Here is a 57,671-nt window from a genome sequence, read left to right as displayed (position 1 = left end):
CCATCGTGGTTGTTACCAGGAAAAAGATCAGCAACATGAATGCGATATCTGCCAGCGAGGCAGACGGTATTTCCGGCATTTTTCTAGACATAACTTTTCCTGTTTTTAATTACCACGAAACTGATTACTTAATTAAACGCATTACTGAAGATGATGCAACTGAAACAATCGCCAATCCGATTAGAATATAAGTTGCATACAATCCAGTATCTACCAATTTAGACACACTCTCATTCAAGGTTCCGTCGGTAATAAATTTATCTACGCCCGGGAACTGAGGAATCTCAGGTGAGGCCAGTAAATATGCTACCAAGAAAACGGCGCCAAGAAATACGAGAGAGATTATACCATTTTTAGCTGCTTTTTTATCGGTGAACATGTGTAGCAGAGATGAAATAACTGCTACTCCAGCCCCGAAAGCTAAAAGTATGTAAGCCCATACCAAGTTGGAATTTACCCAACTATTCATTGCAGGATCAGTGTCAACTTCCTCGTTAATGTTTACCATCAACGAAACGACAAGTATTGCTGAAACAATGAGTAGAGCCCACAGTACTATCGTAACTATTTTTCCTGTTTTACCCATTTTTCAATACTCCTTATTATTTTTTCATGTTATGTTTTACCAAAAGGTCAAGCAACGAAATGGAAGCATCTTCCATGTTATTGATGATGCTATCGATTTTAGCTACACAGTAGTTGTAGAAAATCTGAAGAATGATAGCAACAATAAGACCTGTTACAGTGGTGATCAACGCGATTTTGATACCGTTAGCAACCAATGAGGGAGAAATGTCCCCGGCAACTTCGATAGCGTCGAATGCACTAATCATACCGATTACTGTACCCATGAAACCTAACATAGGAGCAAGAGCAATAAACAATGCGATCCAGCTCAAACCTTTTTCCAAAAGACCGGCCTGAACACTTCCGTAAGAAATTACGGTTTTTTCTACTACATCGATACCGTGATCGAAGCGGTCAAGACCTTGGTAGAAAATACTTGCAACAGGTCCGCGAGTGTTACGGCAAACATCTTTTGCAGCTTCAACACCACCATTTTCCAAAGCTTCTTCAACTTTAGCCAATAATTTTTTAGTGTTGCTGGTAGCCAGGTTCAAGTAAAGAACTCTTTCAATTGCGAAAGCCAATCCAAGGATCAATGTGATCAAAACGAAAGACATGAAAGTTGGACCACCTTCGATAAATTTTTGTTTCAATTGACTGTGTAATGATTTTCCTTCTTCAGCCGCAGCTGCCGCTTGTTCTTCCTGATCGACAGTCTGATCTACCTGTTGGGCAGTTGCTTCTGGTGTAGCAGCTGGTTCATCCTGAGCAAGCGCTACGTTTGATGCCATAAAAAACAGCATCCCAAATACGGCTATTAACGCGAATAGTCTTTTCATAATTGATTTGAATTTTTAATTAATAATCTCTTTTGATTTTTATTTGCTTTGATTTTGAATTTAATAACTGTCCCTCACTACAAAAAATGTGCCCGGTGTTTTGCCAACCTCCTGCACATTTCAAGAACTTTTTCTCCCTTCAGCGGAGAGAGGGGGATTCGAACCCCCGGTACCGTTTCGCGGTACACACGCTTTCCAGGCGTGCCAGTTCAGCCACTCCTGCACCTCTCCAGTATTTATCACTGGTCTCCCCAAAAATGAGGGCTGCAAATTAATAAAAAATTGTGAAAAAAAAAGTTCGCTATTCACTAATTTCCCCTCTCATACTCTTATTGAGATACATTTTAATTTCATCGTGTTTCAAGTCTTGTCCCAACAGAAACATGAGCTTGGTAATTGCCGCTTCTGTTGTCATATCTTTTCCTGAAATGACCCCCCCGTTTAAAAGCTCCAAACTGGTCTGATATTGTCCCATTACAACTCTTCCTCCTTCACACTGCGTGATGTTTAAAACAATGATTCCCCGCTTGATAGCCCGTTTAATGCTGTTGATCAGCCAACGGGAGGTGGGCACATTGCCCGAGCCAAATGTTTCCAGAACAACACCTTTTAACCCGGGAGTCTCCAATACCGAATTCAAAACGTTCTGGTTGATCCCCGGAAATATTTTTAAGATAACCACATTATCGTCAAAGTTGGTACTTACCTTTAATATCCCTCTGTTTTCAGGATGATAAATAAATTCGTTGCTGTACTTGATGTCAATTCCGGCTACGGCCAGTTCCGGGTAATTAACCGAGCGGAAAGCACTAAAAAGCTCAGCATCGCGTTTTACAGTGCGGTTCCCCCTGTATAGTTTGAAATCAAAATAGATGCAAACTTCGGGCACCGTGCTGACTCCGTCGTGTTTGGCGGCTGCAATTTCCACCGCAGTTATCAGGTTTTCCTTTCCATCGGTACGTATCATTCCGATCGGCAATTGCGAGCCGGTAAGAATGATGGGCTTGTCCAGGTTTTCGAACATGAAACTCAGGGCCGAAGCAGTGTACGCCATTGTATCGGTTCCGTGGAGTACCACAAAACCATCGTATTGGCTGTAGTAACGTTCGATTGTTTTGGCAATTTTAATCCAGACCACCGGATTCATATTGGATGAATCCAATGCCGGATTGAAGGTTACCGTTTTAATAATGAAATCGAATTTTTTCAGCTCCGGAACTACTTCCTGGATTTTTTCAAAACGCACGGGTACCAGTGTTCCGTTTTGCGGATGTTGAACCATCCCGATGGTTCCACCGGTATAAATAATCAGAATGGATGTTTTTTTCTCTGTTCCGTTGTTCATTACAGTCCTAAAAATCGGCCTGCAAGTTATTAAATTTCAAATAATCCACGCGCATTTGTTGTGGTTATTTCAGCCACCCTTGTAACAGAGATGTTGTATATCTCGGCCAGCTTTTGTGCGATATAAACAAGGTAGGAACTTTCGTTACGTTTTCCGCGCTTGGGAACAGGTGCCAGGTAGGGCGCATCGGTTTCGAGTAAGAGATTGTCAACTTTTACCGAACTGACCACTTCTTCCAGGTTGCTGTTCTTAAAAGTAAGAACGCCGCCAATTCCCAAAAAGAATCCCAGGTCGACTACTTTTTGTGCTTCAGCCGCCGAGCCAGAGAAGCAATGAAAGGTGCCTCTCAAACTACCATCCTGTTCTTCTTTTACAATTTGGTAGGTTTCTTCAAAAGAATTCCTGACATGAATAACAATGGGAAGATTGTGACTTTTGGCCAGCCTTATCTGGTGGCGGAAAGCATCTTTTTGCTCGTCGATAAATTTTCTTTCCCAGTAAAGATCGATGCCGATTTCGCCAATGCCATAAAACTTGCGTTTGTTCAGCCAGTATTCAACCGCTTCAAGTTCTTCTTTGTAATCTTCATCAACCGAAGTGGGGTGAAGGCCGATTAACGGATAGCAAAGGTGGGGGTATGCATCCGATAGGTCCAGCATGTGTTTTATTGAGCCGGAATCAATATTCGGCAGAATGATCTTTTTGATCCCATTGTCGTAGGCTCTTTGGAGTGCCTCGTCACGATCGTGTATGAATTCCTCCGAATAAATATGAGAATGTGTGTCAATCAGCATTTTGAGCAAATTTCGACAAATGTAAAAAAGTGTTTTGTGACGTCGGCTATTTCAACATTATCTATAATTTAAATTTAACGATGAGTACATTTTGGCTTAATAACCCATAAAAAAGAAAATCCGCAGATTTCTGCGGATTTTCCAGGTATATAATAATGGTATGCTTACACAACTCCGTGTGCCATCATAGCCTCGGCAACTTTTACGAAACCGCCCACGTTGGCTCCCTTAATGTAATCTACTTTGTGGCCGTTGAGCCCGTAGTTTACACAGGTGTCGTGAATGTTTTTCATAATGTCCTTTAAGCGAAGGTCCACTTCTTCGGCGGGCCAGTTAATACGCATGCTGTTTTGCGACATTTCCAAACCGGAAACTGCAACTCCACCGGCGTTTACTGCTTTCCCCGGTGCGTAATGGCAGTGTTCCGACAAGTATTCTGCCGCTTCAGCTGTTGAACCCATGTTGGAAACTTCGGCCAACATAGTACAGCCGTTTTTAACCAGCGATTTGGCATCGTTCAGGTCCACTTCGTTTTCTGTGGCACAAGGCATAGCAATATTAACCGGAACTTCCCACGGACGTTTACCCGCAAAAAACTCTGCACCAAATTCTTTGGCATAGGGTTCTACTATGTCGTTGTTGCTGGCACGCAGTTCAAGCAGGTAATCTACTTTGTCGCCGCTGATGCCTTCTTTGTCGTAGATGTATCCATCAGGACCTGAAATGGTTACGACCTTTCCTCCTAGTTGGTTGATTTTTGAGATGGCTCCCCAGGCTACGTTTCCAAACCCGGAAACGGCAACTGTTTGTCCTTCAATATCCTGTCCCAGGCGGTGCAACATATGCTGTGCAAAGTAAACCGCTCCAAAACCGGTAGCTTCCGGACGGATTAAACTACCGCCCCAGGCAAGTCCTTTCCCCGTTAGAACGCCAGTGAATTCGTTTTTCAGCCTTTTGTACTGGCCAAACAGATAACCGATCTCGCGACCACCAACGCCAATGTCACCTGCGGGAACATCGGTATTCGGGCCAATGTGACGGTAAAGTTCGTTCATGAATGACTGGCAAAAGCGCATGATTTCGCCATCGGTTTTTCCTTTGGGACTGAAATCAGATCCGCCTTTTCCTCCTCCCATCGGGAGTGTGGTCAAGCTGTTTTTGAAGGTTTGTTCAAAACCTAAAAATTTCAGGATGCTCAGTGTTACACTGGCATGGAAGCGAAGACCTCCTTTGTACGGGCCCAGTGCGGAGTTAAATTCTACACGGTAACCACGGTTAATCTGAACTTCGCCACGGTCATCAACCCACGGAACACGGAACATAATTACACGTTCCGGCTCACACATGCGTTCAAGGATTTTTGCTTTTTGATAACGCGGATTTTTCTCGTAAAAATCCCAAACTGAACCGATTACTTCTTCAACTGCCTGGTGAAACTCGTTTTCGCCGGGAGTTCTTCTTGTCAAATTCTCAATGAATTCATTTATGTCTGCTCTCATAACGACCTTAATTATCGGAAGTCACTTTTCTTTTTTGATTCGAAACCTTGAATTCCGAAGTTAAAACTAAGTTGTATTGTAAGCACTTTTATGTGCTTAGCAATCGATTTTGTTTAATTTATTAACGGACTAAAGGTAGAGAACTTCTGAAGTAAAAAGCAATCTTTTGAATAAGATCGGCAGGTTTTTAATTTACTGAAAGTCAATTAATTGCATTTGTCGAAAAGATGTTAAATAACACTGTCTGACGATTGTCAGTATTTTGGGAGCTGTTAAAAGTGAAATCCGTTGCATTTTAAAACAGGCTAAAACTGTTTTTCACGGAATTTTTCCTGAAGCGAATAAAAAAAAGCCCTTCCTGAAAAAGGAAGAGCTTTTAATATGTAGTATGAATATCGTTTTTTACATCATGCCACCCATGCCGCCCATTCCGGGAGCGCCCATCGGAGCTGGTGCGTCTTCTTTGATATCAACGATAACTGTTTCTGTAGTCAGGAACATACCGGCGATAGAAGCAGCATTTTCAAGTGCAACACGCGTTACTTTGGCCGGGTCGATAACGCCAGTTTCCAAAAGATTCTGGTATTGGTCGATGCGTGCGTTGTATCCATAGTCAGCTGTACCTTCTTTTACTTTTTGTACTACTACGGCGCCTTCTTTACCTGCATTGGCTACAATCTGACGAAGTGGCTCTTCGATAGCACGTTTGATGATTTCGATACCAGTAGTTTCGTCATCATTGTCGCCGGTTAAATTAGCCAGTGCTTCAATGGCACGGATGTAAGCAACACCACCGCCAGGAACAATTCCTTCTTCAACTGCTGCACGTGTAGCGTGAAGTGCGTCATCTACGCGGTCTTTCTTTTCTTTCATTTCCACTTCAGAAGCGGCACCAACATAGATTACTGCAACACCACCAGCCAGTTTTGCCAAACGTTCCTGTAGTTTTTCCTTGTCGTAATCAGAAGTGGTGTTTTCCATCTGAGTTTTGATTTGTGCAACGCGGGCAGAAATAGCTTCCTGAGAGCCTGCACCATTAACTACAGTTGTATTTTCTTTGTCAACGATAATTTTTTCTGCCTGGCCCAGCATATCAATAGTGGCTTGTTCCAGTTTCATACCTTTTTCTTCGGTAATTACTGTACCACCGGTAAGGATTGCGATGTCTTCGAGCATTTCTTTTCTGCGGTCGCCAAAGCCCGGAGCTTTAACGGCACATACTTTTAATGAACCACGCAAGCGGTTTACAACCAAAGTAGCAAGCGCTTCGCCGTCCACATCTTCAGCAATGATCATCAACGGGCGACCCGTTTGAGCAGTGGCTTCCAATACAGGAAGAAGATCTTTCATGGTGCTGACCTTTTTATCGTGGATCAGGATGAAAGCATTGTCCAGTTCTGCTGCCATTTTCTCGGCATCCGTTACAAAATAGGGAGAGATGTAACCACGGTCGAATTGCATACCTTCCACTACGTCAACGTAAGTGTCGGTTCCTTTTGCTTCTTCAATGGTAATAACACCTTCTTTGTTTACTTTTTGCATGGCTTCTGCAATCAGTGCGCCGATTACTCCGTCGTTGTTGGCAGAAATTTTAGCAACTGATTCGATTTTCTTGTAGTCGTCGCCAATGGTCTGTGCCTGATCTGCAATGCTCTGAACAACCGCTTCAACTGCTTTGTCGATACCGCGTTTCAGATCCATTGGGTTGGCACCTGCAGTTACGTTTTTCAGACCTACGTTTACGATCGACTGAGCCAATACGGTTGCAGTAGTAGTTCCGTCACCTGCATCGTCGCCGGTTTTAGAGGCTACTTCTTTTACCATTTGTGCACCCAGGTTTTCGTAGGCGTCTTTCAGCTCAATTTCTTTGGCAACCGTTACGCCGTCTTTTGTAATCTGCGGAGCACCAAATTTTTTCTCAATTACAACATTGCGACCTTTAGGACCAAGTGTTACTTTCACTGCATTTGCCAACTGGTCAACACCGCTTTTCAGCAGGTCGCGGGCCTCAATATTAAATTTAATTTCTTTAGCCATCTTTTATCTGTTTTTTGTTTTGATTAATTAATGTATAAAACGTCGTTTTGAGACATCAATAAATAATCAGTACCGTCAATGTTTAGTTCGGTTCCCGAATATTTACCGTAGAAAACAACATCGCCGGCTTTCAGTTCCATTGGTTCGTCTTTTTTGTCAGCACCTACCAATACAACTGAACCCACTTGTGGTTTTTCTTTTGCTGAATCAGGAATGATAATTCCGCTGGACGTTTTTGTTTCAGCTTCCTGTGGCTTTACAAGAATTTTGCCAGCCAGGATTCTACCTTTTAGTTCTGCCATTGTAATAAGAATTTATTTATTAAACATTTTTTTAATTCGACACGGTTTCCGTAGCACATTCTGTGCCAAGGGTCCTTTCCGGAGGCTTAGCGGATATTTCTGGACAAAATTGCACCAGCCTGGTTCTTGTTGAAAGACGGATTTTGTTTAAGTAGTTGTAATATAGTGCTTTATTGGTTTGTCAGATTATCTGACAGCCTGACAGAAACCAAGCCAAAAACAAACGATTGTTTGGCGCTCGGCGAGGATAGTACTTCAATAAAGGAAATGTTTAAATGAATGAACAAATTAAGAGAACCGGTGTTTCAGTACGAAAGTTTTGGTTGGCGGAATCTAGCCGTTGTTTTCACCAAAAATTTCCACTAACGAGTGTTCATTTAAAATTCACGATATGTCAAATTTAGCTGACCGTCGTGATAAACCAGAGATAGAACAATTCAGGGATATTCATTTGTCGGAATTGTGTTCATTGTTGAAGTTGTATGAGTCGCAGGAATTGGTCTGTTTGTTCAATCGGGCAGATGGAAAAATTATCTGCATGGTTGACGCTGCTGCATCTGAAGGTATTCTGGATGGTAAAGGAGGTAGCTTCAATAACTTAATCGAAGTTGACAAACCCGCACTACAGAATGTATGGACCGATTTGCAGCGTTTGCGAAAAGAGTCGAAAGTTAAACCCAATGGACGGAGATCAACAGGGAGACAGGTGATGTTGGTTTTTGATACCATGCTTGAGTCAATGAAAAAGGAAGAAGTCAGTGATTTCAGAATGACGCTGAAAGATTTCTACTCCCGCATCCTGTCGCTTGTTGGTACGTTCAACGGAAAAGTATTAAACAGTGGCTCTGAACGTTTTTATGTTGTTTTTGAATTTGCAGATGAAGCGCTACAGTGTTCAGTTCTATTGAAAGAAAGATTTTACGCGCTGTTAAATAAAAAACTGCATTCGAAGGTCTTTTTAAGAATGGGGCTAAGTACGGTGGCAAAAGTTTCTTCTGGCAATGGGGAAAGCAAATCAGCAACCAGGCGCAGTGAGCGGCTTTGCCATGTTGCCCGGGAAAAAGTGTTGCTGAGTTCGGACTTCAGGGAGTTAACTCAGTCAGAAGGTTCATGGATAGAAATAGATGCAGCTGTTTTTGACGTGTTAAGTGCCGAGGATGAGCAATTTGTAAACATGTTGCTCGACTGCGTGGAGAAAAAGTGGCAGGACGAATCTTTCCTGGTCGATGATTTTTCGAAACAATTGAGCTGGAGTAAGTCTCAAATTTACCGGAAAATGATTGCGTTATTGGGACTGTCACCCAATAACTTTATCCGGGAATACCGTTTAGGAAAATCCATCGATCTTTTGAATCAGCAGGAATCGAATATTGCCGAAATTGCCTTTGAATCAGGATTTAGCAGTCCTTCGTACTTTACCAAATGTTTTCAGGTCAGGTTTGGAATAACGCCTTCTGATTATCTGCAAATTGTAAATTCTGAATTCTCAAAATGAAATAAAAGACATTTTGGTCTAAAATTGCTTTTTCCTGAATCAAATTTGACATTTGCGTGTAGGTTGTGTGCCTTAAATTTGCTAAAACTCGATGTTTTGAAACTTTTCGGTTTCGTCTTTTTGCGGTCCCGGAATAGTAGAAACAAAGAGAAAGCTGACCGTAAATAAGAACTACTCAGATTGATCGGCCGCGATTAGAGCGACTAAGGCAGACAAGGTTTGAAGCTCCTGACGAGCCAGGGTAAATGTGTGTAATTTATGTTATTTGAACCTCAAAGGATATTCCATGAAAACAAAAAGAGCTTTTTCGATGCTTCTTATGTTGCAAAAATTGGGTCGATCACTTATTTGAGACTTTTATTCAACAACCCGGAGCCTGGCTTTTGGCTGTTTTTACGCTCTCGGTTTAGCCGGTTTCCCGAAACATACCAACTTAAAATATCGTAAACAAAATGCCTGACAATACGACGAAACTGCATAGACTGGAAACAATTATTATAAAAGCTAAAGCCATGAAAATCTTAAATTTACTTTGGGTGGGGGTATTACTTTTGTTCACCATCTCTTGCGACGAAGCTGAAACAAATATCGAAACCGATGCAGAACTTCTGGTTGAAGTTCCGTTAGATGCCTGGCAGATGGAGGAGGCGCTGGTTGCCAAAAGTACTGCTGCTGAAACCTACATGTTCAGGGGAAATGCTTCTTTTTGCCTGGCGAACAAAGACAATCTGGTTAATTGTCCGGGGGCGGTGTTGGGAGTTGCTCCGGGGAGCGGGGCACAGCTGATATTTAACGGACTGGAAGGTGCGAACGAGATTCAGTCGCTCACCATTGTTTGGGGATATGCCGCAGTGGGGAGTCTGGATGTTCACATGCAGGAGCCGGTGGTGTTGCTTGCTGAGGGACGGTCGTTAACAGCAACTGAATTTAGTCTTGATTTGGATGACTTTCTACAGCCGGTGATTCAAAAGATGGACAGTAATCCCAGAACTCTCATCTTTATTAGTGTTTACGGGTACTCCAATTTCGAAGTAACCGTTCATGCCGATTTGAAGGTTCCCGTAGTGGTGGAATCCGATCTTTCTTCGCCAAGGTTCACTTTGTAATAGCTGTTTGTACAAAGACAAAACAAAAAAGCCACCTGAAAATCAAGTGGCTAAATATTTTTTGTTGTTATTCTTCGAATGTAAACAGTAATAAAACTGTTAGATTGAATCCGGAGGAGTAGTTGGGAAAGTTGGAACCTGTGTGGGGTCCGCAATATTCTCGATTTGTTGTTGAACACGCGACTGTTCAGCTTCTACTTGCTCACGCGGAATAAAACCGGCACCAACAACCGACAAAAACAACAAGGCTGCTGCCAGTACCCAGGTACCTTTTTCAAGAAAATCCGTTGTTTTACGAACACCCATCACCTGGCCTGTAGACTGGAAGTTACTGGCCAAGCCACCTCCTTTTGAGTTTTGCACCAAAACAATCATCACCAAAAGGATACAAACGATAAACAGTAAAACTGTGATAAAAGTATACATCTTCTTACGTATTATTCTTTATTACTTCAATTTCTTTAATTCGGCTTGCAAAGTAAACACTTTTTTCCGGAAATTTCAAACTTAATTTTTCAAAGGATTCAATCGCTTTTGTATAATTTTTTTGTTGAAAATAGATATTGGCCAATGTCTCGGTAATTAATTCATCGTTTTCGCTTACTGATTTATCCATAATGTCCTTGGCTACAGCTAATTCAGGAGGTTGAGGGCGGTGGTTTGGACGGGAGAAACTGCTCGGGCCTGAATTCAGAAAACGATCAATAAGAGAATTGCCCTGAACTTCGACAGAAGCTGTGTTCTCCAACTTGTACAGAAAAGCCGAATCGGTTGAAACTTCAAGGGGCTGAAAGCAAATCTCGTTATTCAGGAATTTATACAACTGTTTGCGATCGGGAACCATTACCGCCACTTTTTTCAAAACTTCTTCAAATTGAGGTGAGTCAATTTTTTTCAGGTTTTTGAGATAGAGCATCCAACCAGCTTGGAACCACGGAAATTCATCGGTAAGAATCCGCAGCTGCTCCAGTGATTCGCGGTTGAGCAAGGCGCTGTTGTGTAAGTATTTGGTGAATTGTTCCCGTTTCATACTTACCAGTTTGCAATGGTGGCGTTAAAAATGTCTTCGGTTAACTTATCGATGATCTGTTCCGTTAGGTCGTCTTCTACGGAGCTGATGGGCTGGTTGCTGTCAAAATCTTCGTAGGCTGTAAAGTTCTGCTCAAAATTATCAGCCGGAACTTTGCTGTTGGTGTACTTTAGTTTAATGGAGATGGTAAGCCTGGTTTGAGACGAAAAGTCATCTTTTTGCACCGCCATCGGGCGAAATTCGTAACCCGTTATCTGGCCTTCAAACTCAATATCTCCCCCTTCCGATAGTTCGTGGAGTGAAGTCTGACGTTGCATTTTTTCTCTCAGCTTCTCGGTAAAGTTCTGTGCCAGTGTTGGGTTTACCAGTCTCGCGCGGTTGGGGAAATAGTAAACCGTAAATGTTTTTACTTCCGGAGAAAGGTTGGCTCCGGTAAACGAGTAACTTACTTTACACGAGGGAGCGAGTCCTCCAACGATGAAAGCCAAAATGATGACGGCAAATATTTTTTTCAGCATAGATTATCCCTTAATATCGTATTCCTTAATTTTCCGGTAAAGCGTACGTTCTGAAATTCCCAATTCCTGCGCGGCGTATTTGCGTTTGCCGCGGTGTTTTTCCAACGCTTTCTGAATAAGCTCAATTTCTTTGTCAGCCAAAGAAAGCGATTCTTCCACAAATTCTTCCGTATCCTGGATATGTTCTTTCTCTACATGCGAAATATGAATGGGGCTGGTTACCGGTTCTTTTGCCGAAAAGCCAATATCTTCAGAGTCGTACAGGTTGCGGATTATCTGTGCCTGATCGCCGGAAAGCGTTCCCTCGCGGTTTTGCATCAGGTCGAGTACCAGCTTTTTCAGGTCGGTCATGTCTTTTTTCATATCAAAAAGGACCTTGTACAAAATTTCCCTTTCGTTGGCAAACGATCTGCTATCTTCAGCACGCGAAAAAATAGCCGGCAAGTTTTTGCTGCCTGTAAAAGGAAGGTATTCCTGCAGAACTTCAGCGTTTATTTCGCGTTCCTGCTCAATAATTGAGATTTGCTCGGTTACGTTTTTTAGTTGACGGATGTTGCCGGGCCACCGAAAGTTCATCAGCGCCGAGCGGGCGTCTTCTGTTAACCTTACCGGGGGCATTCTGTATTTTTCTGCAAAGTCGCGGGCAAATTTCCGAAACAGCAGGTTTACATCATCGGGTCTTTCGCGTAACGGAAGAATGGCGATGGGCACTGTGTTCAGACGATAGTACAGGTCTTCGCGAAATTTTCCTTCTTCAATGGCTTGGGGAATATTAACATTGGTAGCCGCAATTACGCGAACATTGGTTTTTATTACCTGCGACGAACCTACTTTGATAAATTCCCCGGTTTCCAGAACCCGAAGAAGGCGAACCTGTGTCGACAAAGGAAGCTCCCCGATTTCATCCAGAAAAATGGTGCCGCCGTCAGCTTCCTGAAAATACCCTTTGCGGTCGGCCAATGCACCTGTAAAAGCGCCTTTCTCGTGCCCAAAAAGTTCGGAGTCGATGGTTCCCTCGGGAATGGCACCACAGTTTACTGCTATGTATTTCCCGTGTTTACGGCTCGAATACTGATGAATGATTTGCGGAAAAATTTCTTTACCTACACCACTCTCTCCGGTAATAAGTACCGACAAATCGGTGGGCGCAACCTGCACCGCTACTTCTATCGCACGGTTCAGGCCCGGTGAGTTGCCTATAATTTCGAATCGCTGTTTAATTGTCTGTATATCCATGTCTATACACTTTCTTCTTTAAGCCTGAAAACAAAAGAAGTTTAATATTCTGTTTCAGGTTGCCTTTTTGCCCGGTATTTATACCTGCGCAAAGTTCAACGCGCAAAATTACAATTTTTTACCGGCAATGACTGTTGGTTACTGACAATTAAGAATTTTTAGCCTTTATTGATTTTAAGCTTCGGTTCAAAAGCTCCAATTCCTGTATTGAATATTATCTTTGCGCTATCAAATTGATAGAGATTTATTAAAATGAACTTCGTTGGAATAATACCTGCCCGCTACCAGTCAACCCGTTTCCCCGGCAAACCTTTGGTGATGATCAAGGATAAACCCATGATTCAGTGGGTGTACGAAAATGCCGCTAAAGCATTGGACCTGGTGTGTGTGGCAACGGATGACGACCGTATTTTTGAGGCTGTTGAAAACTTTGGAGGCAAAGCTGTGAAAACTCTTTCTACGCATCAGAGCGGAACCGACAGGTGTGCCGAGGCGGCTCGTATTTTGGCAGCTGACCATTCGTTTGATGTGGTGATCAATATTCAGGGCGATGAGCCTTTTATTCAATCGGAACAAATTGCCTTGCTGAAAGAGTGCTTTGTCGATGATGTACAGATAGCGACACTCGTGAAAAAAATCGATTCCACGGAAGAGTTGTTTAATCCGAACAGGCCAAAGGCCGTTTTGGATGCGCAGAGCAATGCCTTGTATTTTAGTAGGTCAGCTATTCCGCACATGCGGGGAGCGGAAACTGGGGAGTGGATAAAAAAACACGATTTCTGGGCGCACATTGGCATGTATGCTTTCCGGGCTGAAGTGTTGCAGCAAATCACTCAGCTGGAGCAGGGAAAGCTGGAACTTACCGAGTCGCTGGAGCAATTGAGATGGCTTGAAAACGGCTACCGGATTAAAACTGCAGAGACCCATTCGCAGTCGATAGGTATTGATACTCCGGAAGATTTGCAGGCAGCTCTTAGTTTATTTTAACAGGAGGTGATCCAAAAGGGCATGAAAATTGTTACCTTTGAAAAGAAGCAAAAACAATTGGAACAATGAAGTATTTTCTACTTATCATATTTACACTGTTTGTTTACATCAATGCTTCTGCGCAAAATTTTGCGAATTCTTCGGTAAAAGGAAAAGAGCAGGTGGAATCGGAGTTAAAAGTATATCCGAATCCCTGTAAAAATAACAAAGTAACGCTCGAGTTGCAGTCAAAAGAAATATCAGAAGTTCATTTTATAAACATTACCGGAAAGGAAGTAATGAAAGAGGTTTACGATTTTCCTGTACAAAAAAGTACGATTCTGCTGCATCAACTTCCTAACGGGATTTACATTTTGCGGATTATGACTTCTGACAATCAGGTTCTCACCAAAAAGTTGATGGTTTCTAAAAACTAAACAACCGAAAGTTAATCAACATCGGTTTTTCATCCTTACATTTTTTGTAATCTCCCGGAAAACATTGCGTTGTTTGTCCTTACGGAGTTTGTGTAGAATTTTATTGTGCAAACAGTAATAAATCGCCACATTCGTAGTCTTATTCTTCAGATTATTATAGAATAGAGACAGATCGTGTTTCCGGCAACTTTTATAGGGAATGCCAGCAGAGAACACAGTTTAGTGCATTAACTCGAACGTCATAAGAACTATACCTTACATATTTCGAAGATTCAAAATTTCATAATATGAGAAAAAAAACTGCATTGATTGTTTTGACGGTGCTCATGTCAGTCCTGATTTCGTGTGCACCAAAAGAAAAGTACCAGGAAGGTAATAGCTACCATGGATTTACCCTGGTTGAAAAGAAATTTGTAAACGAGGTGAATGCCGAATGTTTGCTTTTTAAACACGACAAAAGCGGCGCCCGTTTACTGAAAGTTGCAGCCAACGACCCGAACAAGCTGTTTAATATTGCTTTTAAAACAGTGCCGGAGAACGACTGCGGAACTCCACACATCATGGAGCATTCGGTGCTGAACGGATCCAAAAATTTCCCGGTGAAAAGTCCGTTTGATGTATTGGTGAAAGGTTCGCTCAATACTTTCCTGAACGCAATGACTGGCTCTGACATTACCACTTACCCGGTAGCCAGCATGAACAACAAGGATTACTTCAACCTGATGCACGTGTATCTGGATGCGGTTCTGAATCCATTGATTTATGAAGATCCAAGGATTTTGGAACAGGAAGGCTGGCACCATGAACTGGAAAGTAAGGACGGTGATGTGGTTTACAAAGGCGTTGTTTACAACGAAATGAAAGGTGCCTATTCCAGCCCGAACCGTGAATTGGATTACCAGATCAATAAAATTCTTTTCCCTGATAACACTTACGGAGTATCTTCGGGCGGCTACCCAACCGAAATTCCTAAGTTGACTTACGAGGCGTTTATTGATTTTCACAAGAAATTCTATCATCCGGGGAACAGCTACATTTTGTTGTACGGCGATGCCGACCTGGATCAGGAACTGGCATTTATCGATTCGGAATACTTATCGAAATACGAGCTGTCGGATCAGACTGTAGAGATTCCGCTTCAAAAGCCTTTTGAGGCGATGAAAGAAGCAGAGAAAACCTACGCAGTTCCGGAAGGTGCGCCCACACAGGATCAAACATTTCTGAACCTGAGTTTTGTGGCCGGACAAAGTACCGACCGTGTCCTGTCAATGTCCTTTGATGTTTTAACCGATGCATTGGTGAATCACGAATCGGCTCCGGTAAGGCTGGCCCTTCAGGAAGCTGGGATTGGGCGCGATGTAAGAGCTTCGTTTAACGAGGCAAAACAAAATGTTTTTGAAATTACGGTGCAGAATGCCAACCCGGAAGATAAAGACAAGTTCCGGGAAATTGTATTCAGCGCGATGGAGAAAGCGGCAAACGAAGGATTTGATAAAACAATGGTGGAAGGAATCCTGAACCGGATGGAATTTAACATGAAAGAAGGGAACACTCCGCAAAAAGGTTTGATGTATTTGATGCAGAGTTACCAAACCTGGTTTTTTGCCGACGATCCTTTTGTTGGGCTTGAATTTAACGCACCGCTGGAGGAAACTAAAAAAGCCTTAACAACTGATTTGCTTGAAAATACTGTCAAACAATATTTGTTGGACAATCCGCATAGCTTGTTGATGGTACTGAAACCGGAACCGGGGCTTCAGGCCAAAATTAGCGCTGCTACCGAGGAAGAACTGAAAGCTTACAAGGCGAGTTTAACTGAAGAACAGATCGACGAATTGATCGGCGATACGCAAGCGCTGATTGAGTACCAGAAGAAAGAAGACACGCCGGAAGCACTGGCAAGTATCCCGATGCTGGAGCGCTCGGATATCAGCTCCGAAGTGGAATGGTTTGATGTGAAAAAACAGGAGGTGGCCGGTATTGATGTGGTACAATACGACGAATTCACCAACGACATTCTGTACAGTAATTTGTATTTTGACGTTCGGGTGTTGCCGGCAGAATTGATTTCTTATGCCAAGCTTTTGTCATCGGTTATGGGAAAACTGAATACCGAAAATTACAGTTTTGGCGACCTGGACAATGCACTGAATATAAACACCGGTGGTTTTAGCACCTATCTGACGACTTACCTGGAAGACCAGTCGAATGAAAATATTCTTCCCAAATTTGCTGTTTACTCAAAAGCGACCAGCGAAAAGGCCGGTAAAATGTTTGAGTTGGTAAACGAGGTGATCAATCATTCAAAGATTAATGATCCGGAGCGACTAAAAGAGCTTATTACAAGGCATCATGCCCGGGTGGATTCTGACATTAAAAACAATGGTTTGAATTATGCAATGACCCGCCTGACTTCCTATTATTCGAAATCGGGGATGTACAACGAAAAAACACAGGGGCTTGATTATTATCGTTTTGTTTCGGACCTGGCCGAGAACTTCGATGCAAAAAGTGATGAGATAATTGCAAATCTTGAAAAAACGGCTGCCCTGTTGTTTAGCAAAGAAAACCTGATTGCAACGATTACGTGCAGTGAAAAAGACTTTGCGGATTATTCGGCAGGATTGGAAAGCTTTGTGGCAGCAGTAAAAGAGGCGCCGCTTGAATGGCAGGACTGGGATTTCGACTACGAGAAAAAGAACGAAGGACTGGAGTCAGCATCAAAAGTGCAGTATGTTGTAAAAGGCTACGATTTCAAAAAGCTGGGCTACGAATACGACGGGAAAATGCGTGTTTTGAACCAGGTACTTTCTACCGACTGGCTGCAGAACCAGGTACGCGTAATTGGCGGCGCTTATGGAGGTTTTGCCGGTATCTCGCAAAGCGGAACTGTTTATTTTGCCTCGTACCGCGACCCGAATCTGAAGGAAACCATCGATACTTACGATAAAACTCCGGGCTACTTGGATGAGTTTGAAGCGGACGACAATACAATGACCCGCTACATTATCGGTACAATTTCGCGGATGGATGGCCCGAAAACGGCCTCTCAGAAAGGCAATCTTGCAATAGAATATTACTTCGAGAAAACGACACCTGAACAGTTAAAAGCCGAGCGCAAAGCCGTGTTGGCAACGACTGCTGACGACATTAAGGGAATGAAAAAACTGGTAGAAGATGTGTTGGCGCAGGATGCCATTTGTGTGTATGGCAACGAAGAGAAAGTAAAGGAAAATGCCGGTTTATTTGGATCGGTAGTGAGTTTGACGGAATAAGTTTCCTGTCAATTATAAAAAGAAAAAGGAATCCGGCAGGATTCCTTTTTCTTTTTGGTATAATGTGTTAAACAGTGATCATGGATTCAAGTGTGGAATACAACTTTTCTTTTTTCGATTGAAGTTGTGTGAATGTCGTTTTGCAAAACAAGCGGAGGTAGAGCAAACGTCCGCGTCCCCAAGTTTTCAGAAAAAGAATGTACCAGCGGAAAGCCAGCTTGCCGGCAAACGGAAGTGAAACCAAAAACAGTAGCTTGAGCCAGACACCCGGAAGTAATGCGGATACCGCCCAAAGTTCGAGTAAATAAACAATGGGGAAGAACAGCAAGCCCAGTACCAGGAAAAAGGTACTTCGAAACGCAATGTCTTTTAATTTTTTTCGGCTGATGCTGTCGATCAGGAAAAAGGGGACTGCATTAAATATAAAACCCAAAAGAAACACCGGGAACCCGATCAGCAGGATGAGTTTGTTGCGAACAATCTTTAATGCATTGTAGTTGCTTTTATCGAGCAGCCAGCTTTTCAGTCCGTGTTTTTTAAGTGTTTTTTTGTAGTCTCTTGTCAGTTTTATAAGTTCGTTGGTTTTTTCAGGAGAGTGGGCCTCGCATTCATCCAGTTGCCGCACCAGTTGCTGGTCGGAGTGAAACAGAGTAGTTGGAGAAAACCGTTTGTTCTGCCGGCGAAGGTATTCCTTGCCGTAGATCTCCCGAATGGTTTCAAAATCTTCGTAATGCTCCTTGCTTTTGATGTTAAGAGTCAAGGGCTCAATGGCATTGTACAGGGCATCTTTTAGTTGCTGCGTGGCATTGTTGGGATTTTCGGCATATTCTTCCAAAAAATCGTTGGCACGAACCGGTGCCCCCAGGTTAACGATCACGGTGCGGTTAAATTTCCAGTAGCTGCTGTAATAGATACCAGTGGGAATAATGTGAATATTCAGGTTGTGCCCCGCTTTTTCTTCGGCCAGAAAAACAATACGCGGTACAGCTTTTTTGTGGGGCAACATCTGGCGTCTTCCCGAATGGGCGGCTTCCGGAAATAACGCAAGCGGCACATGGTTTTCAAGTACGCGGATGGAGTCGGCAAATGTTTTGTCGTTTCTCGAAAGCTGTTCTTTTCCGTCGCGCAGCCGGTAAACCGGCATTATTTTGAGAAAGCGAAGCAGAAATGCTGCAATTTTATTTTTAAAAATATCGGCCCTGCCCAGCCAAACCGGCTGAAACGGAGTATGCAGTAGAATAGCCATAGGGTCGCTTAGCGCATTCTGATGATTGGGTGCAAAAACGATCGGCACTTTTCCAGGGATGTTTTCCTTCCCGTTTACAATTATTTTTTTGTGAATGATAAAGTCAGCAAAACGCACGTACTGCTTGAGGAAGAAGTAACCCAGCGACCATTTCTCGTATTTCATGCAAAATCTTCTTATTAAACCCTGTTTAACACCTTTATTGAATTGGTATTTTTTCGAAAAGCGGCGGAAAGATAGAAAACAATGCCCAAAAAATAAAAAAACCGGAATCTGCACGAGGCAAAATTCCGGTTTTCTATTGTATCATTTGAACTTAGTCTTTCAAAAATAATTCCTTGATTCTTTTATGAACATCGGTATTGTCCATGATTCCGGTAAAGTTTTCAGCCCCCGGGCCATAGGCAAAAACAGGAACCATAACCGCGCTGTGGCTTTTGGTGGCATAAGCGCCTTTTACCATTCCGGTTTCTTCATTTCCGGCAGTAAGTGTAAGCCCTCCGGTTTCATGATCGGCGGTTACCACAATAAGTGTTTCCTTGTCTTTTGCGGCAAATTCGAGCGCTTTCCCAATCGAGCGGTCAAAATCAAGCATGTCTTCGATCACATAAATGGTGCTGTTTGCATGGCTTCCCCAATCAATAGCAGAACCTTCCACCATTAAGAAAAAGCCTTTTTTGTTGTTGCTTAAAATATTGATAGCTGTTTCGGTAGCAACCGGCAACATATCGCCCCGTTCTGCTAAACGCGGGTTGTGCATCTCAGCTGTTAAACCGGCCAGTTTTCCACTTTTTACCGTGGCAATTTTATCCATATCTGTTTCAACCCGGTAGTTCTTTTCTGCCAGATCTTCCAACAGGTTGCGGCCGTCTTTGCGCTTGGTAAAATGATTCAAGCCACCCCCGATAAACACATCGATATCGGTTTTGAGAAAGTCGGTAGCTACATTCTCGTATTTGCTTCGCGAAGACTGATGTGCAATAAAGGAGGCCGGAGTGGCATGGGTAATGGCCGAAGTAGAAACGAGTCCGGTAGACAAATTTTTGTCCTCCGCCATTTCAAGAAGCGACTTTACCGCCACTGTGTCTTTGTTTACCCCAAGGCCGCCGTTGTAGGTTTTTACGCCACATGCCAACGCTGTTCCACCTGCTGCCGAATCGGTTACGTAGTCGCTGGCTGATTGCGTTTTTGAGTAGCCGGTGTATTTGAAATTATTCAGAAAAAGCTTCCCTTGATTGGCCGTAAGAGCAGCAAAAACATGCGATACGCCCATGCCGTCGCCAATCATGAAAATTACATTTTTGGGTTTTTTCGCCTTAAATTTCTGCGGATATATTGTTACGTCATAGGCTTCTCCTCCCAGGTACGTTTTTTCTTTGTCTTCTGACTCGGCCTTCAGGTATTCGTCCTGTGCCGAAGCAATCCATACCATGTTTGTGAGTACAAACAGTAAAAGTATTTTCTTGAGCATGCTTGTAATTTTTAAAAATCTTTGCGAAACTATTTAGTTTTTTTGATAAAACCTTCAAATTATGTTACAAATTAGATAAGCTTTTGTTAATGTTTACCTGAATTTTTCCAGTTCATTTTTATCAAAGTCCTGGTTTAACACAAAAGTTGTGCCTTCGTTGGTCGTCCTGATTCTCAATACATCAATCACAACAAAGTTGGTTAAAATATCGCCCGCCTTTTTCCGGGAGAGTTGGGCCAGGCGCATGTATTTTGAAAAGGAAATGCTGTCGTTGTTCTGGAGGTATTCGATCAGGAGACGTTCGTCGTCGGAGTAGGAAAAACACACACCGGTGGTGCTGTTTTCTTTTTTCCAGGCTTCAATTTGTATGCGGTGTGCCAGAAAGTTTTCGTCGCCAATGCGAATATAGGCGAGCCACTTGCCGTTTTCATCTTTGGCAAAATACGGTTTTTTATCGCCTTGTTCGATGCCTATTTCGAGCACTGTTTTTCCCTCAACATGCCATTGGCGGGTGGTAAAATTAATAGCCGGGTTGCTGTATATCTTGGCAGCCGACTCAATCATATAAAATTCTTCGTCAGAACTTATTCCGGCTATTTTACCATTGTCTTTTACTCCGATAAGCAGTCGGCCACCGTTGGTGTTGGCAAAAGCTACGAGCGATTTCGCAATCTTTTTGGAGTCGTTAATGCAAAACTTAAAATCCTGCTGCTCGTGCTCGCCCTGTTCTATCAACTTGTAAAGGTATCTGCTCATCTTGCCAACTCCCAACAACTATGTGGCCCGATTGGTTTATTTCAGCCACTCAAAAGTAATATAATGATCCTGGTTCATCCCCAGGTTTTCGTAGGTACGGTGAGCCGAGTGATTCGACTTGTCGGCATAAAGTCGTATGCCATGCCATTCGTCCGAACTCAATACCATGCTTTTTATGTGCGCATACATGCTCCGGTAAACACCTCTTCGTCTGTAGCGTGGCATTACATACACCGATTGAATCCACATAATAGTGCCATTGCGCCAGTCGCTCCATTCAAAAGTGGTGAGCAGCGAAGCCACTACTTCTCCATTGATCTCGGTGACAAAATAACTTCCCTTTTTGGAGTCTCTCAAAACAGCTTCCACGCCTTGCTCTACCTTTGACAGTTGAAGCTCAATTCCTTCCGTTTCGTGGGCCATAGCCAGTTGAAATTCTACCAGCCTTTCATGGTCGTCGATGGTTGCCAGTCTTACTTTCATAGTTTTTAGTTTTGATGATCTAAAATAGCTATTCCTCGCCAATTCAAACAAGAGACAAGTCATGAAACGCGATTTCTTTCCACTTTCTTTGCGACTTCTCCTGGATTGTTTTTTTGTTTTCCGAATTATTCATTTTTTTACTGAAAAATATTCATGAAAATCATTGTTGCATCCCAAAATCCTGTAAAGATCAATGCCGCATCCGAAGGCTTCGGGGCCTTTTTTGATCCTGTAACTGTGACGGGTGTTTCGGTAGAATCCGGTGTTTCGGATCAACCAATGAGCGACGAAGAAACACTGGACGGTGCCCGAAACCGGGTTGCCAATGCCCGAAAGCTTTTTCCCGAAGCCGACTTTTGGATTGGGATTGAAGGCGGGTTGCACCGCGAGAAAGAAGGTTTGGTAGCCTTTGCGTGGGTGGTTATTTCCGACGGATCGCAAAAGGGCGAATCGCGAACGACCAGTTTTTTACTGCCTCCCAAAGTTGCTGTTCTGATTGATAACGGCTACGAACTGGGCATTGCCAACGACATGGTTTTTAAACAACACAATTCGAAGCAAAAATCGGGTGCTGTAGGATTACTGACCGGTGATAAAATAGACCGTACGCAATTGTACCGCCAGGCTGTGCAGCTGGCCCTTATTCCTTTTCTGAATAAAGAACTCTATCTGCCTATTTCCCAGTGATGCGGTCCATCACTTCTTCAATCTTGATGCGCTCTTCGGGCAGAAGAACCAACTGAATTTTTTCGTTTTCCAGCTTCTGACTGACCATTGGGCCAACTTCTCCTGTGATAATGGTTGTTACTCCCTGTTCTTTCAGGTATTCTACGAGTTTAACACCCGTATGTTCTGCATCCAGACAAGGATTTTCCTGAATGGAAAAAGTATTTTTTTCAGGATCAAAAATGACAACGTTGAGACATTTTCCAAAACGTAGATCCAAAAACGATTTTTCGGTTTTACCCGATGAAGTTATAGCAAACAGTTTGCCCATAGTCGAAAATTTTAAGATGTAATAATAACAATTGAAATCGAAAAAGGCTCAATTGAGGGGGGAATTATTCAGTTCTTCCCAGTATTCAACGGCTCTCCGGGTGTGAGGAATGACAATGGTTCCGCCTACCAAATTGGCAACTCCGAACAGCTCAAAAATCTCTTCGGTGGTAACTCCCTGCTCGTAGCATTTCTCCAGGTGGTATTTAACGCAGTCGTCGCAACGCAGCACCATCGAAGTCGCCAGTCCGAGCATTTCCTTTACTTTTGTACTTAAAGCGCCTTCCTGGTAAGTCAGTGTGTCGAGGCTGTAAATGCGCTTCATTACTTTATTGTCCGAAGCCAGAATTTTTTCGTTCATTTTTGCCCGGTAGGCATTGAATTCATCTACTAATTTCCCCATGGTCTTATTTTGATATATCTCCAATTAACGTAGTTTGTGTACAATCGTTCACGATAATTTTTACCAGGTCGCCTTTTTTATAATTGTACCTGGGAAATACCGCTACTTTGTTTTGCGAAGTCCGGCCAAACAGCATTTCGTCCGATTTTTTTGACGTTCCTTCCACCAGTACTTCCACCGTTTTACCAATGTCGGCCCGGTTGTTTTCGATCGATGTTTGATTTTGCAAAGCGATCACCTCGTTCAGCCGGCGTGTTTTTACATCCTCCGGCACATCATCGTCAAGGCGTTTTGCTGCATAGGTTCCCGGGCGTTCCGAATATTTAAACATGAAAGCACTGTCAAAACGAACCTCTTTCATCAACGAAAGTGTTTCCAGGTGGTCTTCTTCTGTTTCTCCGCAGAACCCGGTAAAAAGGTCGGTGGTAACACCGCATTCCGGAAGAATCTCACGTATTGCCTGAATGCGTCCCAGGTACCACTCCCGGTCGTATTTGCGGTTCATGGTTTTTAATACATTCGAGCTGCCCGATTGTACCGGCAAATGAATGTGTTTGCAAAGGTTGTCGTGTTTTGCCATGGTTCGCAACACCTTGTCCGACATGTCTTTCGGGTGTGAGGTGGTGAAACGGATACGCATGTTGGGATCCACCTGTGCTACCATGTCGAGCAAGTCCCAGAATTTTACAGGTTTGCGTTCTCCTTCGGGCAGCCACATGTACGAATTTACATTTTGCCCGAGCAGGGTTACTTCTTTGTAGTTCTTTTCGGATAAATCACGTACTTCGTTTAAAATGTCCTGTGGGTCACGGCTTCGTTCCCGCCCCCTGGTGTAGGGAACAATGCAGTATGTGCAGAAATTATTGCATCCGCGCATGATGCTTACAAAACCCGAAATGGCCTTGTCGCCAATCCGAACAGGGGTAATTTTGTCGTAGGTTTCAATGGTGGAAAGCTCTACGTTTACCGCTGTTTGCCCGTCGTTAACTTTATCAATTAAATACGGAAGATCGCGGTAAGCATCGGGACCGGCGACCAAATCAGCCGCTTCCTTTTCAATAAACTCGTTGCCAACTCTTTCGGCCATACAGCCCAAAACCCCTACAACCAGGTTTTTTTTCTTCTTTTTGAGGCTTTTGTAATGTGCCAGTCTTCCCCAGATACGTTGTTCGGCATTGTCGCGTACCGAGCAGGTGTTTAAAAAAATTGTATCAGCTTCTTCGGCCGATTCCACCAGAGTGTATTGTTTTTCCTGTAGTATGGCGGCTACTACTTCGCTGTCTGCCACATTCATCTGGCAGCCATACGTTTCAATAAATAATTTTCTTTCTTCCATGATGCGGGCGCAAAGTTATTTTTTATTTGTGAATGAATCGTGTGTCTGCCGATTTTTACAAGACCCTGCCTTGGTAATGAGCAGGTTTTGGTAAGTTGGCGAAAACGTTTAATTTTAATTGACGGTAAAGTAATCGTGTGTTCATTGGGTTTCCGGCGGTTGACATTACCATTAGATTAAGGCAATGTGTTGATCTTTGTTGCGTTCTTGTTTTATATGTTTTTGAATTATATTTGCACACTCAATTGAAGGAATAATGAGGATTCTAGTTCTCTTTTTGGCTGTTTTCTTTGTCGCGCAGTTTGCTTGTGCTCAGGATTTTGTGGGGGTGAATGCGGTGCCGGATTCAGCCAGTGTTACCATTTTCGACAGACTGCAGGTAGAGCGCGATCCTGTTTTGGACAAAATGCTGGATTGGCATATTGAAAAGAACCACGAAAAAGAGGGAATGGATGGATTTAGGGTGGAGATTTTCTTCAGCTCAAAAATGGACGCAAAAGAACAAGCGCTGAAAACCAAAGTAGATTTTTTGTCTGAATATCCGGAATATGCGGTGCACATTAAGTTTGTGGCTCCGAATTTTCGGGTACGAGTCGGCGATTTCAGGACCAAGAACGAAGCCTGGAAGTTGTATAAGAAGATCCAAAAGGAATATCCAACCGCCTTTGTTGTTCCGGATGTAATTAATTTTCCATTGCTGAAACCGAATTCAAAATGAGTGATCAGATTAAGCACGAGTGTGGTATTGCATTGATTCGTCTGTTAAAACCACTGTCGTATTATCACAAAAAGTACGGAACCTGGAAGTACGGTCTGAACAAGCTGTATCTTCTTATGGAGAAACAACATAACCGGGGGCAGGACGGTGCCGGGCTGGTTTGTGTGAAAAGTGAGATGGCGCCGGGCTATCCTTATATCAGCCGGGTAAGATCGGTGGAGCAAAATCCGATTAAGGATATCTTCGAGAAGGTAAACAAACCATTGAAGAAAGCTAAACGACACGATGCTGATATAAATGATCCGGAATGGGCTGCACTAAATTATCCCTTTGCCGGATCACTTTATTTAGGACATTTGCGTTACGGAACTTTTGGCCGTAACAGCATCGAGTTTGCGCATCCGGTTATGCGTCAAAATAACTGGAAATCAAGAAATTTGGTGCTTGCCGGAAACTTCAATCTGACCAATACCGACGAGTTGTTTAATGTACTTGTTGACTTGGGGCAACATCCGAAAGCATATACAGATACAGTAACTGCGCTCGAAAAAGTAGGGCACTTCCTTGACGAAGAAAATCAGTTGCTTTTCAGAAAATATAAAAACGAAGGATATTCCAATTCTGAAATTTCGCCGCTTATTGAGAAGAACCTCGATATTCAGAATATTCTGGAGCGTGCCTCCAAAGACTGGGACGGTGGTTATGCCATGGCCGGTTTGGTTGGACACGGCGATGCATTTGTGGTTCGCGATCCCTGGGGAATCAGACCGGCGCATTATTATTGCGATGATGAAATTGTGGTGGTCGCATCTGAACGTCCGGTGATTCAAACCGTAATGAACGTTCATGCCAACGAGGTAAACGAAATTGCACCCGGCGAAGCTTTGGTCATTAAAAACAATGGCGAAGTTCGTCGCGACATGATCAGGGTGCCGCACAAACGGAAATCCTGTTCGTTTGAGCGGATTTATTTCTCGCGAGGTAGCGACAAAAGCATTTACCAGGAGCGCAAGGAATTGGGCCATTTGCTGACACCGACGGTGCTGAAGGCAGTGAATTACGATTTTGAGAATACCGTGTTCTCCTATATTCCCAATACCGCAGAAACTGCTTTTTACGGTATGGTGCAGGGAGTTCGGGATTACCTGGTTGACTGGAAGATTGATCAGATTCAGAAAAAGAACGGTTCGCTAAGCGATAAAGATATTAAGCGGATTCTTTCCTTTGAGCCGCGGGTGGAAAAAATTGCCATCAAAGACGTAAAACTTCGGACTTTTATTGCCGATGATGCCAGCCGTGACGACCTGGTGGCGCACGTTTACGATGTTACTTACGGTATCATCAAAAACGATGTGGATACGCTGGTGATTATTGATGACTCAATTGTTCGGGGAACTACGTTGAAAAACAGTATCCTGAAAATTCTGGACCGTCTGCATCCGAAGAAGATCATTGTAGTTTCGTCGGCACCGCAAATTCGTTACCCCGATTGCTATGGAATCGACATGGCCCGCCTGGACAAGTTCATTGCTTTTAATGCTGCTATAGAGTTGCTGAAAGATCATGGTAAAGAAGGACTGATTCAGGACGTTTACAAAAAATGTAAAGAGCAGGAGAATTTGCCAAAAGAAGAAATGGTGAATTACGTGCGTGAAATTTACAAACCGTTCACTCCCGAAGAAATCTCGGCCAAAATTGCGGAACTGCTGAAACCTGAAGATTGCAAAGCAGAGGTAGAGATTGTATATCAATCGCTGGAGAATCTGCACAAAGCATGTCCGAACGATTTGGGTGACTGGTATTTCTCAGGAAATTACCCGACTCCGGGCGGAAACCGGGTGGTAAACAGTTCGTTTATCAATTTTGTGGAAGGGAAAGACGAGCGGGCTTATTAATAAAGTCTGCTCTTTCAATATTTTCTTGTTGAATTTTCTAGAGTTCGAAGTTGAATCCCCTGCGAAGTAATTCTTCGTATTTGGCGGTGTTGAACTGGTAGTAAAAAGCTCCTTTTTTGGAGGTTTCCTTTTCCTTTTCTTCCAGCTTGTCGAGCAACCCCATGGTCAGTACTTTGCGTCGGAAGTTACGTTTGTCAAACGGTTTTTGGTAGATGGCTTCGTACAGGCGCTGCAGTTGCGGGATGGTGAATTTCTTTGGTAGTAATTCAAATCCGATAGGTTGCGTGCGTGCGCGGATCCGCAGCTTTCTGAGCGCAATTGAAACCATATCGTTGTGGTCAAAAATCAACATGGGCAACTCGGATAAAGGTATCCAGGATGCTCCGTTCTTTTTTACCAGCTCTTTGTCGTATTCGTTTATTTTGATCAGCGAGAAATAAGCCACCGAAATAATTCTGCCCCCCGGATCGCGGTGGGGATCACCAAAGGCATAGAGTTGTTCCATATAAACGTTCTCCAGTCCGGTGAGCTTCTGAACAATCCGCAGAGCTGCTTCGTCCAGGCTTTCGTTGGGAGTAACAAAGCCTCCCATCAGCGACCATTCTCCTTTGGCGGGTTCAAAATTTCTTTTCAGAAGCAAGAGCTTCAATTCGTAGTCGTTTTCATTAAAGCCGAAAATAATCGAGTCAACGGCTACAAGCGTTCGGTGTTCTTGCTGATAGAAATCCATGTCGTTATTTTGGTGTGGGAAATTCGTCGTTTTCCTTGTCTTTGATGTAGGTTTCAATGTGTCGGTCTACCTTGGCATCGTAGATGTCTTTTATGGTAACAATGATTCCTGTCTCCAGTACGTTTCCAAATTTCTCATTCTTAATGGTGCCAAATGTTTTCATCGATGGCGACAAATTCATGTAGGCATTTACCAGCGGAGGTATATTCTCCCCGAACTGACGAACACCTTGCACCAGTATCTTGTAGTCTTCGTTGTAATTATTGCCTACGAACAATTTTTGCATGGCCGGAATGTCGATGTCAAATTCCACCGGTTTTTTCGGATATACCAGGTTTTCCTTGTCGCGGAAATATTTCTTAAAGAAATACTGGATGAGGTTGCGTGCTTCGTTGTGGAAGTGCTCGTACATCGTGATTTTTCCAAAGAAATATTTGATCTCCGGATGGTCGACAGTGAGTGCGCCAAGTCCGTCCCAAAGATTATCAAGCGCAAACAGAGCTTTCGCGCCTGCTTTGCTTGACTGGTAAGCCGGTTGAACAAAAGAACGCCCCAGCTCCAATGTGTGGGGGAGGTAATTGTCAACGAATTCTTTGGAGAAATGAAATACCCTGGATGTTGCCATCAATACTTCGTCTTTTTCATTGCGTGGAGCATCGGCACAGATCATGTAGCGATAGCCGCCTAAGACCTCCTGGGCATCAGGGTCCCACACCAAAAGCTGTTTGTATGGTTTTTCCTGTGTGTCGTAATTGTCGATGTCGGTTTCTTTTCCTGTTCCTCCTCCTGCATCCCTGAAAGTTATCTCGCGTAACCGGCCTAATTCTTGCATGGTTGCGGGAGAATCATGCGCGGTTATAACGTAGATCTCATTTCCTCCCTTGTTGGTTTTCCTTAGAAGTTTATCCGGCGTGAGCTCCGCAATAAGCTCTTCCTTGGATACAGGTGCTATAATTTCCTTCATCTGTTACTTTGTTAGTTTTTTTCTAATCCCATCTGAACGAAGCTTCATTCAATCCAAAACTGTTTACGGTCTTTTAGAAAAATGGATTACAAAATTAAAAAAATCCGTCGAAGCAAGACATTTTCTTTTTATTAATTAATGCCGGCTGTTGGTTGCCGGTAATTTGTAAACCTCTTGTTTAACCCATTCTGCCCATTCTTTGTGGTTTTTTGTTGAGTTGAAGGTTGAATAAGGGATTGGTTTTCCGAAATGTAAATGAACATCGGTATTTCGGTGCCGGTACGTTTCGTCGGGGAGAAAGAACATCTCCAGGTTCCACTTTATCCGTAAAAACTTTCTGAGCTTGGCGAGCCGGTAAAAGCGGTTGGTGTTTCTGCCGCTGATAAATACCGGAATAATGTCCCGTTTGTGTCTGATCGCCTTCGCTATGAAATGCTTTTTCCATTCCAGGTCCACAATTTTTCCCTTTATTTTTCTGGATGCCAGCCCGGAGGGGAAGATTAAAACCTGGTCGTCGGATTCATAAACACCTGCGAGCATCCTGGCTGCTTCCCGCGCATGTCCGCCGTGTTTGTTTACCGGCACAAAAACGGGACTAAGTTGCGGGATATTCAGTAAAATATCGTTGGAGAGGAACTTGAAACCTCCGAGTCTCTTTTCAACGTTTTTCATCAGCAACATGCCATCAAATCCACCCAACGGATGGTTGCTGGCGAAAATAAACTTCCCTTCGGTGGGGATGTTTTCCGTGCCGTGTAAATGCTCCCGTACATTGAACTCTTCCACTACTTTGTCTACAAACTCAATTCCTTTGAGTTGTCCGTATTTCTGCAATAAATTATTGATGAAATCGATGTGCAGGATCCGGTTGAGATAAGCGTAGCCAAATCCCGGAATCAATCGGGCGATGCGTTCGTTCTTCTCCCGGAATACTTCTCTGATGTTGATGGGTTTAATCGGCGTATTGTTTGCTTTGTCTGCCATCATTGTGTTGTTTAATCAGCATTTTTAAAGCAGCCATTTCGTGAAAATTCAGAAAATGGCCTGTGATTTTGTGGGGACAAAATTAATAATTCTGCCGTCAATTGATGGAGGTAATCTTATTTGGTTGGTTAAGAGGATGCTAAGTTGGTTTTGTAGAGTTATTAACGCCTGTTTATTATTCTGGATGTGTTTTGTAAGTTTCATTGAATCAGTGAGAATGGAAAACATTTCAACTGGCCAGTATGGGTTATCAACAGCTTAATAAGGTGTTATTAACAAAGTTGGTTAAAATCGCTGTGGAATGAAATGGAATAATATGGCATGATTTGGAATAAAATTGTATTTTTACGCTTAATAAAAGTGGAACCTCGTTTATGGCAACTTTCGCTGGACAATACAACGCAACTATCGACGATAAAGGCAGGGTGGTATTGCCCTCGGCCTTTAAAAAGGCGATGGGTGAGATGCAGCTTGAGTTTGTTGTGGTGGAAAAAAACCGCCGGAGTAAATGCCTGGATATCCACACGGTTGACACCTGGGAAAGAGGTGTTGAGAAATTCAGGGCAAAGCTTAGTCCTGAGACCAACCCGATGCACGACAAGCTGCTCCAGCTTTACTTTCAGAATTTTGTGCATGTGGGAGTTGCTGCAAATGGTCGGATCAATATTCCGAATGAGTTTCTCGAATATGCCGGGCTGAAAGACAAAGTATCTTTCCTTGGCATGCAAACATCCATTCGTTTGAGTACTGCGGTTAGCGCTCAGGAGAGCGTTTCGGATGAAGATTACCTGGATATGTTGAAAATGATTGATGGACAAAACACGTAAGGTTAAGATGACAAATGTTTATCACATACCGGTTTTGGCAAGGGAAAGTATCGAGGCGATGAACCTCGGCCCGGGTAGCTGTGTGGTGGATGCCACCTTTGGCGGTGGCGGTCACTCCCGGCTCATTCTTGATCAGTTAAATAACGGGAGGCTGTTTGCCTTCGATCAGGATGAAGATGCTGCCGGGAATGCCATAGAGGATGACCGGCTTTTTTTTATCCGGCATAATTTCAAATATGTTAAAAATTTTCTGCGGCATTACGACGTGGAGGAAGTAGATGTGATGTTTGCCGATCTGGGCGTTTCGTCACACGATTTTGATGTTCCGGAGAGAGGCTTCTCGTTTCGCTTCGACGGGGCGCTGGATATGCGCATGAACCGCGAGGCGCAAACCGATGCCGCTACCATTATTAATGAATATTCGGAGGCGCAGTTGCAGCAGCTTTTTTCACTTTACGGTGAAATCAAAAATGCGCGACGGTTGGCTTCCGAGGTTGTAAAGGCACGCGTGCAAAAGCGCATCGATACAACTACCCGCTTAAAGGAAATTGCGGCTGCTTGTGCGCCGAGGGCAATTGAGAATAAGTACCTGGCCCAGGTTTTTCAGGCATTGCGCATCGAGGTGAACGAGGAGATGGAGGCGCTGAAGGAATTTCTGGAAGCCAGCCTGGATTTGCTCAAGCCGGGTGGGCGTTTGGTGATCATTACTTACCACAGTCTGGAAGACCGTCTGTGTAAGAATTTTATAAAGACCGGAAATTTTGAAGGGAAAGTGGAGAAGGATTTTTACGGGAATGTTCAAACGCCTTTTGTGGCGGTGAATCGCAAGGTAATTATTCCGGGCGAAGAAGAGCTGGCGGCGAATCCGCGTTCGAGAAGTGCAAAATTAAGAATAGCTGAAAGGGTGTAAGATGGCAGGAGAGAGCACGGGAAAAAAGAAGAAGACGGGGATGAAGTCGTTCATTGGAGGGACGATCCTGACCGATGAGCGGATTTCGCGGCAATTTCCTTTTGTGGTGATGCTTGCCATGTTTGGGCTGGCTCTGATTATGAATCGCAACTGGTCGGAAAAAACAATCCGGCAAATCGGGGACATGCAAAAGGAACTGGAGGCGCTTCGCTCGGAGCATGCCACCATTTCAGCAAGATTAATGGATGCAAGCCGCCCCTCGGAGGTGGCAAAAAAAGTAAACGAGGCGGGCATTGGTTTAAAAGAGCCGGTAAAGCCGCCCAGAAAACTGGTAGTAGAGGATAATTGATAGATGGGGATTCGTAAAACCATATTAACACGTTTTGCGCTGGTGTATTTTGTACTCCTGCTGTTTACCTTGATCGTGATTGGCAAGTTGTTTTCGGTGCAACGCATTAAAAACGACCGCTGGCAGCAGATCGAGGAAAACCTCAGCAAAAACACCGTTGTAGTGGAGCCTACACGCGGAAATATTTGTGCGGAAGACGGCAGTGTGCTGGCAACTTCGGTGCCCGGTTATTTTGTGCGCATCGATTTGGCAGCCGATGGCGTGAAAAAGGTGTTTAATAACGAGTGTGACTCACTGGCCTGGCACCTGTCCCGTTTTTTTAAGGATGCTTCTCAAAACGAATACCTGCGCAAATTAAAAGGAGCCTACAAAGCGGGTAACCGTGGTTTTCTGATCACGTCGCGGAAAATTGATTACCTCGAACTGCAGCAATTAAAGAAATTCCCGATCCTGCGTCGCGGACGTTACGGTGGCGGTATGATTGTGGAGCAGGAAAACAAACGTGTGAATCCGCTGGGGTCTTTGGCATTGCGTACCATCGGGAGTTTAAATAAAGGAGAATACGAAGAAATTAACGGGCCGATCGGTTATACCGGTTTGGAGCGAGCATATGAATCCTATCTGAAAGGACAAGATGGGGTAAGTTACCGTCAGAACCTTTCGGGGCGCTGGGTGATTCGCACCGAAATTGAACCACAGGACGGAATGGATGTGGTCACAACGCTGAATGTAAAACTTCAGGACATTGTTGAGAGTGCCCTTTACAACCAGTTGTTGCAATCGAATGCCGACTGGGCTACGGCTATTCTGATGGAGGTGAAAACCGGTGAACTAAAGGCGATCGCTAACTTGGGAAAAGGCGAAAGCGGTTATTACGAAAAAGATAATTACGCATTGGGGCACCGGGGCTGTTTTGAGCCGGGTTCCTCCTTTAAACTTGTGTCGCTGATGGCGGCCCTGGAAGACGGAGTGGTGGATACCAGCGATGTGGTGGATACCGGAAATGGTTCGTGGGCAAACAATGGCCGCGTGATCAGGGATACACACGGTTATGGAAAACTAACGGTGAAACAGGTGTTTGAGAAATCTTCCAACATTGGCACCGCAAAAATTATTACCGACCATTACGCAAAGAATCCAAAAAAATACGTAGACAGGGTCTATAGTTTCGGGGTAAACAAAGCCCTGGGGATTGAAATAGAGGGAGAAGGCCGTCCGTATTTTAAATACCCGGGTGACGCCGACTGGTGGGGAACCACGCTGGCGGGTATGTCGTACGGTTACGAAACCAAAATGACGCCGCTTCAAATCCTGACTTTTTACAATGCAGTGGCCAATGGGGGTAAAATGGTAAAACCACGAATGGTAAAAGAAATTCGTGACAACGGAATCCTGGTAAAACGCTTTGATCCCGAGGTGCTGAACCCCATGATTGCTTCGCGTGAAACCATTGGGAAGGCGCAGGACATGTTGGAAGGTGTTTGTGAACGTGGAACCGGAACCACGATTCAGGGAAAATATTTTAAAGTAGCCGGGAAAACGGGAACGGCCCGCGTGGCAACCAGCAGTTCAGGTTATAGCAAAGGAATGTACCTGGCGTCGTTTACAGGTTATTTTCCGGCAGATAATCCGCAGTATTCACTGATTGTCACCTTTAATAATCCGCGCGGAACGTACTATGGCGGGTCGGTGGCCGGTCCTGTATTTAAAGAGATTTCAGAAAAAGTATATGCAAGTCAGATTTTGGCCAGCCTGGAAGACGAGCAGGAGGAGGATCGGGTTCGTAACCTGAAAATCGCCAAAGGAAATACCGAAGATATTTTGGAAGTGGCCGATGAGCTGGAGCTGGAGAATGTGAAGGGAGAACCTGAATCTCTGCTGGCAAATGTGGAGGAGAATGACAATCAATTGCTGGTTACCGGTGCTGAGTTTCAGCAGGGACTGGTTCCGGACGTTCGCGGAATGGGGGCCAGCGATGCCATTTTTTTGCTTGAAAATGCAGGTTTGAAAGTAAAGATAAACGGAGTCGGAAAAGTAAAAACACAATCGTTAAGGGCCGGGGCAAAATGCAGTCCGGGACAGACGATTTACATAGCACTGGGATAATATGAAGTTACATCAACTGATCGAAAAAATAGAAGTTAAGGAGCTCGTTGGCAATTCCGCCGGTGAGGTGAAGGGGATTGCTTTCGATTCAAGAAAAGTGCAGGACGGATTTGTATTTGTGGCGCAGCGCGGAGTTCATGTGGACGGACACCAATTTATTGGCAAGGCCATAGCTGGCGGTGCCTCGGTGGTGGTATGTGAAGAACTGCCGGGTGAGCTGCCTCAACATGTGAGCTTTGTTAAAGTGGCTGACGCAAATGCGGTGCTGGGCCAGCTGGCCTCGGCATTTTATAATTACCCATCGGCAAAAATGAAGGTGGTGGGTGTAACTGGCACCAACGGGAAAACCAGCATTGCTACTTTATTGCATCGTCTGTTCCGCATGCAGGGCTACAACGTTGGGCTGATTTCTACCATTACTTATAAAATCAACGAAACCGAGGAAGTGGCTTCACATACCACACCCGATGCGTTAAAAATACAGCAGCTGATGGCCGAAATGGCCGCTGAAGGTTGCGAATATTGTTTTATGGAAGTGAGTTCGCATGCGATTCACCAGGAACGGATTTCCGGGATTGAATTTGCCGGCGGAATTTTTACCAATATCACGCACGATCACCTCGACTACCACAAAACGTTTGCAGAATACATCAAGGCGAAAAAAGCCTTTTTTGACGGGCTGCCTGCTTCGGCATTTGCACTCACCAATGTCGATGACAAAAATGGTTTGGTGATGTTGCAAAATACGAAGGCACAAAAGCTGACCTACTCCAACCGTTCGATGGCCGATTACCGCTGCAAAGTACTCGAAAGTCATTTCGACGGGATGCTGTTAAATCTTGATGGTCAGGAAATATGGACCCGCTTTGTGGGCTTGTTCAACGCTTCCAATTTGCTGGCAGTTTATGCAACGGCTATTCAGCTGGGGCAGAACCGCGATGAAGTGTTGGCGCACATCAGCAACCTGCAGTCGGTACAGGGGCGTTTCGAAACCATTCGCAGCCTCGATGGTAAATACGCGATTGTGGATTATGCACACACGCCCGACGCGCTGAAAAATGTACTCGGGGCCATTTCAGAAATAAGAACAAGAAACGAGCAGGTAATTACGGTAGTTGGTGCCGGTGGCGACCGCGACAAAACCAAACGCCCCGAAATGGCGCACGAAGCCTTGCTGGCCAGCGATAAGGTGATTCTGACGTCGGATAACCCGCGAACAGAAGACCCGGCAGCAATCATTAAAGACATGGAAGCCGGCGTTGATACGCAGTACAAAAACAAAGTGGTTTCGATCGAAAGCCGCAGAGATGCCATTAAAACAGCCGTACTGATGGCGCAGCCGGGAGATATTATCCTGATTGCCGGAAAAGGACACGAAAATTACCAGGAAATAAACGGGGTGAAGCATCATTTTGATGACAGGGAAGAAGTAAGGAAATGTTTCGGATTGGACGATTAAATACAGAGATATGTTGTACTGGTTATATGAAATACTAAAAAATTATGATATTCCGGGAGCAGGGATGATCCCCGGCATTACTTTCCGGTCGGCGGCAGCCATTATCCTGTCGTTGTTTATTACCACGGTGTTTGGTAAAAAAATGATCCGCATTTTGCAACGCAAGCAAATTGGCGACGAGGTGCGTGATTTGGGACTCGAAGGTCAGATGCAAAAACAGGGCACACCTACCATGGGCGGTATTATTATACTGATGGCAATCATCATCCCTACTTTGTTGTTTGCCCGCCTCGATAACGTGTACATTCTTTTGATGCTGATCACTACAGCGTTTTTGGGACTGATCGGTTTTATCGACGACTACATCAAGGTTTTCAAAAAGAACAAACAAGGCTTGGCCGGACGTTTCAAAATTCTGGGACAAGTGAGCCTCGGGCTTTTTGTAGTGGCGACTCTTTTTATCAGCGACGATGTAAAAGTGCGGGAGCATGTTCGCGACGAGAACGGAAAATACCTGACCATGCAAACCAATGACCCGGTAACAGGGGCGGTTCAGGAAGTTTTTGTAACCGAAGAGGTGAAGTCGACCAAAACAACCATTCCGTTTATTAAAAAGAACGAGTTTGATTATGCGTGGCTGGTGGCTTTTGCCGGAGATGCAGCCCGCTGGCTGAAATGGGTGATTTATGCCATTGCCATCATTCTGATAATCACAGCTGTTTCAAACGCGGCCAACCTCACCGACGGCATCGACGGGCTGGCCACCGGAACTTCGGCGATTAGCGGGGCTACGCTGGGTATTCTGGCGTATGTAAGTGGTAACATCATTTATGCTGATTACCTCAACATCATGTACATCCCGAACATTGGGGAGCTTACCATTTTTATCGCTGCTTTTATCGGGGCAACCGTTGGGTTTTTGTGGTACAACTCGTACCCGGCGCAGGTATTTATGGGCGACACCGGCAGTCTGGCACTGGGCGGAATTCTGGCGGTTTTTGCCATCATCATACGTAAAGAAATTCTGATACCGCTGCTTTGCGGCATTTTCCTGGTCGAAAACCTTTCGGTGATCATTCAGGTGACCTGGTTTAAATACACCAAACGCAAGTATGGCGAAGGACGGCGTGTATTTCTGATGAGCCCGATTCATCATCATTTTCAGAAAAAAGGATTTCCCGAACCCAAGATCGTAACACGTTTCTGGATCGTTGGAATTATCCTGGCAGTAGTAACAGTGGCAACATTAAAAATGAGGTAAGGTGGAAAATCTGGTAGCCATATTAGGTGCAGGCGAAAGCGGGGTTGGAGCAGCCATCCTCGCGCAAAAGAAGGGATTTGCCGTTTTTGTTTCCGACCTCGGGAAGATCAGGGAGAAATATCAGAAAGTTCTTTCTGATTATGAGATTGAATTTGAAGCGGGTCAGCATACCGAAGATAAAATTCTAAATGCTGAGTTGGTGGTGAAAAGTCCGGGGATACCGGAAACAGCACCGCTGATTGTAAAACTCAGGGAGAAAGGAATTCCGGTTATTTCGGAAATCGAATTTGCAGGCAGGTACACCGATGCAAAAACTATTTGTATTACGGGCAGCAACGGGAAAACGACCACAACGCTGCTTACTTACCATATTCTGCAAAAAGCCGGATTGAATGTGGGCCTTGCCGGAAATGTGGGAAAAAGTTTTGCCTGGCAGGTGGCCGAAGAAAAACACGATGTGTATGTGATCGAACTCAGCAGTTTTCAGCTCGACGGTATGTACGACTTCCGTGCCGACGTAGCGGTTTTGCTGAACATTACGCCCGACCACCTCGATCGTTACGGCTATCAGATGCAGAACTACGTGGATTCGAAATTCAGAATCCTTCAAAACCAAACAAGCGACGACTACTTCATCTATTGCGACGACGATGAGGTGGTGAAACAAGAAATAGAAAAAAGAGAAATAGCTTCTGTTCAGGTTCCTTTTGGGTTGGGAGCGGCCAGCGTGCCGGGAGCAGGAGTACAAGAGAATCGGATTATTATCAACTTAAAACAAAACCAATTCAGTATGTCTATTCTGGATTTATCATTACAAGGGAAACACAACATTTACAACAGCATGGCTGCGGGCATTGCCAGCATGGTGTTTCAAATTCGCAACGAACAGTTAAGAGAAAGCCTGTCCGACTTTAAAGGCGTAGAACACCGTCTGGAGCATTTCCTGAAAGTTCACGGCATCGAGTTCGTGAACGATTCAAAGGCTACCAACGTCAACTCGTCGTGGTATGCGCTGGAAAGCATGCACAAGCCGGTGGTTTGGATTGCCGGTGGTGTTGACAAAGGCAACGATTATTCAATTCTGAAGGGATTGGTAACCGACAAGGTAAAAGCCATTGTTTGCCTGGGGAAAAACAACGCAAAAATCAAAGAAGCTTTTGGTGATTGTGTGGCCGACATCGTGGAAGCCGGCAGCATGGAAGAAGCCGTGCGCGCTGCTTATTACCTGGCCCGCAACGGCGACACTGTTTTGCTTTCGCCTGCATGTGCAAGTTTTGATTTGTTTGAGAATTACGAAGACCGTGGTAATCAGTTTAAAAAACAGGTAAGAAATTTATAATGAACGTTTCCTTCTGGAAAATATTCAAAGGCGACCGTGTTATCTGGGCTGTGCTGATCTTATTGTCGCTTCTTTCGCTGCTGATTGTTTACAGTGCGACAGGGGCATTGGCATACCGTGTGGCTTCCGGAAAAACCTGGATTTACCTGGTTCGGCACATGGGGTTTTTAGTTGCCGGCTTTGGTGTGATGTTGTTGATGGTGAATGTGTTGCCGGTGAAGATTTATTCGATGGCAGCCAACCTGATGCTGTATTTTAGCATTGCCTTGCTGGTGCTGGCGGTTGGGCTAAAATTCACGCACATTATTCCCGGAAGTGGACGAACGCTTCCTTTGGGGCCCTTGTCGTTTCAGCCGGCTGAAGTGGCCAAAATTTCACTCATCATGTATGCTGCGAAAGTGCTGGGTAAAAAGCAAAAAACAAAACGGGATCTTTTTCTGGCATTCCGGGGAATTATTATTCCTGCAGGGATTGTGTGTTTCCTGATCTCTTTATCCGATTTCTCTACATCGGCACTGCTTTTTGCAGCAATCATGACCATGATGTTCATTGGTCGTATTCCGTTAAAATATATGTTTCTGGTGGTAGTGGCCGGAATTGGTTTTGTGGCGCTTATGTATTTTGGAGCCAGTATTATGGACGAACCGCCCGCTCGTATTGCTACCATTAAAGGCCGTATCGACCGCTTTATTCACGGCGACCCGAATTCAAGCCACGGAATTACCCAGGCCGATTATGCCAAGCTGGCCATCTATTCCGGCGGATTCTTTGGGAAAGGTCCCGGACAGTCGGATGTAAGTAACTTTATGGCAGCGGCCTACAACGACTTTATTTTTGCCATTATTGTAGAAGAATATGGCCTTTTCATCGGCATTGGAGTGATCTTCCTGTACCTGATCTTCTTTTTCAGGGGAGTGACCATTGTCCGACGGGCTAACCGTACGTTCCCGGCATTTTTGGTGGTGGGGCTTACGATGATACTGGTTTACCAGGCCATGATAAATATTGGGGTGTCAAGCGGTACCCTGCCGGTTACGGGGCAGCCCCTGCCGTGGGTGAGTTACGGTGGAACCGCCCTGTTGTTTACAGCCATTTCGTTTGGGTGTATTTTAAGCGTAAGTTACCAAAACCAAGTGGACCACGAAGCGGTGGATCAGCCGGTGATGATTAAAGCGCCGGACGAAGATTATGAAATTGAAAAAAGCGAATGAAACAAAAGATAAACAAAGTCATATTAAGCGGAGGAGGAACCGGGGGACATATTTTCCCGGCGCTGGCCATTGCCAATGAAATACGGCGCCGGAATCCGGAGGCCGAAATTTTGTTTGTAGGCGCTTTGGGGCGGATGGAGATGGAGAAAGTTCCGGCGGCCGGATACAAAATTATTGGTTTGCCGGTAATGGGATTTCCGCGGAAGCCCAGCTTAAAAATGATCACTTTCTTCCGAAAGCTGATGCAAAGTGCTTCGATGGCCCGCAACATCGTAAAGGATTTTAAGCCTGAAGTAGCAATTGGCGTGGGCGGTTATGCCAGTGGTCCGCTTTTGAGGGCGGCTGCGAAATTTAGGATTCCAACGCTGATCCAGGAACAGAATTCTTACGCAGGGATCACCAACAAGCTGCTCAGTAAAAAAGTGAAAAGTATTTGCGTGGCCTACGATAAAATGGAGCGCTTTTTCCCGAAAGAGAAGATCGTGTTTACCGGAAACCCGGTGCGTGAGAACCTCATTCAAAAAATAAACAAACAAGAGGCCCTGCAATATTTCGGGCTGAATGAGACCGATAAAGTAATACTCATTGTTGGCGGCAGTCTTGGGGCTCGTTCGGTCAATAATGCAGTACTCAAAAATATAAAGTCGATCGCCGACTCAGATTGTAAAATAATTTGGCAAACCGGAGCGATTTATTACGATAGAATTGAAGAAGAATTAAGAACTTCGAAGCCTGAAAATTTACAGGTGCATAAGTTTATTTCGCGGATGGATTTGGCTTATGCAGTGGCTGACTTGGTGATTTCGAGAGCCGGTGCCGGTACCATCTCAGAGCTTTGTTTGGTGGGAAAAGCAGCGGTGCTGGTGCCATCGCCCAATGTGGCCGAAGACCATCAGACTAAAAATGCCCTGGCTTTGGTTGAAAAGGAAGCCGCCTTAATGTTGCGCGACGATGAAATAGATATCCGTTTGTTTCCGCTTGCTTTTGAAGTGGTAAACGACGAAGAAAAATGCTCCCGGCTGTCCGAGAAAATTAAGGAACTGGCCAGGCCGGAAGCCACGAAAACAATAGTTGATGAAGTAGAAAAGTTGTTAAAATGAAGAGCATCGAGAAGATAAAGAATGTGTATTTCCTCGGAATCGGGGGAATTGGGATGAGCGCTCTTGCCAGGTATTTTAAATACACCGGTAAGAATGTGGCGGGCTACGACCGCACGCAAACCGCACTCACCGATACATTGCAGGAAGAGGGGATTGATGTGCACTTTGAAGACGATATCCGGAATATTCCGTCGAAGTGGAACCCGGCAGAAACCATTGCGGTTTATACACCTGCCTTGCCCGACGAGCACAAAGAACTGAACTGGTTTAAAAGCCAGCCCATTGGTTTGTTTAAACGCGCTAAAGTGCTGGGCTTAATTGCCAACGAAAAGAGTGCGATTGCCGTGGCAGGTACGCACGGGAAAACCACCACGAGTACCATGGTGGCCAATATTTTGAACAAAACACCGAAAGGTTGTGGCGCTTTTCTGGGCGGTATTTCAAAGAATTTTGGAAGCAACCTGGTTTTGCCCAAAGAAGAATCGCCGTGGATTGTGGCCGAAGCCGACGAGTTCGACCGTTCGTTTTTGCATTTGCAGCCTTTGCTGGCACTGGTGACTTCGGTGGATGCCGATCACCTGGATATTTACGGCGACAAAGCACGGATTGTTGAGTCGTTCGAAAAGTTTATTTCCCAGATTCGGGAAGAAGGAAAGCTGGTCATTAAAAAAGGAGTGGAGCTGGATACTTCCAAAACAAAAGCGCAAGTATTCACCTATTCTTTAAAAGACGATACCGATTTTGCTGCATTGAATCTGAAACTGGATGAGGCAAGCGGCACATACGGTTTCGACCTGAAAACGCCGGATGGAATTATTGCCAATTGCAAAATGGAATATCCCGGACTAGTAAATGTGGAGAATGCTATCGGGGCAGCTTCGCTGGCCTGGCTGGCAGGAGTGAGCGCCAACGAGCTAAAAGCCGGAATCCAGGATTACCAGGGAGTGGCCCGTCGTTTTGATGTGCGTTTCCGCTCCGAAAAAAAGATTTACATCGACGATTATGCCCATCACCCGGAAGAGTTGAAGGCTTTTATTTCGTCGGTGAAAGCGCTTTACCCCGGCAAAAAAGTAACCGGTATTTTTCAGCCGCACCTGTACACGCGCACACGCGATTTTGCTGCCGAATTTGCCGCCAGCCTCGATCTGCTGGATCATGCTGTTTTACTGCCGCTTTATCCGGCACGGGAAGAACCCGTCAAAGGAGTTTCATCCGAAATTATTTTTGATAAAATGACGCTGGAGGCCAAACAGCTGATGGAGAAAAGCGAACTGGAAAACATGCTGAAAAACGATCAGAATGAAATAATCCTGACAATGGGTGCAGGAGACATTGACAGAATGGTAAAACCGATTGTGGAACTTTTACAACAGGAACAAGGTGTTTAAAAAACTTTGGAAAATAGGAGGTGCTTTGCTGGTGGTGTTGTTCATGGTAATAACACTGGCTTTCACGTCCATGAAATACTCCGGAGTTCTGTGTAAAACTGTCCGTGTTGAGTATGAATCCGATGACAAGATCACGCTAAACAAAGAGGTGATCCGGCGGGTGGTTAAGAAAACGGACAAAGACATTGTTGGAAAAACCTTTGATCAGATCGACGCAGAGAAACTGGAGGCTGCCGTAGAAAAGCAGGCCGCTGTTTTTAAAGCCGAGGTTTACAAAACGGTTGCCAAAGACAGTTCATCGTTCTCCGGAATACTGACCGTGCGGGTGAAACACCGCGAGCCGGTAGTACGGGTGATTACAAGTACCAGCTCGTATTACCTGGATGAGTATGCACACCGTTTTCCGGTGTCGTCCACCTATCCGGCGCAGGTGCTGGTGGCTACCGGAAGCATCGATACTACCTACGCAAAAGAACAGTTGCTGCCGTGTGTGTTGTTTATCACCGGCGATGAGTTCTGGAATGCGCAGATTGAGCAGGTGCACGTGGAGCCCAACGGCGATATCATACTGACACCGTTGATGGGCGATCATTTAATAGAGTTGGGAGCTCCTGATAATTTTCAGGAAAAATTCCGGAACATGAAGGCTTTTTACAAACAGGTACTGGCCAACAGAAACTGGAACAAATACGAGTCGATTAGTTTAAAATATAAGAATCAGGTGATTGCTAAAAGAAGGTAATTATGGCTTCAAAACAGAATTTTTCGGTGGTGGTTGACCTGGGCACGTCAAAAATGGTGGCGCTGGCCGGAAAACTAACGGAGCTGGGTAAAATGGAAATACTGGGCACAGCTCAAATATCCTCCAAAGGAATAAAACGGGGGGTAATTGTAAACATTGAGGAGGCTGCCGAGGCGCTCGGTGATTTGCTTGACCTGCTCGAAAACCAGCTGGACGAAAAGCCGGAGCAGGTGCACGTTGCATTTGCCGGATCTAAAATGCAAACCATCGATTACCGCGCAACCTCGCTTACTTCGGGTGAAGGCTTTGTAACTGCCCCCGATGTTCAGCGTCTGCTCGACGAAGCCGAAAGAGTGGAGATTCAGCAGGACTACAAAGTGGTGCAGGTGATCCCTACTTCGTACATTATCGACGACGAACACGAAGTGGAAAAACCGGTAGGCAGTACCGGCCGTAAGATTGAAGCCAACTTTAAGCTGGTGGTAATGCCCACACAATACGTAAACAACCTGAAGCTGGTTTTTGACAAAGCGGGGGTTGAACTGGGCGAAATCGTTCATGCTTCGCTGGCTGTTTCGGAAGCAGTATTAAGTTCCGAAGAAAAAGAGGTGGGCGTAATTGTGATGGACTTTGGCGCCGGTACCACCAATATTGCGGTTTTTCAGGACAACGTTCTAAAACACACTGCGGTAGTTCCTTTTGGAGGACAGGTAGTGACAAACGACATAAAAGAAGGATGCTCGATCTTCCTGAAAAAGGCCGAGCTGCTAAAAGTAAAATACGGGCAGGCAATGGGCGATTTTGCCGACGAACAGAAAGTAGTAACCATAGCCGGAGAGAACGGCTGGGAACCGCGCGATATTTCCTTTAAAAGCCTGGCTTATATTATTCAGGCCCGCCTGGAAGAGATCATCGAGTGTGTGAATATTCAGATTGAAAAATCGGGGATCGAAAACAACCTCGGATCAGGAATTGTTATAACCGGAGGCACGGCAAAACTGGACAACATGATATCGCTGGTGAAATTCAAAACCGCCATGGACGCCCGGAATGCCCATCCCGTTATTCACCCGGTAAACCGCAAGGAAGAATTTCGCAATCCTGAACTTTTTACCGCACTGGGGACTTTAAAATTAATGCTGAGTTCAACCGGAACCGGAACCGTTACAGAACGGGTGCAGGTAAAAAGCAGCAAGAAAAAGGAACGCCGTTTTGGGCCGCTCTTCAAAGATGTAGTACAGGGGGCGCTCAATCTTTTTGATACCGATGGTTCAGATGCAGAATTAAATTAAAAAATCACAATATGGCCGAAGAATTCGTAAACTTTCAATTTCCAAAAGCAACCTCTTCCATTATTAAGGTGATAGGTGCGGGAGGTGCTGGCTGCAATGCGGTCAATCACATGTACGAAGAAGGCATTAGAGGGGTTGACTACATTATTTGCAATACCGATGCGCAGGCACTGGAAAACAGCCCGGTTCCCGTAAAAATACAGCTGGGCGTTACGCTTACTGAAGGACGGGGAGCGGGGAATAAACCCGAAATGGGCGAAGAAGCAGCCCGTGAAAACTATGAAGACCTGAAAAAGGTTCTGCAGGATAATACCAAGATGTTGTTTATCGCCGCTGGAATGGGCGGTGGAACCGGAACAGGAGCTGCGCCTGTGATTGCTGCACTGGCACGTGAGCTGGACATTCTCACCATTGCGGTGGTAACCATTCCTTCGCCTGCCGAAGGACGGAAACGGTACGACCAGGCGCAGGAAGGTATCAAAAAGTTAAAAGAATCTGTCGACAGTATGCTGGTGATCAGCAACGACAGGCTACACAATATTTATGGCGACTTGCCGGCGAGCAAAGCCTTTAAAATGGCTGACAACATTATTGCTACAGCGGTAAAGGGAGTTGCCGAGATCATTACGGTTCACGGAAACGTAAACATCGATTATACTGATGTGCATACTGTAATGCACAAAAGCGACGTTTTCATTATGGGAACCGGTTTTGCAACCGGCGAAGGACGTGCGATGGACGCGGTACAGGCAGCTTTGGAGTCGCCGCTGCTTGACAGCAACGATATTTTCGGCACTAAAAATATTCTGCTGAATATTATTTCCGGAAACGAGGAAGTAAGAATTGGAGAGATCGGTGAAATTATTGAAGCGCTGCAGGAAAAAGCAGGACAGGAGGCAGACATTATCTGGGGGAACGGTTATGATGACCGGCTGGGAGACAAAATCAGCGTAACCATTTTGGCTACGGGTTTTGTGACCAACCCGAACCGGGTGTTGCAGCCCGCACAGGAAACTCAAAAGTTTGACCTGGAAGAAGAAGAGAAAAGCAACGAAGGCTTTGTGAGTTTCGATTTCAGTAACCGTGATCTGGAAGAGGACGAAGAGGAAACCGTTGACTATGCGCCGGAACCTGAAGAAACGATCATCATCAGGCCTCCGAAACAGGAATACGACAGAAAAAAAGAAAAAAAAGCCAAGCGAGAGAAGAAGGATAAAAGCACAAGGGATGAGCCGGTGGCTGAATCGAACGTAGATAACTGGTTCTTTAAGAACTTTGGTTTGAGCAAGTTTTTTGAAGAAGATGACCAATCGATGGATTAATACCACTTAACCCTTTTAATGACTGGAAAATGGAAGAACTGGCAAATTTTAATCTAAAGGAAGAACCGGGAACGGTAATAAAAATAGTGGGAGTTGGAGGAGGCGGAGGAAATGCCGTTAATCACATGCACGAGCATGGAATCCGTGATGTAGGTTACATGATTTGCAACACCGATGCCCAGGCGATGGAAAACAGCCCGATCCGCTTAAAAGTACAGCTGGGCGCCACGCTTACCGAAGGACGTGGGGCCGGGAACAAGCCGGAAATGGGACGGCAGGCCGCCATCGAAAACATTGAGGATGTTAAAAAGGCACTGGAGAAAAATACCAAGATGGTATTTATTACCGCCGGAATGGGCGGTGGTACCGGAACCGGAGCAGCGCCGGTAATTGCGCAGGCGTGTCACGAAAAGGGATACCTTACGGTGGCCATAGTTACCATCCCCTTCCGAAACGAGGGAAGACGAAGAATCAAGCAGGCCTACGAAGGCATCAGGGAACTGGAAAAATACGTGGATTCGCTGCTGGTGATCAACAACGAACGCATTCGCGAAATGTACGGCGACTTTGGCATATCGGAAGCCTTTCTGAGAGCCGACAACATATTATCGACTGCCGCCAAAGGCATTGCTGAAATTATTACGGTGCCCGGCTATATCAACGTCGATTTTGCCGATGTGGAAACGGTGATGCGCAAAAGCGGGATGGCTGTGATGGGAACCGGGGTGGCAGTGGGCGATAACCGGGCGGAAGAAGCAGTGGAACAGGCATTGAATTCACCCTTGTTGAACAACAACGATATTCGCGGCGCACGAAATGTGCTGATTCAAATAACATCGGGCGAAAAGGAAGTTACCATGGCCGAAGTGGGACGTATTACGGATTACGTTCAAAACAAAGCCGGTTTTGACGCCGACCTGATCTGGGGAAACGGTATTGATGAAAGCCTTGACGAAGAGCTTTCAGTGACGGTGATTGCCACAGGCTTTCCGAGCAGCATCCTTTCCGGTATTCACGAAAACAGTCCGCAAAAGGAAAGAGTGTATCTTTCAGACGACGTAAGCACCGGAGGCGACAATACCGCCGGTCATGCCAAACATACACAGGGGCAAACGGCTGGTCAGAAAACCTTTGAATTCGATATCCGGAAAGAACGGGAGATCGAGGACATGGAATTTGAAAACCTGTATCCTACCACCAGTCGTAAACGTAGTACTCCGGAGAAAGAACTTGACCTGTCCGATTATTCGACGCTAAGCGAGGAAGATATGGACGACCTGGATAAGATTCCGGCTTACCGCCGGCGCCAGATTCGGATGAACGACCCGAAGTTTCAGAAAAAGCCGTCGAAGTATTCGGTGAACAGGAACAACCAGATTTCAGACCGTAATAGTTATTTACACGATAAAGTAGACTAAAAAAACAAACGTTATGTCATTATTCGATCAAATCAACAACGATATCAAGGAGGCGATGAAAGCACGCGAAAAGGAAAAGCTGGAAGCCATCCGCGGAATCAAAAAAGTAATGCTGGAAGCCAAATCTGTCAAAGGTGCCGGCGACGAACTGAGCGACGAGGAAGCTTTGCAGATCATTTCCAAACTGGCCAAACAGGGAAGCGATGCAGCAGCCATATTCAAGCAACAGGGAAGGGAAGACCTGTACGAGCAGGAAATGGCACAGGTAGCTGTGTATGAGCAGTATTTGCCGGCGAAAATGTCGGATGAAGAACTAAGCGCTGTGGTGAAAGCCATCGTAGAAGAAGTGGGTGCCACTTCGATGAAAGACATGGGAAAAGTAATGGGGATTGCTTCCAAAAAACTGGCTGGACAGGCCGACGGCAAAGATATTTCAGCAAAAGTAAAAGAGCTTTTAAGCTAGGACCGTAATAATCCATACAGAACTATTTCAGCATAAGAGGCCGGTTTTTCCGGCCTTTTGACTTTTGCATAGACCGGAAACCATTCGGTGTTTTCTGTTTTTGCTTATGTATTATTTTCCTGCATCTTCTGCTACTTCCGGGATTTTTGATTCTTACTATTGGTGTGGTCTGTGAGGTGCAGATATCGCAGCTTTCTGAAAAATCAATCTTCAATTTTAGGGCAAAAGTGATGCTTGTACTTTCTTTTTGCATACTTTAGCCGGACACTAACCAATTTTAAAAAAAGCTTGCCTGGCTATATGACATGAAGGAGGATAAACAGATATGGGATGATTTTCGTAAGGGTGAAGATTATGCACTTTCCCATATTTATTTCCAATATACCCCATTCCTTTTTTGCTATGGACGAAAATTTTCTCAGGATGAGGAAATGATCAAAGATGTTATTCAGGACTTGTTTTTTTATTTGATAAGTACCAGAGAGAGTCTTGGAACAACCGACAATATCCGCTTTTATTTAATGGCTTCTTTTAGGCGACGATTAGCCGACGCAATAAAACAAAAAGCACCGCTGAGTTATTCTGATAATGAAGTTTTAAAGGCGGAAATTATTTATTCGGCAGAACACGAACTCATTGATAAGGAGGAACTGTCTCACCGGGAACAAACCGTGAAAAAGGCACTGGCAAAGCTGAGTCCGAAACAGCGTGAAATACTGTTTTACAAGTTTTCGTGTAATTTTGATTACGATCAGATTTGCGAAATAATGCAAATACAGTATGACTCTGCCAGGAAGCAGGTTTCACGGGCTTTGAAAGGTTTAAAAGAAATACTTGTTTCTTCAGACATGTTTGTGCTTTTCCTCAGTTTTTTTCAGAAAGATAAAGTCATGTTTTGAGTGCAATTTTTGCATTGTCTCAGGCTGTTTCCTGTCTGCGAAACGATAAGAGATCCTACCCCAATAATTTTTTTTAAAAAAAAGTCTGATTTTTTTGTCCACAAAGAATCCAATTGTGCCTTTATACTTTACAAACGCCTGTAAAGATGGAGCAACGATTTTTGGAATACAGCACCGAACAACTGCTTGAAGAAAAGGACTTCATTGCCTGGATTTTAAATAACAAGAATGACAGGGAGTGGAAAGTTTTTCTGGAGCAACATCCGGAGTTCAGGAATAAAGTAAAAGAGGCCCGCGAAATAATTCATTTATTGGCCGACACGCATGACGAGTTGGGAGAAGATGCTCTTCTTTCCATGTGGCGAGATATTGACCGGCACCATCAATCCCGGAAAAAGAAGTCCCAAAAAAGAGAACTGTGGAGTCGCTTGTCATGGGCTGCATCGGTTTTGCTGGTCGTTTCCATCGGCTTGGGAGGATACTTTTATTTGATTAAGAAAGATGCAGTGTATCATTTTTCTTCGTCTCTCGGCAGCGAAAACCCCAACGGACACATGGTGCTTTCTTCCGGAGAGGAAATTCCGCTGGAGCAAAAGCATTCTGCGATCAGGGTAAATGACACGGAGAAACAGGTGATTGTAAATGACAGCATCATTAATCTGGTGGAGCTTAAGCGCGACCAAAAGAAAAAAACAGAAATGAACGAGGTGGTAATTCCTTACGGTAAAAGTTCGGAATTGCTGCTGGCCGATGGAACCAAAGTATGGCTTAACGCCGGAAGCCGCCTGGCATTTCCTTCAAGTTTTTCGAAAGATGTACGTGAAGTTTATCTGGAGGGGGAAGCTTGTTTCAAGGTTACCCGAAATGAACAAAGACCGTTTATTGTGAAAACCGGTGATTTGGATGTAAGGGTTTTGGGAACTCATTTTAACGTTTCTGCATACCCTGCCGATAAAACGATTGAAACAGTTCTCCTAGAAGGAAGTGTTGCAGTTAGTCAGACTAAATTATTAGGACTGGCAAAAAAAGAGATGGTTTTGACGCCCGATCAAAAAGCGAGTTTCAAAAAAGAACAGAATACAATCACTGTTACCAGCGAAACAAATGTTGATAACTATATTTCCTGGACTTATGGGTGGTTGAAGTATTCGAGAGAAAGCCTGAGTTCTGTCCTTCATAAAGTAGAGAGATATTATAATGTGAAATTTCAAATGCCCGATAACTATCCTGGCGATGATAAAATTTCCGGGAAGCTTGATTTGGAGAAATCTTTGGAAGATGTTATGATCGTTCTGGGAGATGCCTCTGGATTTACCTACCGAATCTCAGGGAGTGTTGTAACAATCGAGAAAAAGATAAAACCCTTATCCAGAAAATAATACCCAATAAACGAATCAATTAATAAAAAGAAAACCGGGGGCCTGCCCGCCCGCCAGTTTTCACTTATGTTTAAATATGAGTTAATTTAAAACAACCTAAAAGTATGAAAAAAAAGCGAAAATTGCATGGCTTCACTCGAGGGAGCCTTTCTAAAATTGTGTTAAGAATGAAGCTACTAACCTTTTTAATTTTTTCGGTACTCACTGTTTCTGCGGCTGAAACTTACTCACAGGCTGCACGCTTTCACCTAAAGATGAAAAATGCAACTGTTAGGGAAGTGTTCGAAGAAATCGAAGATAATAGCGAATTCATTTTGCTTTATAATGAAAAGTGGGTGGACATAAACCGCCGTGTGACGGTTAATGTGAAAAACAGAACTGTAGAAACCGTTCTAGATCAGGTTTTCGAAAACACTCCAAACGTATACCGTATCTATGACAGGCAAATCGTAATTCTGACCGACGAAAAAGCAGCAATCCCGGATAATATAGAGAATCAACTGCGAGAGTCAGGGCCTTCACAGAAAGAGGAAAAAGAAGTCACCGGATTAGTGACAGATCCGAATGGACAATTTCTTCCGGGAGTTACAGTAATGGAGAAAGGTACAACAAACGGTACTGTAACAAATGCCGATGGTGAATTTCATTTAATGATTTCCCCTGCATCCGATTCCCTTCAGTTTTCATTTATAGGCATGAAAACCCGCACCATAGCAATTGAAGGAAAAACTGTTTTTAATATTGTTCTGGAAGAAGAAACGCGGGATATAGGAGAAGTTGTTGCAGTTGGATATGGCACGCAACGCAAAGTAAGCGTTGTTGGCTCCGTTGCAAATATTACGACCAAGGATTTGAATATTGGAGGGGTAACTTCGGTTTCGAATTTACTGGCAGGAAGGATAGCTGGGTTGGTTGGCGTTCAGCGAAGCGGAGAACCTGGACAAGATGTATCGGAATTCTGGATTCGGGGAATAAGCACATTCGGGGCCAATAGTGGTGCACTTATTTTAATTGATGGTATCGACCGGGGGGCAAGCAGCTTAAATGAACTTGCGCCTGAAGATATTGAAAGCTTCTCGATTTTAAAAGATGCCACAGCTACAGCTGTATACGGCGCCCGGGGTGCAAACGGAGTTGTACTTATTAATACCAAAAGAGGAAGTGAGGGTAAAGTTTCAATCAATGCCAACGTGAAAACCACCATGGAAACATTACCTCGTTTACCTGATTATCTTGGAGGATTCGATTATGCCATGCTGGCCAATGAAGCTCAATTGGTGCGGGGCGGGAAATCCGTATATTCTCCCGAAGTATATGATATTATTAAATACAGGATGGACCCAGATTTTTTCCCGGATGTAGATTGGCAAAATGAAATCCTGAAAAAAAATACATGGGGAATGCAGGGGAACATCAACATTTCCGGAGGAGGGAAAAACACCGGCTATTATATGAGTGGTTCTTATCGTACAAATGATGCTATTTACAAACAAACCGGTTTAGAAAAATACAATTCAAACGTTAAACGAAATCAGTACACATTTAGAAGTAATATTGATGTCAATGTAACTCCTACAACCAAAGTGAGTTTGTTGCTTTCTGCAAAGCTCGTTGATTTAAACCGTCCGGGTATTGGAACTACATCGAGTATATGGAGTGCTCAAGCCAATTTAACACCTTTAACTGTTCCGATTAGATATTCCAACGGACAGTTACCTGCTTATGGCAAAACTCAAAACAACGTTTCTCCTTCCGTTTTGTTAAACGAAACCGGATTTATAACAGAACGAGAAAACTCGATAGAGTCGTTATTGGTTCTCGAACAAAATTTAGATTTTTTGCTGGAAGGGCTAAAGGTAACAGGTTCGGTTTCATTTGATAACTTTAATGCACACACTACAGGAAGGACAAAAATGCCCGATTTGTTTTTTGCAACGGATCGGAATTGGAAAACAGGAGAATTGATCACCACCAAAACAGTAGTTGCAACTCCAATGAATTTTAGTAGTTCTTCGTACGGAGTTAGGACAATTTACATGGAGGGGAAAGCCGATTATAGTAAGATAGTCAACGAAAAACACCGGATTGGGGTTATGTACCTTTACAATCAGAGAGACTATACCCGTACTGACATTCATGATGAAATTGGCTCGATTCCTTATCGTAATCTCGGAATGGCCGGGCGTTTAACCTACTCTTATGATGATATATATTTTATCGAAGGAAACTTCGGATACAATGGTTCGGAAAACTTTCCAAAAGGAGAACGATTTGGCTTTTTCCCATCTGTTGCACTTGGCTATGTGCTGTCAAATTATTCCTTTATAAAAGAAAAAGCACCCTTTATTAATTCATTAAAGTTACGTTATTCGTATGGTTTGGTAGGGAATGATAAAATCAGTAGTGATGTCCGTTTCCCTTATCTGACTTATATCAACATGGACGCACCTGGATACGCGTTTGGTGATATTGCTTCCGGTGTAGGCGGTGTTACTGAGTCAACGTTAGGTTCAACGGGCCTGGTTTGGGAAAAAGCAATAAAACAGAATTTAGGTATTGATATTCAACTTTGGAATGCACTGAGCATTACTGTGGATGGATTTATTGATCGCCGAAACAATATATTTATGCAGCGCGTTACGCTCCCCGGAACCATTGGTGTGGGAACAAAGCCATGGGGAAATGTAGGCAAAATGAAGAGTTGGGGAGCCGATGGAACAGCTTCTTATAATAAGAAATTCGGGGAAGTATCGATGGAGTTGCGAGGTAATTTTACATTGACAAGAGATAAAATTTTAGATTATGACGAAGTAGCTCCGCGTTATCCATACCTTGGGAAAAAAGGGACCAGCAATAACGTAACCAGAGGGTTAATTGCATTGGGTTTATTTAAGGACGAAGAGGATGTGAAGAACAGCCCAACACAGTATGGAAAAGTATTGCCTGGGGATATCAAATACAAAGATGTAAATGGGGATGGGATTATTAATGATGACGATATAGTGCCTATCGGCAATTCCAACATCCCAAAGTTGCAATATGGCTTTGCTACCAGTTTGAGCTGGAAACATTTTGATTTTAATATTTTCTTCAGAGGAGCAAGCCAGGTCGATTATTTTATGGGTGGTGCTGGTTATTATCCATTTTCAGGTGGAGCTACAGGAAATGTACTCAGCATTGTAAATGAACAAAAAAACAGATGGACGCCCGCATCTTATTCCGGAAATCCTGCTACGGAAAATCCTAATGCCAGATTCCCCCGGTTAACTTATGGTTATAACGAAAACAATAACCGAAATTCTACATTCTGGTTGTCTGACGCAAGTTATTTGAGGTTGAAAACACTAGAAATTGGTTATACAATTCCCAAATCAATAACCGAAAGAGTATATATTAAAAGTTGCCGTGCAGCTTTTGTTGCTGACAATTTATATGTATGGGATAAGGTAAAACTGTGGGATCCTGAACAGGCCAGTTCAAACGGTGCTGTTTATCCGATTCCCCGTTCTTATTCAATGCTGATACAACTGTCTTTCTAAACATAAAAATAATGACCTATGAAAAGTCGAATAATTAAAAAACCATATTTCCTCTTTATTCTAATTTTCTTTGTGGCTGTATGTGCCTGTGAAAAAGAAAATCAAGAGGAGAATATCCATGATATTCCCTACTCACCTAATTCCCCGGTTTTGGTTAACGGCATAGGCCCTAAAGAAGGCGGACTGGGAACACGGGTTGTGGTAAATGGATCAAACTTCGGGAATGATATAGCAAAGGTCAAGTTATTCTTTAATAAAAAAGAAGCACTTATCCTCAAAGTACAGAATAATGCTATTTATGCAATGGTTCCCAAACAACCGGGAGAGCTTTCAGACATAAAAGTGGCTATAGAAACAGGAGTTGACCCTGATGGGGTCCCTGCCTATGTTGAAGCAGAATTGGAAGATGTTCAATTCAAGTATTTTGTAAAAGCTACCGTTACAACAGTTGCCGGGCAACAAGGTGTAAGCGCTGTAGCTGACGGAACAATGCAGGAAGGCTCATTTAGGAGGCCAGCCATGGTCGATGTCGACAGTACCGGAAATACGCTTTTCGTTGCCGATGACTGGGGTGGAAAAATCAGGCAAATATCGATTCCCGACAATAGGCTATCTTCTTTAATGTCAGGTCTGAATAGTCCGTGGCAAGGCTCTTTCAATTTAGACTTCTCCTCTTATTTTGTTGTAGAAAGAAGCAGTGCTTCGAAACCCTTGCTTTTTTATGGTGCATTTAAGAAATCGAACTGGCAGGAACCTGAAGCTTACTATGATCAAAAGGATGATGATGGAGACTATATAGCAGGAAGCACATATTATTACGGACTAACCGCAGACGATGAGTACGTATATTTATTGTCATCGAGCGGGAATAAGTTGCTCAGGGTGAATCAACAATCAAAAAAAGTGGAGCTGATAGGTGAAAAAATAAATACGGATTCATGGTCCCATATGGCTTATAACCCTAAAGACAAACATATTTACGTATCATGTGAAGGCTGGGGTAGAATCTATAAATTCAATCCACACAATATCGATGCAGAGAAGAACAAACCATGGATAACCCAGGATGATCTAATTCATATTGTTGGAATGGGGGCAGGAGCGGCAAAGGAAGGTAATGGTAAATTTGCTCAACTTGGTTCTATTGAAGGTTTAGCGTGTGACTATGAAGGAAATATATACGTTACTGATTATTCTAACCATGTTATATGGAAAATCGATGAGGACTTAAATTGTACTATAATGGCAGGTGTTCCCGGACAAAAAGGATATAAAGACGGAAAACCGAACGAAGCACTTTTTAATACTCCTTATGACGTAGCTGTTACTCCTGATGGGATAGTTTATGTAGCCGATACCTATAATTATACAATACGCTGTATCGCAATACAATAACGTACAAGACCAAATGGCGTTCAACGAAACGTAGTGGAATTAACTCCTTCAGATGCTATTAAAATTTAAAATAATAAACAGATGAAAATAAAAATAAAAAAATATTTATTGACAGGATTTCTTTCTGTAGTCATTGGATTTTCAATGACTTTTCAATCCTGTAGTAAGTACCTGGACATTGATCCTTATATATCCGACTTGTTTACATTAGATACCCTTTTCGTAAAAAAAGAATATACGCAAGAATATTTGAATAATGTTTACAGCTATTTAGTCGATAACGGTAGTAATATTGCATGGCACCAGGGAATGCCTTATACGCTAATAACCGACGAGGGCCTTTGTACATACTGGAAAACATGGCATAACTTCAACTATTTTGCAAACGGCAAAATTACGCCTGAAAATCTAAATGACTTTGATCGATGGGACTATTTTTATGAAGGAATCCGGAAAGCAAATACATTCATAACGCGTGTAAATGAATGTAAAGAAGTAAGTGAATTAAAGCGTTCTGAATGGATTGGCGAGGCAACTTTTTTAAAAGCATGCATATACTTTGAGCTAATGTTGGCTTGGGGACCAGTTCCTATTATGCCGGACGATCCAATTGATTTTGATGTTTCCCTCAAAGAAATGATGGTGGAACGTAATACCTGGGATGAGTGCAGTGATTATGTGTCTTCTCTTTTGGAAACAGCAATACAGTTGCTTCCTTCCCAAGTAAGGGACAATACAGAGATAGGCCGTCCAACAAAGTATTCTGCTATGGCTGTGTTGTCGAGATTATCCCTTTATACGGCAAGCCCACTATATAATGGACAAAACCAGGAATTTTCCAATTTTATGAACGATGAGGGCACCCCTTATCTGAATCCTGATTTCAATCCTGAAAAATGGGCGATAGCAGCCGCGAATGCCAAACGCCTAGTTGATCTAAAGCCTTACGACTTATATACTGTTCCCCAAATGGAAAATACCCCATATCTTCCTGTTCCCGAACATGAACAAGGCGATTTCCCTAACGGAGTGGGAGGAATTGATCCATTCCATTCGTATGCTGATATGTTTAATGGAGAATGTGTATTGGCATCTTCCAACCGGGAAATACTATTCTCGCGTCAGAGCACTAGTGTTAATGACTGTTTTCGGTATTCTGCACCTACCATGCTCGGAGGTTGGGGATCTTTCGATATTACTCAGAATTTAGCGGATGCGTATTATATGATTGATGGCCGCACAATAGATAATGCGAGCGAGTCCTATCCCCACGAAACAGGGTATACCGACAACGAAGTTATTTTTTCGGGTTCGAAAAGCAGTGATGGATTTACCATTTTAAGTGGAACTCATAAGTGGTATGTGAACCGAGAGATGCGCTTTTATGCAACCGTTGCATACAACAATTCTTATTATCCTTCGGTTACTACGCCTCCTGATAAAATCGATCAACAGGATGGTAAAGTTGCCAAATTCTACAGAGACTCGAAGAGCGGTAAAGAATTTGCATTGTCCCATGGAGGAGCAGATGCTGAAGATTACCCAATGACGGGATACCTTTGTCGTAAGTTCACTCATTATGAAGATTCTTACATAAGCGGAGGCAGACAAAAAAATAAATACAATATTGTTTACCGCATGGCTGAAGTCTATCTAAATTATGTAGAAGCTATGAATGAACTGGATGGAAGCTATACTATAAACGAAGTTACTGTATCCAGGGATGTTGCCGAAATGAAACGTTGCTTTAACTTAATTCGTTATCGGGCAGGATTACCCGGAATAACGGATACCGATTTAGCCGACAAAGAAAGAATGAGAGAATTAATTCTGAGAGAACGCCAAATTGAAATGGCCTGGGAAAACAGAAGATATTTTGATTTGCGTCGTACTAAAAATGCAGTAAAGTATGAAAATCTTCCCGTGCTGGGATGTAATATAAACGCGTCATCAGGGGAAATGGATGATTACTATAAAAAGGTTGTAGTTAGAGAGAGAGATTATACCTATAAAGTATTCACCAACAGGCAAACATTTTTTCCTATACCAAAGCATGAAACCGATAAGAATCCTAATCTGGATCAATTCCCTGGATATTAATACTTATCAAACATAAAATTATGAGGACGAATTATTATATACTATTATTAATAGTTGCAGGCAGTATCCTTACTGCTTGCAATTCGGAGGTGGACTTTGGCGAACAATATAAAAAAGTCATTTACATCGTCAATAGCAACAATTTACTCTTTGAAGAAGAGTATTTTTATGGAGCAGAAGGTAATACAATCGATTTATCCGTTTATTGTGGCGGGACGGAACCGACCAGCCACGACATAGATATTGAACTCCATCTGGATTACCATGTATTGGACTCTTTCAACAATATAAATGCAATTGCCAATCCAAACTACATAAAGAAAAATTTAATTCCTGAATCCAATTTTACATTAAACAATTCTGTTGTTACTATTAAAAAAGGAACAGAATATGGCGTTTTAAGTATTCCTTTCTCCGTTGACGGACTTGATCCTGACAGCTGTTATGTGCTACCTTTGACAATTAGCTCCAATAGCAAGGCTTATGAAGTGAATTCGAAATTAAGCACCATTATTCATGAAATCAAGATGGTTAATGGCTTTTCGGGAGATTACTCTGGGAGTTCCAGAGAATTGCCTGAAACAAACCGTTCTGTTCAGCCATATTTAAAAGCGATTTCAGCTAACCAGGTAAGAATGCCAATTCATACATTACCTGATAATAAGGCTTTCATAAGTACAAATTATATGTTGCTAACCATTGCCCAAGACAGTGTTAATGTAACGATTACTCCGTGGGAAGATGCTCTGGTAACCGATTTAGGCGGCAGTACCTACAATAAAGAGACAATGAGTTTTGAGCTGTTTTATTCTTTTACTGACAGCGATGGGGATGAAATTTCGATAAAAGAGAAAATTGTAAACCTCGAATACGAAGAAGATTAGTCCTCCCGTTTCGAGAACAATAGTGCCCGCGAATATTTGACAAAAGCGGGCACTATATACTTTCTCCCCTGGTGGTTGTGTTATAAAGTTATCAATCATTGACAATGATATAAATCTGTATATTTCGATTTTTGCTTGCAGTTTACTGATAACTAGTGCAATAAAATCATAAAACCAAATTCTATGAATGATATGAAACTAATTTACATCGCTTTACTCTTATTAATTATCGATATGTACCCCGTGGGTTTGCAGGCACAACATTTTAACTGGAAAGCAGGCCGTGATGCTTGGATTATGAGCAAAAAAACAGGAAGCAGCGAATATGAAAAGTTTTTTGCCATCGGAACCTGGCATGTTCCCGGTTACTCCTTTACGAATTCTCCGGAAGCGGATGAACAAGCCTACCGCGAAAATGCGGCCCTGTTCAAAAAAAAATCGGAGCCATTTAACATGCTTTTTGTAACACCGGGCACCCAAAAAGATTACATGGCGGATAAAATACATATTCTCAATCCGTTTTCACCAATGCTGCATGCCTACATCGATAAAATACCCGGATTACCTGAGGGCGATGATAAAGATTATTACCGGAGTCTGGCGATTAAAGAGCACGTAAACAGTCCGGAATTTGAGCAATACCTGGATGCTGAGATCAAGAAAATATCGGAGAATCTTCCCAATGGTAAATACATCTATTCTCATATTGATGAAATTGCTTTGGGCGGTGTAGGCAAATGGGCGGTACCGTCTTCGGTAGGGGCCAAAATTAGCAACAGGCTTAAGAAACAGGATAAGAATGCACTCGTTTTTGTCGACCTGCTGGGACATAGCAAAGGAAGTACTTACTTCTTTGAACA

General features: G+C 43.8%; 52 protein-coding genes and 1 tRNA gene (1 of these 53 running past the window's edge). 30 read left to right on the top strand and 23 right to left on the bottom strand.

From position 1 onward, the window contains the following. The 9 genes from D1614_RS05845 to D1614_RS05805 all read right to left on the bottom strand — a co-directional run. A protein-coding gene (locus D1614_RS05845; RefSeq protein ID WP_119436976.1) for an ExbD/TolR family protein crosses the window boundary here: on the bottom strand, positions 1-91 show its 5' end (the start). It extends 476 nt beyond the left edge of the window; 91 of the gene's 567 nt are visible here — the first part of the coding sequence; it begins with the start codon at positions 89-91; the stop codon falls past the left edge of the window. A 33-nt stretch (positions 92-124) separates the two neighbouring features. Continuing rightward, positions 125-586 carry a hypothetical protein gene (locus D1614_RS05840; RefSeq protein ID WP_119436975.1) on the bottom strand — a complete coding sequence of 154 codons (462 nt, stop codon included), beginning with the start codon at positions 584-586 and terminating at the stop codon, positions 125-127. 16 nt (positions 587-602) lie between these two features. Then, entirely contained in the window at positions 603-1,406 is an 804-nt protein-coding gene (locus D1614_RS05835) for a MotA/TolQ/ExbB proton channel family protein (protein WP_119436974.1), read from the bottom strand. A 143-nt stretch (positions 1,407-1,549) separates the two neighbouring features. Next, positions 1,550-1,637 (bottom strand) — tRNA-Ser (locus D1614_RS05830). 70 nt (positions 1,638-1,707) lie between these two features. After that, positions 1,708-2,751 carry an asparaginase gene (locus tag D1614_RS05825; RefSeq protein ID WP_119436973.1) on the bottom strand — a complete coding sequence of 348 codons (1,044 nt, stop codon included), beginning with the start codon at positions 2,749-2,751 and terminating at the stop codon, positions 1,708-1,710. Between the two features lie 29 nt (positions 2,752-2,780). Beyond that, the gene (locus D1614_RS05820) at positions 2,781-3,545 is read right to left on the bottom strand and encodes a TatD family hydrolase (RefSeq protein WP_119436972.1); all 765 of its coding nucleotides are present in this window, start codon (positions 3,543-3,545) and stop codon (positions 2,781-2,783) included. 164 nt (positions 3,546-3,709) lie between these two features. After that, positions 3,710-5,044, bottom strand: coding sequence for an NADP-specific glutamate dehydrogenase (gene gdhA / locus D1614_RS05815; protein ID WP_119436971.1), 1,335 nt, complete (start codon positions 5,042-5,044; stop codon positions 3,710-3,712). Between the two features lie 402 nt (positions 5,045-5,446). Then, positions 5,447-7,081, bottom strand: a complete 1,635-nt coding sequence (gene groL, locus D1614_RS05810) for a chaperonin GroEL (RefSeq protein WP_119436970.1) — start codon at positions 7,079-7,081, stop codon at positions 5,447-5,449. Between the two features lie 23 nt (positions 7,082-7,104). Beyond that, the gene (locus D1614_RS05805; RefSeq protein ID WP_119436969.1) at positions 7,105-7,383 is read right to left on the bottom strand and encodes a co-chaperone GroES; all 279 of its coding nucleotides are present in this window, start codon (positions 7,381-7,383) and stop codon (positions 7,105-7,107) included. Between the two features lie 391 nt (positions 7,384-7,774). Here D1614_RS05805 and D1614_RS05800 point away from each other — a divergent pair, with 391 nt between their 5' ends. After that, positions 7,775-8,878: an AraC family transcriptional regulator gene (locus D1614_RS05800; protein ID WP_119436968.1), complete on the top strand. Its 1,104-nt coding sequence runs from the start codon at positions 7,775-7,777 to the stop codon at positions 8,876-8,878. 512 nt (positions 8,879-9,390) lie between these two features. Then, entirely contained in the window at positions 9,391-9,984 is a 594-nt protein-coding gene (locus D1614_RS05795; protein ID WP_147384042.1) for a hypothetical protein, read from the top strand. Positions 9,985-10,083: 99 nt separating this feature from the next. Here the strand turns inward: D1614_RS05795 and secG are convergent, their stop codons facing one another. The 4 genes from secG to D1614_RS05775 are packed head-to-tail and all read right to left on the bottom strand — an operon-like array spanning position 10,084 to position 12,768. Continuing rightward, positions 10,084-10,410 carry a preprotein translocase subunit SecG gene (secG, locus tag D1614_RS05790; protein ID WP_119436966.1) on the bottom strand — a complete coding sequence of 109 codons (327 nt, stop codon included), beginning with the start codon at positions 10,408-10,410 and terminating at the stop codon, positions 10,084-10,086. Between the two features lie 4 nt (positions 10,411-10,414). Beyond that, positions 10,415-11,014 (bottom strand): tetratricopeptide repeat protein, encoded by a 600-nt coding sequence (locus D1614_RS05785; RefSeq protein WP_119436965.1) that lies wholly within the window; start codon positions 11,012-11,014, stop codon positions 10,415-10,417. 2 nt (positions 11,015-11,016) lie between these two features. Further along, positions 11,017-11,532 carry an LPS assembly lipoprotein LptE gene (gene lptE, locus D1614_RS05780; RefSeq protein ID WP_119436964.1) on the bottom strand — a complete coding sequence of 172 codons (516 nt, stop codon included), beginning with the start codon at positions 11,530-11,532 and terminating at the stop codon, positions 11,017-11,019. Positions 11,533-11,535: 3 nt separating this feature from the next. Continuing rightward, entirely contained in the window at positions 11,536-12,768 is a 1,233-nt protein-coding gene (locus tag D1614_RS05775) for a sigma-54 interaction domain-containing protein (RefSeq protein WP_119436963.1), read from the bottom strand. A gap of 252 nt (positions 12,769-13,020) precedes the next feature. Here D1614_RS05775 and kdsB point away from each other — a divergent pair, with 252 nt between their 5' ends. From kdsB to D1614_RS05760, 3 genes are all read left to right on the top strand, one after another. Next, positions 13,021-13,755, top strand: a complete 735-nt coding sequence (kdsB, locus tag D1614_RS05770; RefSeq protein WP_119436962.1) for a 3-deoxy-manno-octulosonate cytidylyltransferase — start codon at positions 13,021-13,023, stop codon at positions 13,753-13,755. 65 nt (positions 13,756-13,820) lie between these two features. Further along, positions 13,821-14,171, top strand: coding sequence for a T9SS type A sorting domain-containing protein (locus D1614_RS05765; RefSeq protein WP_119436961.1), 351 nt, complete (start codon positions 13,821-13,823; stop codon positions 14,169-14,171). Positions 14,172-14,458: 287 nt separating this feature from the next. Further along, on the top strand, positions 14,459-17,446 hold the full coding sequence (locus D1614_RS05760; protein ID WP_119436960.1) for an insulinase family protein: 2,988 nt from the start codon (positions 14,459-14,461) through the stop codon (positions 17,444-17,446). Positions 17,447-17,513: 67 nt separating this feature from the next. On the opposite strand, the gene D1614_RS05755 is transcribed toward D1614_RS05760, so the two are convergent. The 4 genes from D1614_RS05755 to D1614_RS05740 form a co-directional block, all read right to left on the bottom strand. Beyond that, positions 17,514-18,857, bottom strand: a complete 1,344-nt coding sequence (locus D1614_RS05755; RefSeq protein ID WP_147384040.1) for a 1-acyl-sn-glycerol-3-phosphate acyltransferase — start codon at positions 18,855-18,857, stop codon at positions 17,514-17,516. 151 nt (positions 18,858-19,008) lie between these two features. After that, positions 19,009-20,163, bottom strand: a complete 1,155-nt coding sequence (locus D1614_RS05750; RefSeq protein WP_119436958.1) for an alkaline phosphatase — start codon at positions 20,161-20,163, stop codon at positions 19,009-19,011. 93 nt (positions 20,164-20,256) lie between these two features. Beyond that, positions 20,257-20,919 (bottom strand): AlbA family DNA-binding domain-containing protein, encoded by a 663-nt coding sequence (locus tag D1614_RS05745; RefSeq protein ID WP_119437409.1) that lies wholly within the window; start codon positions 20,917-20,919, stop codon positions 20,257-20,259. 36 nt (positions 20,920-20,955) lie between these two features. Further along, entirely contained in the window at positions 20,956-21,402 is a 447-nt protein-coding gene (locus D1614_RS05740) for a GNAT family N-acetyltransferase (RefSeq protein WP_119436957.1), read from the bottom strand. A 153-nt stretch (positions 21,403-21,555) separates the two neighbouring features. On the opposite strand from D1614_RS05740, the gene yjjX reads away from it, so the two are divergent. Next, complete coding sequence (gene yjjX, locus D1614_RS05735; protein WP_119436956.1) at positions 21,556-22,089, top strand: inosine/xanthosine triphosphatase; 534 nt, start codon at positions 21,556-21,558, stop codon at positions 22,087-22,089. Here the strand turns inward: yjjX and D1614_RS05730 are convergent. Genes D1614_RS05730 through miaB form a run of 3 tightly spaced genes read right to left on the bottom strand, consistent with a single transcriptional unit; the run spans position 22,076 to position 24,137 of the window. Beyond that, the gene (locus D1614_RS05730; protein ID WP_119436955.1) at positions 22,076-22,399 is read right to left on the bottom strand and encodes a NifB/NifX family molybdenum-iron cluster-binding protein; all 324 of its coding nucleotides are present in this window, start codon (positions 22,397-22,399) and stop codon (positions 22,076-22,078) included. The genes yjjX and D1614_RS05730 overlap by 14 nt on opposite strands. A 48-nt stretch (positions 22,400-22,447) precedes the next feature. Further along, positions 22,448-22,801 carry a carboxymuconolactone decarboxylase family protein gene (locus D1614_RS05725; protein WP_119436954.1) on the bottom strand — a complete coding sequence of 118 codons (354 nt, stop codon included), beginning with the start codon at positions 22,799-22,801 and terminating at the stop codon, positions 22,448-22,450. 4 nt (positions 22,802-22,805) lie between these two features. Then, the gene (gene miaB / locus D1614_RS05720; protein WP_119436953.1) at positions 22,806-24,137 is read right to left on the bottom strand and encodes a tRNA (N6-isopentenyl adenosine(37)-C2)-methylthiotransferase MiaB; all 1,332 of its coding nucleotides are present in this window, start codon (positions 24,135-24,137) and stop codon (positions 22,806-22,808) included. Positions 24,138-24,393: 256 nt separating this feature from the next. Between miaB and D1614_RS05715 the strand changes: the two genes are divergently transcribed. Both D1614_RS05715 and D1614_RS05710 read left to right on the top strand, forming a co-directional pair. Next, positions 24,394-24,855 carry an SPOR domain-containing protein gene (locus D1614_RS05715; RefSeq protein ID WP_119436952.1) on the top strand — a complete coding sequence of 154 codons (462 nt, stop codon included), beginning with the start codon at positions 24,394-24,396 and terminating at the stop codon, positions 24,853-24,855. After that, positions 24,852-26,750, top strand: coding sequence for an amidophosphoribosyltransferase (locus D1614_RS05710; protein WP_119436951.1), 1,899 nt, complete (start codon positions 24,852-24,854; stop codon positions 26,748-26,750). Before D1614_RS05715 ends, D1614_RS05710 begins: the two co-directional genes overlap by 4 nt. A 37-nt stretch (positions 26,751-26,787) precedes the next feature. Here the strand turns inward: D1614_RS05710 and D1614_RS05705 are convergent, their stop codons facing one another. The 3 genes from D1614_RS05705 to glsA all read right to left on the bottom strand — a co-directional run bounded on the left by D1614_RS05705 (position 26,788) and on the right by glsA (position 29,428). Then, positions 26,788-27,480, bottom strand: a complete 693-nt coding sequence (locus tag D1614_RS05705; protein WP_119436950.1) for an NUDIX hydrolase — start codon at positions 27,478-27,480, stop codon at positions 26,788-26,790. 4 nt (positions 27,481-27,484) lie between these two features. Next, positions 27,485-28,444 carry a glycine N(alpha)-acyltransferase GlsB gene (gene glsB / locus D1614_RS05700; protein WP_119436949.1) on the bottom strand — a complete coding sequence of 320 codons (960 nt, stop codon included), beginning with the start codon at positions 28,442-28,444 and terminating at the stop codon, positions 27,485-27,487. A gap of 135 nt (positions 28,445-28,579) precedes the next feature. Next, the gene (gene glsA, locus D1614_RS05695; RefSeq protein ID WP_206609934.1) at positions 28,580-29,428 is read right to left on the bottom strand and encodes a lyso-glycine lipid O-acyltransferase GlsA; all 849 of its coding nucleotides are present in this window, start codon (positions 29,426-29,428) and stop codon (positions 28,580-28,582) included. Between the two features lie 374 nt (positions 29,429-29,802). Here glsA and D1614_RS05690 point away from each other — a divergent pair, with 374 nt between their 5' ends. From D1614_RS05690 to D1614_RS05580, 22 genes are all read left to right on the top strand, one after another. Next, on the top strand, positions 29,803-30,255 hold the full coding sequence (locus tag D1614_RS05690) for a division/cell wall cluster transcriptional repressor MraZ (protein WP_119436947.1): 453 nt from the start codon (positions 29,803-29,805) through the stop codon (positions 30,253-30,255). Positions 30,256-30,262: 7 nt separating this feature from the next. Next, entirely contained in the window at positions 30,263-31,165 is a 903-nt protein-coding gene (gene rsmH / locus D1614_RS05685; protein WP_119437408.1) for a 16S rRNA (cytosine(1402)-N(4))-methyltransferase RsmH, read from the top strand. A 1-nt stretch (position 31,166) separates the two neighbouring features. Further along, entirely contained in the window at positions 31,167-31,514 is a 348-nt protein-coding gene (locus D1614_RS05680) for an FtsL-like putative cell division protein (RefSeq protein WP_119436946.1), read from the top strand. A gap of 3 nt (positions 31,515-31,517) precedes the next feature. After that, positions 31,518-33,620 carry a penicillin-binding protein gene (locus D1614_RS05675; protein ID WP_119436945.1) on the top strand — a complete coding sequence of 701 codons (2,103 nt, stop codon included), beginning with the start codon at positions 31,518-31,520 and terminating at the stop codon, positions 33,618-33,620. A gap of 1 nt (position 33,621) precedes the next feature. Continuing rightward, positions 33,622-35,079 carry a UDP-N-acetylmuramoyl-L-alanyl-D-glutamate--2,6-diaminopimelate ligase gene (locus tag D1614_RS05670; protein WP_119436944.1) on the top strand — a complete coding sequence of 486 codons (1,458 nt, stop codon included), beginning with the start codon at positions 33,622-33,624 and terminating at the stop codon, positions 35,077-35,079. Positions 35,080-35,089: 10 nt separating this feature from the next. Then, positions 35,090-36,340: a phospho-N-acetylmuramoyl-pentapeptide-transferase gene (gene mraY, locus D1614_RS05665; RefSeq protein WP_119436943.1), complete on the top strand. Its 1,251-nt coding sequence runs from the start codon at positions 35,090-35,092 to the stop codon at positions 36,338-36,340. A gap of 1 nt (position 36,341) precedes the next feature. Next, the gene (gene murD / locus D1614_RS05660; RefSeq protein WP_119436942.1) at positions 36,342-37,679 is read left to right on the top strand and encodes a UDP-N-acetylmuramoyl-L-alanine--D-glutamate ligase; all 1,338 of its coding nucleotides are present in this window, start codon (positions 36,342-36,344) and stop codon (positions 37,677-37,679) included. Then, positions 37,679-38,890 (top strand): FtsW/RodA/SpoVE family cell cycle protein, encoded by a 1,212-nt coding sequence (locus tag D1614_RS05655; RefSeq protein WP_119436941.1) that lies wholly within the window; start codon positions 37,679-37,681, stop codon positions 38,888-38,890. The genes murD and D1614_RS05655 overlap by 1 nt, the downstream gene beginning before the upstream one ends. After that, positions 38,887-39,990, top strand: coding sequence for an undecaprenyldiphospho-muramoylpentapeptide beta-N-acetylglucosaminyltransferase (gene murG / locus D1614_RS05650; protein WP_119436940.1), 1,104 nt, complete (start codon positions 38,887-38,889; stop codon positions 39,988-39,990). The genes D1614_RS05655 and murG overlap by 4 nt, the downstream gene beginning before the upstream one ends. Next, positions 39,987-41,378 carry a UDP-N-acetylmuramate--L-alanine ligase gene (gene murC, locus D1614_RS05645; protein ID WP_119436939.1) on the top strand — a complete coding sequence of 464 codons (1,392 nt, stop codon included), beginning with the start codon at positions 39,987-39,989 and terminating at the stop codon, positions 41,376-41,378. Before murG ends, murC begins: the two co-directional genes overlap by 4 nt. Further along, positions 41,371-42,120, top strand: a complete 750-nt coding sequence (locus D1614_RS05640) for a cell division protein FtsQ/DivIB (RefSeq protein WP_119436938.1) — start codon at positions 41,371-41,373, stop codon at positions 42,118-42,120. Before murC ends, D1614_RS05640 begins: the two co-directional genes overlap by 8 nt. A gap of 2 nt (positions 42,121-42,122) precedes the next feature. Next, positions 42,123-43,412 carry a cell division protein FtsA gene (ftsA, locus tag D1614_RS05635; RefSeq protein ID WP_119436937.1) on the top strand — a complete coding sequence of 430 codons (1,290 nt, stop codon included), beginning with the start codon at positions 42,123-42,125 and terminating at the stop codon, positions 43,410-43,412. Between the two features lie 11 nt (positions 43,413-43,423). After that, positions 43,424-44,734 carry a cell division protein FtsZ gene (ftsZ, locus tag D1614_RS05630; protein ID WP_119436936.1) on the top strand — a complete coding sequence of 437 codons (1,311 nt, stop codon included), beginning with the start codon at positions 43,424-43,426 and terminating at the stop codon, positions 44,732-44,734. Between the two features lie 29 nt (positions 44,735-44,763). Next, positions 44,764-46,152: a cell division protein FtsZ gene (gene ftsZ, locus D1614_RS05625; RefSeq protein ID WP_119436935.1), complete on the top strand. Its 1,389-nt coding sequence runs from the start codon at positions 44,764-44,766 to the stop codon at positions 46,150-46,152. A 13-nt stretch (positions 46,153-46,165) separates the two neighbouring features. Continuing rightward, positions 46,166-46,615 carry a GatB/YqeY domain-containing protein gene (locus D1614_RS05620; protein WP_119436934.1) on the top strand — a complete coding sequence of 150 codons (450 nt, stop codon included), beginning with the start codon at positions 46,166-46,168 and terminating at the stop codon, positions 46,613-46,615. A gap of 305 nt (positions 46,616-46,920) precedes the next feature. After that, a complete protein-coding gene (locus D1614_RS05610; protein ID WP_119436932.1) occupies positions 46,921-47,514 on the top strand; it encodes an RNA polymerase sigma factor in 594 nt (197 codons plus the stop codon). Positions 47,515-47,660: 146 nt separating this feature from the next. Continuing rightward, complete coding sequence (locus tag D1614_RS05605) at positions 47,661-48,893, top strand: FecR family protein (protein WP_119436931.1); 1,233 nt, start codon at positions 47,661-47,663, stop codon at positions 48,891-48,893. 104 nt (positions 48,894-48,997) lie between these two features. Then, positions 48,998-52,432, top strand: coding sequence for a TonB-dependent receptor (locus tag D1614_RS05600; protein ID WP_206609933.1), 3,435 nt, complete (start codon positions 48,998-49,000; stop codon positions 52,430-52,432). 18 nt (positions 52,433-52,450) lie between these two features. Next, entirely contained in the window at positions 52,451-53,827 is a 1,377-nt protein-coding gene (locus tag D1614_RS05595; RefSeq protein ID WP_119436930.1) for an IPT/TIG domain-containing protein, read from the top strand. Positions 53,828-53,908: 81 nt separating this feature from the next. After that, entirely contained in the window at positions 53,909-55,927 is a 2,019-nt protein-coding gene (locus D1614_RS05590) for a RagB/SusD family nutrient uptake outer membrane protein (protein ID WP_119436929.1), read from the top strand. Between the two features lie 20 nt (positions 55,928-55,947). Further along, a complete protein-coding gene (locus D1614_RS05585; RefSeq protein ID WP_119436928.1) occupies positions 55,948-56,811 on the top strand; it encodes a BT_3987 domain-containing protein in 864 nt (287 codons plus the stop codon). Between the two features lie 183 nt (positions 56,812-56,994). Further along, the coding region (locus tag D1614_RS05580; protein WP_147384038.1) for a hypothetical protein at positions 56,995-57,671 on the top strand (677 nt) is incomplete at its 3' end.

Source organism: Maribellus luteus (genome assembly GCF_003576475.1).
GTDB classification, from domain to species: domain Bacteria; phylum Bacteroidota; class Bacteroidia; order Bacteroidales; family Prolixibacteraceae; genus Draconibacterium; species Draconibacterium luteum.
This window is presented reverse-complemented; position numbering and strand designations above follow the sequence as displayed.

Excerpts from the sequence above, each read along its gene's own strand:
- D1614_RS05840 (WP_119436975.1), bottom strand. The coding sequence starts at position 586 with ATGGGTAAAACAGGAAAAATAGTTACGATAGTACTGTGGGCTCTACTC.
- D1614_RS05835 (WP_119436974.1), bottom strand. The coding sequence starts at position 1,406 with ATGAAAAGACTATTCGCGTTAATAGCCGTATTTGGGATGCTGTTTTTT.
- D1614_RS05825 (WP_119436973.1), bottom strand. The coding sequence starts at position 2,751 with ATGAACAACGGAACAGAGAAAAAAACATCCATTCTGATTATTTATACC.
- D1614_RS05820 (WP_119436972.1), bottom strand. The coding sequence starts at position 3,545 with ATGCTGATTGACACACATTCTCATATTTATTCGGAGGAATTCATACAC.
- gdhA (WP_119436971.1), bottom strand. The coding sequence starts at position 5,044 with ATGAGAGCAGACATAAATGAATTCATTGAGAATTTGACAAGAAGAACT.
- groL (WP_119436970.1), bottom strand. The coding sequence starts at position 7,081 with ATGGCTAAAGAAATTAAATTTAATATTGAGGCCCGCGACCTGCTGAAA.
- D1614_RS05805 (WP_119436969.1), bottom strand. The coding sequence starts at position 7,383 with ATGGCAGAACTAAAAGGTAGAATCCTGGCTGGCAAAATTCTTGTAAAG.
- D1614_RS05800 (WP_119436968.1), top strand. The coding sequence starts at position 7,775 with ATGTCAAATTTAGCTGACCGTCGTGATAAACCAGAGATAGAACAATTC.
- D1614_RS05795 (WP_147384042.1), top strand. The coding sequence starts at position 9,391 with ATGAAAATCTTAAATTTACTTTGGGTGGGGGTATTACTTTTGTTCACC.
- secG (WP_119436966.1), bottom strand. The coding sequence starts at position 10,410 with ATGTATACTTTTATCACAGTTTTACTGTTTATCGTTTGTATCCTTTTG.
- D1614_RS05785 (WP_119436965.1), bottom strand. The coding sequence starts at position 11,014 with ATGAAACGGGAACAATTCACCAAATACTTACACAACAGCGCCTTGCTC.
- lptE (WP_119436964.1), bottom strand. The coding sequence starts at position 11,532 with ATGCTGAAAAAAATATTTGCCGTCATCATTTTGGCTTTCATCGTTGGA.
- D1614_RS05775 (WP_119436963.1), bottom strand. The coding sequence starts at position 12,768 with ATGGATATACAGACAATTAAACAGCGATTCGAAATTATAGGCAACTCA.
- kdsB (WP_119436962.1), top strand. The coding sequence starts at position 13,021 with ATGAACTTCGTTGGAATAATACCTGCCCGCTACCAGTCAACCCGTTTC.
- D1614_RS05765 (WP_119436961.1), top strand. The coding sequence starts at position 13,821 with ATGAAGTATTTTCTACTTATCATATTTACACTGTTTGTTTACATCAAT.
- D1614_RS05760 (WP_119436960.1), top strand. The coding sequence starts at position 14,459 with ATGAGAAAAAAAACTGCATTGATTGTTTTGACGGTGCTCATGTCAGTC.
- D1614_RS05755 (WP_147384040.1), bottom strand. The coding sequence starts at position 18,857 with ATGAAATACGAGAAATGGTCGCTGGGTTACTTCTTCCTCAAGCAGTAC.
- D1614_RS05750 (WP_119436958.1), bottom strand. The coding sequence starts at position 20,163 with ATGCTCAAGAAAATACTTTTACTGTTTGTACTCACAAACATGGTATGG.
- D1614_RS05745 (WP_119437409.1), bottom strand. The coding sequence starts at position 20,919 with ATGAGCAGATACCTTTACAAGTTGATAGAACAGGGCGAGCACGAGCAG.
- D1614_RS05740 (WP_119436957.1), bottom strand. The coding sequence starts at position 21,402 with ATGAAAGTAAGACTGGCAACCATCGACGACCATGAAAGGCTGGTAGAA.
- yjjX (WP_119436956.1), top strand. The coding sequence starts at position 21,556 with ATGAAAATCATTGTTGCATCCCAAAATCCTGTAAAGATCAATGCCGCA.
- D1614_RS05730 (WP_119436955.1), bottom strand. The coding sequence starts at position 22,399 with ATGGGCAAACTGTTTGCTATAACTTCATCGGGTAAAACCGAAAAATCG.
- D1614_RS05725 (WP_119436954.1), bottom strand. The coding sequence starts at position 22,801 with ATGGGGAAATTAGTAGATGAATTCAATGCCTACCGGGCAAAAATGAAC.
- miaB (WP_119436953.1), bottom strand. The coding sequence starts at position 24,137 with ATGGAAGAAAGAAAATTATTTATTGAAACGTATGGCTGCCAGATGAAT.
- D1614_RS05715 (WP_119436952.1), top strand. The coding sequence starts at position 24,394 with ATGAGGATTCTAGTTCTCTTTTTGGCTGTTTTCTTTGTCGCGCAGTTT.
- D1614_RS05710 (WP_119436951.1), top strand. The coding sequence starts at position 24,852 with ATGAGTGATCAGATTAAGCACGAGTGTGGTATTGCATTGATTCGTCTG.
- D1614_RS05705 (WP_119436950.1), bottom strand. The coding sequence starts at position 27,480 with ATGGATTTCTATCAGCAAGAACACCGAACGCTTGTAGCCGTTGACTCG.
- glsB (WP_119436949.1), bottom strand. The coding sequence starts at position 28,444 with ATGAAGGAAATTATAGCACCTGTATCCAAGGAAGAGCTTATTGCGGAG.
- glsA (WP_206609934.1), bottom strand. The coding sequence starts at position 29,428 with ATGGCAGACAAAGCAAACAATACGCCGATTAAACCCATCAACATCAGA.
- D1614_RS05690 (WP_119436947.1), top strand. The coding sequence starts at position 29,803 with ATGGCAACTTTCGCTGGACAATACAACGCAACTATCGACGATAAAGGC.
- rsmH (WP_119437408.1), top strand. The coding sequence starts at position 30,263 with ATGACAAATGTTTATCACATACCGGTTTTGGCAAGGGAAAGTATCGAG.
- D1614_RS05680 (WP_119436946.1), top strand. The coding sequence starts at position 31,167 with ATGGCAGGAGAGAGCACGGGAAAAAAGAAGAAGACGGGGATGAAGTCG.
- D1614_RS05675 (WP_119436945.1), top strand. The coding sequence starts at position 31,518 with ATGGGGATTCGTAAAACCATATTAACACGTTTTGCGCTGGTGTATTTT.
- D1614_RS05670 (WP_119436944.1), top strand. The coding sequence starts at position 33,622 with ATGAAGTTACATCAACTGATCGAAAAAATAGAAGTTAAGGAGCTCGTT.
- mraY (WP_119436943.1), top strand. The coding sequence starts at position 35,090 with ATGTTGTACTGGTTATATGAAATACTAAAAAATTATGATATTCCGGGA.
- D1614_RS05655 (WP_119436941.1), top strand. The coding sequence starts at position 37,679 with ATGAACGTTTCCTTCTGGAAAATATTCAAAGGCGACCGTGTTATCTGG.
- murG (WP_119436940.1), top strand. The coding sequence starts at position 38,887 with ATGAAACAAAAGATAAACAAAGTCATATTAAGCGGAGGAGGAACCGGG.
- murC (WP_119436939.1), top strand. The coding sequence starts at position 39,987 with ATGAAGAGCATCGAGAAGATAAAGAATGTGTATTTCCTCGGAATCGGG.
- ftsA (WP_119436937.1), top strand. The coding sequence starts at position 42,123 with ATGGCTTCAAAACAGAATTTTTCGGTGGTGGTTGACCTGGGCACGTCA.
- ftsZ (WP_119436936.1), top strand. The coding sequence starts at position 43,424 with ATGGCCGAAGAATTCGTAAACTTTCAATTTCCAAAAGCAACCTCTTCC.
- ftsZ (WP_119436935.1), top strand. The coding sequence starts at position 44,764 with ATGGAAGAACTGGCAAATTTTAATCTAAAGGAAGAACCGGGAACGGTA.
- D1614_RS05620 (WP_119436934.1), top strand. The coding sequence starts at position 46,166 with ATGTCATTATTCGATCAAATCAACAACGATATCAAGGAGGCGATGAAA.
- D1614_RS05610 (WP_119436932.1), top strand. The coding sequence starts at position 46,921 with ATGAAGGAGGATAAACAGATATGGGATGATTTTCGTAAGGGTGAAGAT.
- D1614_RS05605 (WP_119436931.1), top strand. The coding sequence starts at position 47,661 with ATGGAGCAACGATTTTTGGAATACAGCACCGAACAACTGCTTGAAGAA.
- D1614_RS05600 (WP_206609933.1), top strand. The coding sequence starts at position 48,998 with ATGAAAAAAAAGCGAAAATTGCATGGCTTCACTCGAGGGAGCCTTTCT.
- D1614_RS05595 (WP_119436930.1), top strand. The coding sequence starts at position 52,451 with ATGAAAAGTCGAATAATTAAAAAACCATATTTCCTCTTTATTCTAATT.
- D1614_RS05590 (WP_119436929.1), top strand. The coding sequence starts at position 53,909 with ATGAAAATAAAAATAAAAAAATATTTATTGACAGGATTTCTTTCTGTA.
- D1614_RS05585 (WP_119436928.1), top strand. The coding sequence starts at position 55,948 with ATGAGGACGAATTATTATATACTATTATTAATAGTTGCAGGCAGTATC.